Raw genomic sequence first — 48,987 nt, forward strand, 5'->3', positions numbered from 1 at the left:
GGTGAAGCAGGACGAGCGGGACATCGAACCACCGCGCGATCTCCTCGATCTGGAATTCGCGCGTCTGAATGAACTGAGCTTCTTCGGCATCCAGGCTGATCGACTCGAACTTGGCGCCTTGCTCCAGGATCGGCGTCTTCATGACGTTGTGGATGCCGCCATAACCGGCGTTCCATTGAGCCTTGAAGCGAGCGAAGGCGGGGTCACTCATCGTCTTTTCGAGCGTGACAACGCCGGATGGGCGCGCACCATTCGAAAACATCCGAGCGCCATGCTCTTCCGCGGCGAGTGCGAGGCCGATGGTCTCCCGTGCGTAGGTGACCGGGCTGATGCCAACCAGGCCGCCAGGCGCGATATGGCTGCGAAGATGAAACACCTCATCCTGCAGCAGACGACGGGTCCCAAGCACTGGATCCGCGATCGTGTAGCGGATGGTCTGGTCAGGAAGCCGATCAACAATAACGCGATCGGGGTGGATAGGCTCGAGCTTGTCGGCGAAGCCCCGCGGGCCCGACATAATCTCGGCATACGCGTTCCCGCGAAGGGCGAGATGCATCATCATCATCGCCTTGAAATCCCAGGCGGACTGCCACGAGTTCGGCTGGTGTTCCAAGAGATCATTCAGAGGATGATCGGGCGCCTCAAAGGTTTTGCCAGTTTTCGGATCCTTTCGGTACATCCGGAGAGGCAAGGTTGCGACCGTCTTAGAAAGCAGCCCGATGCAGGCATAGGCCGCGGAGACGCGCATCGCGCCGTCCGGCGTGACGCGGCGACCGGCGTTGCTCATGCTGGAGATTGCGCCGTCATACCAGCGGTCATCGTCCGGAGCCAAAGTCGAGGCTTCACCCGAAGCCCGAACGCCCCCGAGCACCGCCGAAAACAGACCCATGCTCAATTACCGCCGCGCAAGGTGCCAATCACAGCCAAGCCGACAAGGATGCTGCCGGCAACCATGAAGCCGGCCGGCGCGTAGTGCAGCCATGCCCCATACCCGGCCAGCGCCGCGCCGCAGACGCCGACGATCTCGCGCACGGTCTGCCGATCGACCTTGATGCCGGACGTAGGATCTTCGTTTTTCGGCATATCAGGCGATCCTCAATCCGCGTTCTTCGTAAATCGACCTGCCAGCCTGAGGGTTAAGACCCATCAGGACCTTTGCATGCAGGACAGCCATAAGTGGGTCGATCTTGGCCGAGCCAGAGACCTGCTTGTCGATCGAGACCGCGTTGCCGTGCTGGACCGTTTTGGCGTTGCCGACGGCGAAACTCATCAGAGCGCTGCCGTTGTGAATGATGACACCACCGGCGAGGTCTCTCTCGGTGTCCTTGATGGCGCCATTCAGCTTCCAGCCCTGCGGGATGCCGATGATGCGATCCTTTTCTATCGGACTGTCGTCTCCAGTTTCTGGATGCGGGCTGGTCAACGCTTTCGTGATCGCGGCAACACCAAAGGAATCGACGCCGATAGCGTTTTCGTCGGCCAGCTTTCCTGAGGCGTGGACCTCTAAGACGTTGTCAGCGAGCTGATAGACATCGTCGCCAGGAAGCTGAACGAAGGTGAGCTCATGCAGGCCGGCGAGCTCGTCGAGCTTCGACGCGATCTCCGTGCGGCGCTGCTTTACGATCTCATGAGCCCACGCGTGGGTCCAGAGGAGCAGTTTTCCAGTCCCGATTTCGCGGCCGAGCACGGCGAGCCCGAGCAAGTCGTCGAGGCCTCCACCGTCGATCCCAATCGTTATGACCTCGGATCGCCGGATGACCTCCTGAAGGGTGAGCGTGCGGTCGACGTTCGATGCGCCTGTCTTCACATTGCCGAGCCAGAACTCGGCGCCTGCCCAGCTTCCCGACTTCAGACCGAGGCCGGATTCAATGTTGAAGTGCTTCGCCACAAACAAGCTGAGTGTCGAGGCGCCCGCAATCTCAGCCTGCTTTAGCTTTGTCGACAGCCACAGTTCGTCGACGGATTTTCCAAGGCTCGGGTTCGGGATGTACCAGGTCTTCCGATCGCGCCAGGGCTGCGCCTTCGCCATCTCGTCCGGATATTCGTAGATCAGCGCCAGCGAGGTGGGGTCATCGATCGTGCCGTTGCGGATAGCGCGGAAATATCGAAGCTTCTCCAGGAAGACGCCCGTCGGCGGCTCATCACTCTGCGTCGTCGCGTAGATGACGAAGCCTTCGTTGCGGGATGCCTGCGAGCCTGTCGCTTCGGACAAGATGTTGGCTGCCGACGCCTTCTTGCCGAACAGCCAGAGCTCATCGATGAAGACGACGGTCGCCTTCTGACCGCCGACGACATCGGCATCTGCCGATTTCACCGCAAGCACGGACTCATCGAGCCGGTTGAAAATTTCCCGCGTCGTGGTCGAGGATTTGAAGCGTTTGTAGAGCGCGTTGTCTTCGGTCACCATCCCATGGGCGGGCTCAAAGCTGTTGTCGGCGACATCCTTGGTCGGCGCCAGGATGAGGTATTCGCCCATCGCGCGCTCGTTCAGGATCAGCGCGGTCATCATAATGCCGGCGGCGATGGTCGATTTCCCGTTCTTCTTCGAGATCAGGACGAAGATTTCGCGGATGAGCTGGCGTCTCGCCACAGGATCGAAGCAACCGAATACCGCCCAGACCAGATCGAAGATCCACTCCGGAGAGCATTCCCCCAAGGTCGGCTTGCCCGGGATGTCAACGACCTTAAGACGCTTGAAGATCCGGAGCGCCTTCTCGGCGCGCGCGCGATTGATCGGTAGGCCATCAGGCAACAGGCTCTCGCCAGCGACGATGCGCGCCTCCCAGTCGGGGCGCGCTGTTGACCACTCCATCAGTTCGGTTTCGTCCCCGGGATTGGCGCGAGATCCTCACCCCATTCCGAGTTTGCGCCAGCCGAGAACGCTTCGTCGCGCTGAACTTCCTTTTTGCCGCGCTTCACAGACCGAGCAGCGGGCGGCTGCGGTGCCGTGCCAGCGCCGGCGTCTTTCTGCCTGGCGTCGAACTCCTCGGCCGCACCGGCGAGGCGCGTCATCTCCTCGAGGCGCTTCTGCGCGGTGACATTTCCGGTGCGCGCGCTCTTATAAAGCAGCCCGATTACCTCGCGGCGACGGTGCGAGAAGCCGTTGTCGAGTTCATCGGCGCAGTGTTTGCGGAGCGTATCGGCATCGATGCCGAGCGAGCGCGCAATGGTGGCCTCGCTCTCCCCGCAGGACCGCATCTCCTCAACGGTGCGCCTGATGGTCGCCGTTGGCTTCCATGTTGGCCGTCCTCGTTTTGCCATGCTGTTTTTCGGTCACTTTCGGCAAATCAGCCGGATTTCGGTGGTGGGAGAAAAAATTTCGTGAACATGAGCCCCGAGCGGTTGGACCCCCGGAAGGCCCCAGAGATCCGACCCCCCCCCCCGCCCATTCAGTAGTGACGCGCCATCCGTTCGGCTCGAGCGGCGGCGGTCTTGAGGGTGTGGTGTCGACCACAGAGGCATTGTCCATTGGCGACATCGAGAGGTGCACCGCCATCCTTACGCTCGACGATGTGGTCAGCGAAGAGGCGCGATGGTGCGATGATGATGCAGCGTCGACCATCATCGATGGCCTCGCATCTCTGACCAGCACGTTGCAGGACCTGGTTGCGCCATGCCCTATGCTGAGGGGTGAGCAGCTCGGCATCCGCTGTCTTGGTGATAGCTCTGGCGGTGCGCATGTCGACCTGCCTGACCTGCACGCCTATCTGCTTCGCCATTACACGCTGACCTTGATGACGTCCCTGTCCCCCGACCGACGTGGAGCTCGCGACAGCGAGCGCTCTTCTCTTCTACGGTTCTTGATGTAGTGCTGACCTTGAGAACGTAGAGAGCTCTACGATGGCGTCATCGCGCCTGAGGCGCTCGCCGTATGGCAGTACTCATCAGAACTTGGCGTCTACGCGAGGAGGGGAGCCGCGAAAGGAAGCACTATTTCGCGCCGTCACCGCAAATCACGTTTTCAGAAATGTGAGCGCTGTCCCTCGGGGACATCACGGAATGGCGATGCGCTGGGCGAGGTGTCCCGCCCGGTCCCGCCATTGGTCCCGCAACTGGAATGCGAATTCGCTTGACCCGCTTTGCGAGAAGCACGTCCTGCCCTATGATTCGCCTTCCAAGGGGGATAGCGATGCCGAGTCTGAAAGACTTCATGGAAGCCCTGGCCGTTGCCTGGCCTGTGGCCCTCACTGCGCTAATCGGGTCGGCAGTCGTCCTTACCGCGAACTCACAGGGCTTGAGCTACGCCACAGGCATACCGGCGTGGACGCTCACGGCTCTCTTTGTCGTCGCAGCTTTCGCTGCGGGCAGCTGCCTCGTGTCGCTGCTACAGGCCGTAGGCGGTCTGGCTACTTGGTGCGCGAGGTGGAACCGTACCCGCATTCATCGCAAGACCCAGGTCGAGTGGCTCAACAACTTACCCGCGAATGAGCACCGGCTGATGTCCTTCCTTTTCACGTCAAACATGCAGGCATTTCCCTATCCGTTTGCGGAAGGGCGCTTTGTCAGTCTGATAACAAAAGGCTTGGTGCTGGAGCAGAGTGGTCAGCACGCTGCGATAAGCTGGCCGCACGTTATCCCCGACCACATCTGGGCCGAGATGAAAAAAGACCCGGCGAAGTTTCGCCCCGACCAGGGCGATGGCAACCCTATGCGGCGGTTTTAGACGGTCGCCTTTGCCTTCGCGCGGCGCCTCAGCTTGTTCGCCTTTTCGAGGCGCTTCACCAAGGCGGCGATCTCTTCCCGTGTCGGGTACCTAGGGCGGGCGCCTGGCTCAATAAAGCCCCGGATACCATCGGTTGGTGATGTGGCGGACCTCTCGGAGGATACCGTTTGTGATGGCGGTTCTGGCTCGATTTCGGCAACGTCGTCAACGGCTTGATCGAAGCAGGGAACTTTGGCTTGCTCCAGCTGATCCGCAATGTCTTGGCAGATACGGGTTATCGTGTAGCGCAGCGTCCGGGTTTTGACACCTTCCCGGGAGGCGAAATCGTCGAGGAAGCGACCCTTGCGGGTCTTCGTCCAGGCCCAAGCGTAAAGGAGACGCCGATCCGACTCGGATTGCAACGCGTTTATCCATGCCCAGGTCGCCAGCATTCGGGTCAGCGCGCCGGGCGAGGGGCGGATCCTGATCTTCATGGCGCGAGGGTAATGCGGGATGTATTCCGGCCATGCGGAACCGCCGGAACCACCACCGACGTTCGGCGTCAGCATAAGCGTTTCCGCTGCCTCGAGGACGCGATATTCGACAGCTTTTGCCGTCCATGCTGTCACGCCGCCGCCCTCCTGCCGTCATCGACTATACCATCGGCCAGCCTGACCGCCAGCAGCACCCGCATGACGTGCGCCAGCGGCAACCCGACGTCGAGGACCTTGGCTTGATGCCGGATCTCGGCGAGGCTGATCCGGTCGAACTGCTCGAACAGGGCACCGCCTCTGGCCTCGATCGAGGGGTTCGCCACCAGTGTGGAGACCGCTTGGATGGTCTCAGAATAGAGTTCCGCCGCGTTGCCGCAGGTTTCCACGATGAGGCGGAGTGTCAGTGCGAGGTGCGCTTCGCCATGCCGTTGGCCGATCTTCTTCAGTGTCTTTTTCGCGAAGCACTCCCTCGGCCGGCGTTGGCGCCAGGCGTGGGCGTCGGGATCGACGAGGCGAACCCCGCATTGCTCGGCGACGCGCCAGACATCGCAACGGTGCTTCATCGCCGGCGCACCTCCACCGGGACGACGCGACCGTCGACGACGACACCACCGAGCGCCTCTATCTGAAGCGCAGCTTCGGCGGCGGCGCGGATCTCATGGAACTGCCTGGCGCCGAGGATGTCCTCGTCTGCGGGTATCGCTGGCTTGAAATGCAAGGCGAGCTCGGCCGCCTTGATGGCGGCGGTTGCGGAGGTGAACCGCTCCGGTCGCCCATCGGCGCCATCCAGGAGAATGTCTGGTGCACCATCACATCGGTAGGCGGCGCAGTAATACGTGCCGAAACTGATGGCTTCGATGCGGGGTGCTGTCATTTCGGAAGCGCCCATTTGTTGCGGGACGCCTTGGAGGGACATTGCGGGACGCGGAGGGACATTTCTTTGACAAGCTTCTTGTAGTGGGCTCTGAAAGCCGAGCGATTGGTGGGTTTCTTCGTTTTTTGGGTACTTGTCCCGCTCCGTCCCTCAATTTGCACGTCAGGGGCTTTGAAGGCCGTTGGCCTGTATCGCTTGATCGCAGCACGACACGCTTGTTTCGCTTCGTCGACGGGCATGGCAAACCACTCCCCGCGCAGCCGTGCGCCCTGAAGTGCGGCATGGGTTCTCGCTTCCATGAGCCGGATCTGACCGTGCGATGCCAAGAAAGCGGCGAACACGTAGAGCTGCGACGGATTACCAGTCTGCAACCCGTCGAGCCTTACCGACAGGAAGGTCGACTTCCCGATCTTCACGGGACCTGCTGGATCGTGAGCGACGATATAGACGACACCAATGCCGTTGGCTCGGATCAGCTTGTCGATCGTGCTCACCTGCTCTGGCGTGTACGGAGTCATAACTGGATGTCTCCGTCAGCCATGTCGGCGACACCCGCACTCATGGCCTCCGGGGTCGACGGCCCATACTCGGAATCGGTGGAGCGCTTGAACCCAGGAACCGGTCTCCCGGTGAGCCAGACGTAGGGTTCGGCACGCCCAATCCACTTTGCCCCGAAGAACCGTTCGCCGGCGCGTTGGAGCGCTTTCTTGACCCTCTCCTGCTTCTTCTTTGGGTCGTCGTCCTCATCCATGACCATCGATAGCGCGGCATACTCCTGGCGCCAGTGGCCCATGCGCACGATCGTGGTGATCGACCTCGGCAGTTTCAGCATAGCCGGCGGGCTCTCACCATGCCGCTCCAGCGCGTTGACGAGCGCTTGCATCGCGATAGCCTGCTGATCGCTGAGACGCTTGTCGTCGGTGACCTCTGGACCTTGCCCACCTGGTGGTGCACAGACCACGGACGTCATCGGCTTCCCGTTTGGCCGGGTGCCAAGGACAACCTGTTTCAGGATGAAGTCCCAACCGTGACCACGTTCACCGTCCTTGTTCTTCTGGATCGTGGCGCGGTGGATCTGGCGGACCAGCTGCGTGCCGTCGCCGCGATAGGCGACATCAAGGCGTTGCGTGATCTCCAGCTCGATAGCGTTGTCGACGTTGGCGAACAGCGAGGAGTGGCCGCGCGGATTGTTGCCGTTGCGGGGCTTGTGGTGGACCATCATCACGGTGCACCGGCATTCGTCACGGATCCGCTCCAGGTTGGTGAGTACGACCGACATGTCAGTGGAGGCGTTCTCGTTGGCGCCTGGCGTCGCTGTCGCCAGCGTGTCGATGACGACCAGCTCGAGCGGAGCGGTAAAGGTCTCCGACCACGCCTTGATCTCGGCGATCAGGGCATCGGTGCCGCGTGACGTCTCCACATCCTGCTCCCCGGGTCTCGCGAAAAGATCGATACGAGCGGGCAGCAAGACGAAGTCGACGCGCTCCCCATGCTCCATGTGGGTCTGCCGGTAGGCGCGGAGGCGCTGTTTCACCCCGATACCACCTTCGCCGGCCTGGTAGATGACGCCGCCTCTACGGACATCCTTGCCGTTGAAGGGGACGCCGCGGCCGACCGCCATCGCCATGTCGATGGCCTCAAAGCTTTTCCCCGAACCGGATTCGCCGTAGATGATGGCGACCTCGTGCCGGGTCAGGATGTCCTCGATGAGGTATTCGTGCTCCATCCCGGGTTCGTCGAGGCGATCCCATGTGACCGCCCCGAACCGCGACTTCGGCGGTTCCTTCGTCCATGGTCGGGCGTGCGTATCAACGATATCGAAGAGATCGGTGGCATCGCCACCCGCCTGCACCCAATCCCAGATATCGCCCTTCTCGGGGACCTCAGCCCAGAACTTGCGGATATCGAGCATCATGACCGATGCCGCGACTCCCTTCATGCGGGATCCGACGATCTGCATGTGCATCCTGCCGGCGTCGTCGTTGTCCGGGATCTGGATGATGTGGGCGCCCGCGAGCAGCTCGGCGTGGTAGGGCGTCCATTTTTTCGCACCGCCGGCATTGCAGGTCGCCGCGATCCCGGCGGCCCAGAGGGCGTCAGCCTTCTTTTCACCTTCGACGAGGTAGATCGCCTGACCCATGGCGATGGCCTCAGAGACCTCTGGCCAGCGGTACAGCGGCAACTTTTCGATGCCGTCGAACTCGCGGCGTTCCTTCATCCCCCATTTGTCGAAGGTCTTCGAATCGTACCGGGTCCAGTTATGACCGGGGCCTTTCCGCATGTATTCCTGGTCGAGGAGCCCGTTGATCCAGACGTCCTTCTCCTCGGCGAAGCGGCGGCGCTGCGCGAAGGTCTTATCGATCTTGCCGTGCTTGTTGAGGCGCCAGGTCCCATCGGGCTGCTTGTACTGCATCCGGACGACCTGGAAGACGAGGCCGCCTTCGGCGTCGGTGTAGTCGTAAGCGGCGACGATCTCTTTCTTGCCGGGGCCCGCGTTCTGGTTGGAGCCCGCCGCGGCGCCACGGTTATCGGGGATGTCGAACCCGTTGGCCTTCAGCCAGTCGACGGCGCCGTCGTCGCCGCAGCCCGTCAGCTTGGCGACTAGCCAGAGGACGCCGCCGCCCTCGCTGTTCTCGTGGTCGAAGGCGGTGTTCTTCTCAAGGTCGACCGACAGCGACCCGTTGGTGCCGTAGCGGTGGTCGTTGCCCTTACTGTGGTGCGGGTTAGGGGCGCCCAGCAACATGCTGGCGACCTCTGGCATCAATGCTCCGAAATCGAACCCTGACATGCTAGGCTTGCGACCTCTCTCGACGAGCGCGTCGCGCCGCCTTCCAATCGCCGGCTGGAGTGGCACCTCCCATATGCCAACCGCTGGCCGCTGTCGGCTCGATGCCGTCGAGAAGCGCGATGCCTTTGAGTGTCAACGTCGGCGCAAGGTCGATCAAACCGCGTTCCTCTGCCAGGAACAGCGCACGATAGTTCGCGACACGGTTTCCTGCGCGCACGGCTTTGCAAACATCGATGTCGGTCAGGAGAGATTTCACACCCGTCATCGGCGCTCCACCGCAACGGTCTTGCCGCCGCCACGCAGGAGCTTGCCGAACTTCGCCTCGGCCTCAGTGAGCCCAGCCGCCGCCTTATCGCCACTGCCCACGATCTGGCCTTGCAGATGGCTGCGCAGCGCGCGCCACGCCGCGATCTCGGCTTCATGCTCGGTCGCGAAGGTGATCGGGATACCGTTTTCAGCGACGAGTTCGTAATCGGCGCGATGCACCTTGCGGAGTTCGCCAACCCAGCCGATCGGGGTCTGACGGGCGCGGGCGTTGACCTCGTTCATGCGGATGCCTCCGCATTCGGCGCTGCATCAAGCCAGCGGACCAGCTCTTCCTCGGCATCGCGAAGCTTCTGCGTTGCCATGGCTGCCCACTCGACGGGGTATTCGGTGCCCCAGTGCGGCGGGTCTCGCCAGTCCAGCGCAAACCTCGCGGCAAGAGCATAGTGATCGGCGTCGTCCAGATAGACATCACCGAGCAGGGGATCGGTTTCGGCGGCGCATAGAGCCACGCGGGTGCCGTCGACGGTGCGGATTCGGATTGCCATTACCGCGTCACCTTCCACGTCCCGCCGTAGTCGACGAGGAAGCCGCGCATAACGGTTTCCGAGCCTACGAAGACCGGCGGCTGCGTCTTGCCGGAAAGCACGCTGATGAAGACACGGCGGGTGCTGACGATCTCGTCGATCTCCTCATCGCTCAGCTGCCAGCAGGAAACCGAGCAATGCCCGTTGGTGAACGTCCGAAGCCCAGAGACGTTCTCGGCCCCTGGTGGAGGGCCGAGGAACTGGTTGCTTTGTGGGAAGTCGACTCCATAGGCCATGAAATCAGGCGTCCTCCATCTCGTCTTCTTCCTCGTCGACGAGGTCGGCGTCGTCAGGCTCCGTTGGTGGCGCCGCGGCCAGGAGGGGGATCGCACCTGGCCCTGAGTAAGTTGGCGCGCGCAGCTCCGGTGGCAGCCAGCCAGTCTTAGGCACATTGGCGAGCGCGAAGGCGGTGAGCTCCGCCTTCTTCATCTTGTCGGCCTTGCGAGCCTCATCCTCGTTGAGGGCCTCGCGGATCGCCTGGACGACGAATGGCTTCGACGCGCCGCCAAAGTAGTCCGGGGCGTCGAAGGCCTCCAGGAGCGCACCGGTCATCTGCACGGGATCGATTGCAGCGGCGAGGCAATGCCGTTGCCCGCCGAAGATCTGGGTGCGAGCCTCGGGCGTATGAAGATCGACGGAAAGACCGGCGATACCGGCGGCGACACGGAACAGGTCGGTATCCGACATCGCGGTGAGGTTTGCCGCAGCAGCGGAGAAATCCTCCCGCGCATTGCTTGCTCGCCAGCCCATCCCCTCGTGGTAAGCCTTGATCGGTGACGCCGACCGGCTGGCGAGATGGCCGGCCAGCAGGAAGACGAGACCGAGCCTGGGTTCCTCTCTCAGTGCCTGCCGTGTCGCCATCGTGGCCTGCACGCTGAGGCGCTGGTGCAGGGCGTCAGATATCTTAGGCGCCGACTTCTCCTTCGAGCCATCCGCTTTCGTCGCGGCTGCCTTCTTCTCAGCTTGCGGCTTCAAGACGCCGCGCACCAAGTCCACTTCGCCGTTGTGCCCGATCTTCACGACCGCGCCGGCCTTGCCGAGCTGATCCGGTGTCCACTGCCGGCCTGCGATCGTGGCTTGCAGCGCGGCGAGGGCAGCGGCCTCTTTGGCCCCCGCCTTCTCCAGCTTCTTGATCAGTTTTTTCTCGTCGGCGGTCGCCTTGCCGTCGCCGGCCTTCTCGCGTTTCCAGCCTTGCTCCCAGTAATAGCCGAGGTCCGCACCCATGCCGACCCAAGACCAGCCTTCAGCCTTCAGTCCGGCGATCGTGGCAGCGATCTTTTCGTCGGCGACACGCTTCGCCAGCGCCTTGTCGGCGATGATGTGGTTGTCGCCGAAGAGATCCTGCGTGACCTCACCGCCGGCGGCCCGATAGGCGTCGAGACCGGCGATCTTGATGTTTCTGGCGGCGTCGTGATCGTTGCCGCCGAATGCTGCCAGGACGGCGCCAGCGTGAAGATTGCGATCCTTCACCAGCTTGTTGAATACACGCTCCTGCTCCTCGATCGAGGGCGCCAGCGTGAAGGCGCGAACGATATTGGCGCCGCTTCCGCGCTCATCGAGAGAACCGGCTCGCCAGGCATCAAGCAGAACCGGCGACAGCCTGCCCAGCGCCAGCATTCGCTTCACGCGCTTCGGCTCGATCCCGAAGCGCGCCGCGATCTGGCTCTCATCAAGCCCGCGATCGGCGAGTTCCCTGAAGGTCTCATAGGTGTCGGCCTCGTGTTGGGGGAGGCGGATCAGGTTTTCGGCCTGGCTGAGTTCGCGGGCGGTCTGATCGTCGTCTTCATAACCGATGATGCAGGGGACCGGGAATTCGTCGGTGACGGTGACACCAGCAACGCTGCCACCGCTCGTCGCCAGCTCGCAGAGCACCCGATAGCGCCGGCTGCCCGCCACGATGCGGAACCGGCCATCTCTCTCAGCCGGCCTGACGCGGATGGATTGAGCGAGCCCATGGGATTGAATCGAGGCCTTCAATTCGTCGACGCCCTCGTCGGTGCGGTGACGGCGCGCGTTGATATCGTCGTCGAGTTCCAGGTCGGCGAGCGCGACCGTTCTTGTCTGCAAGGTCATGTCGGTGTCCTTTCGGTGGAGGGTTTGCGGCGAGCCGCGACAGCGTGCTCAAGCTTGGCGACGGCCATGATGGTCGGCTTCAATTCAGCCGGGGCGCGGTCATAGTTGCGGTTGGATTTCCCGTTAAGGCGCGGCAGCAGGCCGATAGGTACCAGCTCCCAATTCGACGGGTCGGTGTTCAGCTTGTCGCCGAGACACTTCAGAACCATGCCTTCGGGAACGGGGCCGTTGGCCTGCTCCCAGAGGTAGCGGTGCTTGTGAACGCTCCACGTCGAAGCACCAGTCCACGGATTGGGCTGATCGATGACGACCCAGACGTAGCCGTGGCGGTCGACCCGCTCATGCCCCGCGCCGCGATAGGTGTGCGGTATCTGCCCCTTCTTGAACTGGGTCTTGGCGGAGTTCGCGTTGAAGGGCAGCTTCTTGCCCTTGCTCCATGGTGCCGCACCTTTGTCGAACTGGCCCGTCCTGCCTGTTTTCCAACCTTCACGCTTGCGCAGGCTGTGCAGCTTGGCAGCCGTGGTGTCGTCCCGGCCGAACTGCTTGCGGAATGCTGTGCACCACGCGTTGATCTCCATCGTGGAGTTGTCGCGAAGCCATGCGATCTCAGCCTCGGTGTATTTCAGGCGGCGGCCCTTGGTACGCCCTTTTGTCGGACCGACCTTCCAGCCCAGCCGCTTGCGGAGGCCGTGGAGGTGAATTTGCAGGACGTCCAGGCGGCCGAACTCAGCCTGAAAGGCGCGATAGTAGTCGCCGATCACCAGCATGCGGTTGGCTTCAAGCCATGACATCTCGGCAGCGCTATAGCTGATCGGCCCCCGCCTCATGACGCGCGCTCCCGGGCGGCATGTTCCAGTTCGGCGATCGCCAGTATCGTCGGCTTGAGCGCAGCTGGTGCGCCATCGTAGTTGCGGCCGTACCGTCCAGCGAGGCGGGCGAGCAATGCTCGGGGTACCGGCCGCCAATTCGATGGCTCCGTGTTGCGACGATCGCCGTCCAGACATTTGAGAGCGGAGCCCGCAGCGAGTGGGCCGTTCAATTCTTCCCAGCGGATGATGTGCACAAGGCGCCAACGCGACTGCAGCGGCATGCCGTCATGGATCTTGCGCTCAAGATAGCCATCTTTGTTGAAGCGCTCGGTCCCGATCGGTTTATATTTGGCGGCGGCGGCACCGGTCATGCTGCCCTTTTTGAACTGCGTCTCAGCTGCCCTGCCGCGGGCGGGATGAGGCTTTCCTTTGTTGAACGGAACTTGGCCCTTCTCGAAGCAACCATCCCGGCCGGTCGACCAGCCTTTGCGAGAGCACAGCGCCTTGATCAGGTCGAGCGTGACGTCGGTGCGACCGAACCGCTCCACAAAAGCGGCGTGAAGCTCGCGACGGCTCATTGCCTGCCGCCATTCCAGGAAGGAAAGCTCCTCGTCGCTGTATCGGATTTGGCGACCCTTCACTTGCCGGCGGCCTCGTTTGCGGGAGGCGCGATCATCGGCAGGTGCTTCATGAAGCGATCCCCATGCTTGGCGACGAGCTCGCAGGCCTGCAGGTTGAGCTTGGCGTTTTCGACGATCCGATCGGCGACATGGACCATGGCGTCGGTCCGCTCCACCTCGCTGGCGATCTGTTCAGGTGTCAGCTCCTCATTGGCGAGGCGCTCCATCTGCATGAAGAGGTGGTCGTTGAGGTCGGTCAGTCGGTTTTTCATGATTGAAATCTCCGGTTGGAATTGAGGTCTCGCCATTCCGTGGCACCTTCGACGTCCCGCATGGAGGCGTGATCGAGCGCGCCGGCGAGGTCTTCGGCGGTGCGGCGCAGCAGCTCGACGGCCCAGTCGGACGTGCTGTCGACGAGTTCCTCGAGTTGCCGGCTGGCGGTGGAGAGCGGGCCCGTCATTTGCCGCCACCTGACCCAGCGGCGTTGAGGCGGTAAATTTCTGCCGTCGCGGCGAGCTGCTTGCCGAGATCCTTGATTGACTTCGCGGCGGGATCACCGGCGAGGACGAGGCCGGCGTTCACCATCGCGTCATTGAGCGTGAAGGTCTGCTCGACTGTGGTCTCAGCACCCTTGACGGCGACGATCGAGAAGCCACGTTCCTCAACGCGGATCTCGCGCATAGTGTCGGGCGCACCGTAGACCTGGTTGGCGACGATGGTGGGGCCTGTCGGTGTGGCGGCGGGCGCGGGTTCCCCGGTCTGCACCAGCTGCACGCCGGCGTCGGACAGGATGCGCATGAGGTGGTCGGCGCGGCGACGGACCTCCTCCCGGCCGTCTTCATCCCAGTCATGCCAAAGCGGCCGGATCAATCCGAGGCGCTCACGGCGCATGCCTTCGGCTAGGATGTCTCTGATTGTGCGTGTCATGCCGGCACCTGCCGAACCGACCGGTAATGCGCCGTGACGGCGGCTTCTCGATCCCATCGCCCTTGAGGCGTCCAGGGATGTGACGTCGACCAGCCGCACCGACATACCGCCGTTGCGCAGCCGCCATCCGTCCGCATGGAAACGGGGTGCGCTTCGAACAGCGGCTCGCACGCCTCGCACGACGGAATGTCGTGTTCGTTGAGGGTGCGGCGGCCGCCACAGACGATGCAGTCGGTGCAGGTCATATCCCACCTCCGGCTTCACGCATCGGTTCGGCGGCGGCGATCTCATCGAGCCGTGCATAAACGGCGTCACGGGCGGCGCGCAGCGCCTCCTCGGCGGTCTTCACCGCATCGGTGAGCGGCTTCAGCTCTTCATGGCAACGGCGCTGGATCTCGACGAGTTCGGGGATGGTGCCGATCGCGCGAACCCAGGAAATGTGCTGAAGGCTCTTCTCGCCCTTTCCACATTGAGATGGTGGATACGTCTCGACCAGGGTCTCGTCCCCACCGACCCAAATCACCGTGCCGAGCCACCATTCGCCGGGCATGCTGTAACCGGTCATGCCGAGCAGGATGGTCGTCCCGGGCACGAGCTTTGAGCGGGCGATGGGCTTGCTCATCGTGGCGACCTCACGCGATTGCGGTAGACCGGCGGGAAGCCCTCGGGTCGAAACTGGTACCCACGGCCCCACACGGTCTCGATCACGTCGAGGCCGTCGTTCATCTCGATCAGCTTGCGGCGCAGTTTGCAGACCAGAACATCAATTATCTTCTGTTCCGGCTCATCTATACCGCCGTACATCCGGTCCATGAGGTTTGTCTTTGAAAGCGTCTTGTCTGGTTCGAGCGCGAGCGCTGTTAGGAGCTTTGCCTCAGCCCCGGTGAGATGCCGCGACCGGGCCACATTCTCGGCGTTCCCGGTCTCCGCATCGAACACGCAACCCGGCATCTTGATGAAGAGATGATCGTTGTAGGTGCCACGCCGCACCAGCGCCTTCAGCCTGGCGATGAATTCGTCGGCATGGATCGGGGCGGGTTGGACGTCATCGGCGCCGCACCGCAGGATTGTTGAAGCGGCGAGGGAGGTGAACTCGTCGGCGTCGAGCAGCACAAACAGGACGTTCTTGACGTCTGCCCTGCGGAAATCCCGGCAGGCCACCGCGGCGAAGCCGCTGTTCACCGCCCGGATCACTCCGATGGCATCGGGATCGCGGAACAGCGCGCTGCAGAGATCCTGTGGGAGTGTTTCGCCGGCGGATTCGAAGCCGGCGTCCTCGGCGGCGGCGCGCAGGGCACGCTCGATCTCTCGGGATGGTGCGGACACGACGACGCGCATCAGGCCGCCCTCGCCAGGATGGCACGCGCCTTGGCGCGGCAGGTCTCGTTCATGGTGTAGCCGAACCCGTAGACCGTTCCGAAGTCGATGCCGTGCGGTCTCGTCTTCCTGCGGATCCTCTTCATGTGCGAGCGGATCGCCCAGTCGGGATCGAGGAGCTCGACGAGGTGGCGGTCAGTGTAGATCGAGGCCTGCAACTGGCCGTACTGGGCTTCGCCACAGGTCACCAGCATCATGAAGATGCTGGCTTCAGCCTCCGTTAGATCGAAGGCCTTCCGCGCCAGACGGGCTTCGTTCCGCCCTGTCAGCCCGGCGATCGTCGCCTTGAGCTGCCGGTTTTCCTCCTCAAGGATCTCGATGCGATCGCGGAGACCGTGGTTGCCGAAGATCTCGTGCCGGCTCATGCGAATTCCTCCGGCCGGCGGAGGACGATGAGAAGACGGGTGGAGATGCGGCGAACGTATTTCCCGCCGACGAGGTGATTGAGGCATTGGCTATAGGTGTTGTGATCGAGCTGGAGGTCCGCCATGGTTTCGACGCGGCGCACCACGACCGGCTCGCCGACGGGGGCGAGACCGGTGAAGTAGGAGAGCAGCTCCTCGGCGCGAGCAGCGGCGGCCATTACGACCCCCGTCCTGGCGCGAACAGGCAGATCGTCTTGCCGGCATCCAGCCCAGCCTGATGCGCGCACCAATGGAATTCGCCGTCTGGGCTGTCCTTGATGCGCTTGTCGCCGTAGGGGACGACCTCACCGGTCGGGGTGTGGTAGCCGTCTGGGCCTTCCTTGACTTCGCCGGTCTTGGTGACGCGGCAATCGTAGTTGGCGCAGCATGCGAAGGGATACGACCATCCCTGCGGTTTCGACTGCGTTGGCAGCGCGTCATGCGCGGAAGCGGCGCCGCACATCACGAAGATGATGAACGCGACCGACGCCACCAGCATGCCGATCGCCAGCGCCCAGCTGAGGGAGTGCCGTGGCGCAAACCTGCTGTTATGTGGGCGGGCGCTCATGCCGGCACCGGGGCGAGGTGTTGGCGGAAGACGTCGAGCCGTTTCGGATCAACCGGTCTGAACCGATCAGCCGAAAACCCGGTGTGGCCGCGATCCCAACTCTGCCGTTCACAGGGGTTTTTGATCTCGACGAGATCAACCATGTCGCCGGCCGCGATCCGCATTTCGGGGGTGACACCGATCCCGAAGCCGACCGTCTCGACCGTGTAGACCTTGTTCAGGGCTAGCGGTGACGGCTCCGGCGGGAACCATGTCGCATCGACGCAGACGACGAGCTGGCCTGGACGTAACATCAGGAACGCTCCGCGAACTGCCGCATGTGGCGCGGGTGGACATGATCGATGGGGTTGTATGGCCTAGTCTTCGGCGCCTTCTTCGGGGTGCGCGGCCTACCCTTGCGCGCCGCCCTGTGGCGATGCTTTGCACCAGCGGCGCTCTCGTGATCGAAGGCTATGCTCCGCTCTTTCCGATCGAACCGCCGAGCCTCGCCGCGCGCAAGCACCGCGCCGGGGTGATTCGTCGGCACGATGGTGCGAAAGGCCGAAAGCGGCAGCTTGGCGAAGCGGCGGACGCGCTTCGCGGCTGCAGCGAGCTTCGTCGAAGCGATTTGATCGAGTGACCGACTGCGCATGCTGACTCCTCTAAAATCGATCGGGGACGGTGGAAGGGGCGTATCGGCGGCTGAGTTCTTCGGCTTCACGCTTGCGGCGCTCCGAGGCGATGAAGAGGTCGTCGACGGGTTGCGTGTAGCCAGGCGCGACATCGCACTCGACGTAGGACCACACCGCCAGCGCATCACTGCGATCGAAGGACTGATCGGCGTCATCCTTGCCTATCCAGCCCAGCGCCCGGCATTTCGCCATGATGGCGGGCTTCTGCTCGCCTTGGCCGCCGACGAAATGCTTCTTCACGGAGGCCTGGTTGATCCGGACATGCCGGTAAACCTTGAGCTGGTAGGCCATAAACTCAAGAACGGCTGGCATTCCGAGAAGGATGGTGGCTGTGCTGATGTTGGTGTGACCCTGGACGAATGAGCCAGGCAGCGGCGCCTCGATGGCGAGGACGTCGACCGGGTTCGCGGAGATGAATCCGGTGATCCAGCGACCGGCGCCGGAGAAGATGGCGCCGCGTGAGGCGCCTTCGGTGGCACACTCGATCGAGCCGGAGATCGGCCGCGAACCGGCGGCGCCGTAGGCCCAGCCCATCCGACGAGCGGCATCGATCGCGAGAATGCGTGGAGCAGTCATCCCAAACCCTCGGCCCGTTCGGGCGAATTGGTGAGCGCTGCTTTCCCGCCCTGGTCAGAAGGTTGCCTGTCGTTGTTTGGTCGGCAGCTACCTACAAGCCGTCACTCCATTTGGTCGGGGCGACCAGGCCGAAGCCCGGTCAGGCGCTGCACGTTGACGTTTCTCGGCTTTGCCAGCAGCATCCATGGCGTCGTTCAAACCGCCGCCCCTATCCCGCTTGCGCGGGAATTATTCAGTGAGACGCGCCGGCACCGCCGGCCTTGTCCCATTCCTCTTGCGAGGTTGAGCCCTTGACGGCGGCGACCACGGCCGCAGTCGCCTCGTCCTGATCGTCGTCGCCTTCCTCGCGCTCCACCGCAGCGGCGCCGAGGCCGAAGCTGGCGAAGTTGTTGCCGAGGGCGGTCCGGATATCGGTGGCGAAGTCGCGGTCATCGTCTTCCAAGCCGTCGACCTTGCCGTCGGCGCGCTCGATCATGGCTTCCGCCTTGCGCTTCAGCTTTTGCGCATCGACGATCGCCCGAATGACACCCTTGTTGACGCCATGCTTTTTCGCGTCGGACAGGATTTCCTTCTGATCGGCGTCGGTCGATTTCTGGATCGCACGCTTCTTCACCTTGAACTCGGCGTCGAGAACGCGGAGCTTCTCCTCGCGCTCTTGCTCGAGGCGGTCGAACTCCTCGACGAAGGAACCCGCCTCGGACGGCGACGCGCGATTCGGCCTTTCGTGGACTTTGGTCATCAAGAAATCCTTTCCGCAGACCGAAGGCCGGCGCGCTGACGGGTGGTGGGTGGCTGGTAGGAGATGCGGGCGTGGTACCGGCAGTAGGGTCCGGTTCCTGCGGCGTCGGTCCCGCAGAAGCCAAAGTCTTCGGCCTGGGGGTCGCCGATTGGCCACTTGCAAGTGCGCTCGGTAAGCTCGACGAGCTTCAGGTTCCGGGAGACCGGGACGAGATCACAGATCGGCCGGCGAGCCTCGCCGGTGACAAGATGGGCTGGCAGTCCCGGGGAGGCGGCGCGCTGTTCGGCACGGCCTTTGAAATCGGCCCATAGTGGGTTGTTGGCGCCACGCCATGAGCTGGTCTCCTGGACGAGCTTGGAGGCGCGTTTGGTCGCTGGTGGCTTTTTCGGGGCCTTCGATGCGGCTTCGACGCCGGCCTTCCTGGCGATTCCCTTGCGTGGTTGGCCGCCACCGAGCTGCAGCTTCAGGCGATGGACCAGGCCGATGACGGCGGACCGGCTGCAGTTCTGGAATTGGTCTGATATCTTCTGGGCCGTCAGGCCCGCATCGCACTGTGCGGTGAGGATCCTGCGGCGTTCATCCCGAGGGATCTTGGTCCAGTCTGGGAGATCGCTCATCTGGCGTCTCCGCTTCCGGATAGATCCATCGCGCCAGCGAGTCTCCCCAGAGCACGCATCTGGTGGCTATCAAGCGGCGCACCCTCCGCGGCAAGATGAGCTGCCAGAATGTTCGCCGTGGCGGCGAGTTTGAGCCTTGCACGTCTAGCCTCCTCGATGGCCTTCAGCTCGCTGAGAGCCACCACCTCTTCGTAGTTTACACGCCTGGCCTCGCCGTAGAACCACGTCTTGACCCGGCTCCATGTGAGCCCGGTGAGAGCGTGTTCAAACTTATCCGAGGTCAGCCCCCTATGCACGGCGCTGATCTGTCGCTTCCATTTCTCACCCGGAGCGAGGATATCGCCCAGATCCCGGGTGAGTGATTGGGCGATGGCCACGCTAGACATGAGGCCACCACCGAGCCGACCGGTCTCTGATAATTCTGAGACCTTGGAAGGCTGTTCCGAGCTTCCAGAACCGATCATTGCTATCTCCATTCCCAGCAACGGAACACGGAGATGCCAGCAATGCCCGGACGGAACCAAAAAAGCGGTGGCCCATGCCAAACGGGACAGACAGGGCCACCAAGCCGGCGGGGTGCCGGCGATCGCGCGCCAGGGTTAGGGACACGCGCGAAATGAATTCGAAGGCGGCTCCGGCGAAAGCACGGAGCCGCAAGCTTATCGGAGCAGGAAAATGGACCTGGAGATCGCCATCAAACAGCTGACGCAGCGGATCGCCCATCTCGAGGCGGCAATCGAGACCGAGCATCTGCTCAAAGCTCTGCGGCCCAGCGTTCTGGCGCGACTGGCGGCGATCTTTGGGCTGGGCTGACATCTCAGGCGGTCTCTCCAGCGGTTTGCTCGACCGCATCGGCGGCGTGATCGCCGGTTTCGCGAACAGCTTTCGCAAAGATGTCGGGTCGAAGATCTTCGACAGGAATACCGGTAAAATGGGAGATATCGCCCATCCGCTCGGCGGGAACCTTCTCCCACTGCGAGATCGCACCCGGGCCGATACCAAGGGCGGCAGCCAACTTGTTGCGGCGGCCGCGCTCTTCATCCAGGTAGGCAATAAGCTTTTCCATGGATGGCAACTTAAGTCCCACTGAAATTAAGTCAAGCTGATTTTTTCAGTGGGACCGAATGGAGCATAAATTGTCGATGCGCGATAATTTCAGCATGGCAATAAAAGCGTCTGACGAAATCCAGCCCACCTACTTCTTCCGCGAGTGGCGGAAGCGGCGCGGGTTGAGCCAGGAGGCGCTCGCCGAGATGATCGGTCTCACCGCCTCATCGATTTCACAGCTGGAGAACGGCAAGCAGGGCTTCACCGATTCGACGTTGGTTGCCATCGCGAAGGCGCTGGATTGCCGGCCTGGTGATCTGCTGTTGTGGGGGCCCGACGACCAGGCGGCTTCAGCTCCGATCCGCGGCATGGATAAGATCGGCGAATTGCTGAGCCGCATCGAAGGATTGCAGCCCGACCATGTGACGGTGCTGTTGTCCGCAATCCAGGGGTTTTTGCAGGCTAATGCCGGACGATCAGAACAAGGCCGGCAAGATGATCGACCTGAACACGCCACTTCCCGCCGTGAATCCTGGCCATCTCGGTAGCGATCGAGGCGGCGTCTCGCTCGATTCGGGTTGTGGGATCTAGTGACCATGCGTTGGCGGCCATGGCGCGCAGCTTCTCTAGCGAGGTCTCCCCTCGCGTTTTTTCAAGCGACATGTAGTGGATCATTTCTGACGTCCCGAGCCCATGCCACGAATAGGAACAATTTCCTTACCCCTTTGTCAACGGCGCTTTTACTAGTTTCTCTGTGCCATTTTGATACTAATGTACGAATATAACCATTTGCTTGCTGTTAACAGGATGTCTCCAAGTGTAATATTACCGCTGTGAATAGCGGGGAAAACTAGCCCCACATTTTGCATTTTTGGGGCGATTTCGAGGGCTTAACGTTTCGGCCATAAGTCGAGGCATGCCAAAGCCGAAGCTCTCCGAGTTTAAGATACGAATTTCGCCCGAACTCATGGCCATCATCGATTCGGCCAGGGGCGACCGAAGCAAGAACAACCAGATCAACGACTGGCTTTGGAGCAAGGCCAGGGGAGATCACGCGGACCAGCTCGCCGATGCGCTGCGCCCTATGCTCGCAGCGCTGAACGAGGCTGATCGAGCCTTGGTTGTCGAGCACATCGTGTCGGCAGTTGAGATCCTCGGCCGGGGCAAGCGCAGATAATTCTCTCTTCGGCATGTATTAGCACGCGTGAGCGCGTCAGCGCGAACACGCGGAGGACAGATATAAACCTTCATCGATATAGCTCTACGTTTAAAGGTTGCACTCTTCGTTAGAACGTAGATCCCAAGCATCTTCACCGCTTATGCTGTCGTCGACGGGGGTGCTCCGGCACCCCCTCGATTCGCGCCCTACGTTCATAGGTTAGCGCTCCGCGCGCGAGGCCCGGCTTGGCGCCAAAGCGTGATTTTCAGTGGGACTTACTTTTCAGCTTGACTTAAGGTTCAGTGGTACTTAACTTCCTCAACACGCTAAGTGAGAGGAAACCCGATGCCACGACCAGCCGTTGTACGCGTCATCGCCGAAAACGCTTCCGAGTTCGCGAAGTGCCTCATCGTGTTTTTCGTGCTGCCGCCAACGCTGACCGTCGCGGCGTACGTGTTGCATCTGCTGGTGCGCTGAGATGGGCGCGCCATCCCTCGTCCCCACGCTCGACGACCTCCGCAGCGAGCTCTCCCTCGCCGAACGCGACCTCATCTGCGCCGACATGATCGACAACTTCCAGCGCCGCGACATCGAGATGGGCAGCGCCCGTCGGCGCCGTGACGACCTGAAAGCGCAGATCGCTCGGATCGAGGAGAGCTTCTGATGGCCGACATCAAGGACGTCACCGACGGCATGCTTCGCGCTTGGGCGGATTGCGGTGTCATCTCATCGGCGACCTACGTCGAGGAAGTCGAACGGCGCCGTTCTCCTCACCCGCGCCTGCTGGTCAACGACGCGCCACCACTCGACTACGCCGTCGATGACGAGCTCGCGATTCCTTACCTTCATCACGATTTCCCGGACATGGATCCCGGTCCAGCCGGCCCGATGCCACCACCACCAGCGGTGAAGTGGGTCGCGCTGATCGCGGCAACGCTGATCATCATTGCGCTCTGGATGGTGCTGTGATGCCGCGCCTGACCGACGCCCAACTGCTCGACCTCGCCGCCGATTCCTTCGAGGTCATGAACTGGGCGCGACGTAACGGCCTGAAGCGCGGCGAGCAGATCAATGAGCTCGTCCGGACCTTCGAGGTCCGGCTTGGGTACCGTGAGGCGGTCAAGCCTGCGGAGGCCGCAGAATGAACCTCGTCTGCGCATTTATCATCTTCGTCGGCATGGCCTTGATCTCAACCGACCTCTGCCGCTCGCTCGACTGCATCGGCGGCAACAAGGCTGCATGCGAACTCGCGGCCAAACGCTACGAGGCGAAACCATGACGGTGATCGCCATCCTCAGCCTCGGCGCCGCCACCGCCGCGATCCTCGCTTTGGCGGTCACGCTCGGCCACTGGCGGCGGGTTCCGGTGCGCTCCGGCTTTGAGGTTCGGTACGAGCATCAGCCAAAGAGGACGAGGATATGATCGGTGACCTTATCGAAGCGCCGGCATGCCGCGAGTGCGGCTGCACCCAGAACAACGCCTGCGTTACGAATGGCGTCCCATGCCACTGGGTCGAGCCCGATCTGTGTTCAGTATGCGCCGGGAAGCCTGATGTTCGTGGGCTTGCGATCATCTCGGCATCCCAGGCCGCTGATGCGCTGGCCGAACTCCTGCGCTTCGCCCGTGAAGGTGATGGCCTGACTGGGCCTTTCCAGACCGATGTCGTCGAACAGCTGCTCGACGCCGCCAAGATGGCGATGGAGGTCGAAGGCTACGACACCGAGCGGCCCGAACGAGCCGAGGTCTACGCGGCTATCGTGAACTTCCTTGATGGGTGGGCGTGATGGGCGTCCGGATAGAAACCCTCGGCTACCCAAGCCGGACTGATGCCGTCTTGGCGCTTCGCCGGCAGGGTGTCTCGACGTCGGAGATCGCGGCGCGCATCGGCATAAAGACAACCACCGTCTCGGCGCTTGAGCATTCCGCCGGCCGTGCCAAGCGCGCGCCGCGGCCACATGAAGAGCTCTGCCGGACGGTGCTGTTCCCGACCGAAATCCTCGATCGGCTCGGCCCGCACGCCGCGAAACGGAACATGCACCCGAACCGCTTGGCTCGCCTGATCGTCGAGACTGTCGTCGATGAGAAGATGATCGACGCCGTTCTGGATGACGCGGACGATTTGCAAGGGTGGGCGTGATGACTAGCCCGTTCAGCCGCTTCACCGACCACGAAGTCCGCGACATGTTGCACGGCGCGGGACTGCCGGCGGTGCTCGACGCCACGAACGTCGCCAAGATCGGCCTCACTCGCATCATGACGCAGCGCCAACTGGTGCTCGCCGCATATCGCGACAATCCTGACGTCGACGCGATTTTCGCCGCGCTCGGCCGGCGGGTCCCGAAGTCCAGCATCCGGTCATACCTCTGCCGTGCCGTGCCAGACGGCGAATGGCGCCAGCGCAACAAGCGCGGATCGGGCAGGGCGGCATGACGATCCAAATCATCAGACCCGCCGATCGCCAAGCCTGGCTCGCCGCCCGATCGAAGGACGTCACCGCATCGGTGGCGGCCGCCGTCCTCGGCGCTCATCCCTACACGACGCCCTATCAGCTTTGGGCGGAGAAGACCGGCCGTCTCTCGCCTGACGACGAAGAGACCGAAGCGATGGAGCGCGGCAACCTGATGGAGCCCGTCGTCGTCGCCATGATCCGGAAGCGATTCCCGGAGTGGACCGTCACCTACGAGAATGATCGGGCCTATTATCGCAACCCGGAGACACGCATCGGTGCGACGCCGGACGCCTTCCTGCATCGTCCGGACCGCGCCGGTACCGGCAACTGCCAGATCAAGACGGCCTCGGAAGACGCCTTCAAGGAATTCTGGCTCGACCCCGACACCGACGATGTGGTGCCACCAACCTGGATCGCCATCCAGGCGATCACCGAAGCCCAGCTGACCGGCTGCGCATGGGCCTGCGTTGCCCTCGTCGTCATCACCTGGCGCGGCACCTTCCAGCTGCACATCATCGATATCCCGATCCATCTCCGCTTGTGGAACCGGCTGCTCGGCAAGGTCGACGAGTTCTGGACGATGGTGGCGAGCGGGGAGGAGCCTTCCCCGGATTGGCGGCGTGACGGCGACGTCGTCATGGACGTCTACCGCGACTCGATGCCGGAGCGGCGCGATCTCAGCGGTGACCTCGAACTCGACTTGCTCGTCCACCAATACGACCGCGCCCGGGTTGAAGCCGCCGGAGCGAAGGCCGTCGTCGACCAGCTGCGCCCGCACATCCTCCACGCCCTAGGCAACGCCGAGATCGGCCTGACCGCCAATTGGGAGGTTTCCGCTCGGACCTCCCACCGCAACACCGGATCGCAGAGCCGCACGCTGCGCATCAAACCACGGAGAGATCTCAATGGAAGTTTCTGAAGCACCATCGATCGTCGGGCCAGGGCACAATCTGGCGACGACCGCCGACATCCTGCGGGACAGGTTCAAGCCGCTGCTCGACGAGGTGGAAAGCCTCGCGAAGCGCGCCACCGATGCGAAAAACGCGCTCACCGATGGTGTGGTCTCCAACGACAACGAGCGCGACGGTCTTGTCGCCCTCGGGATCGAGGCGCGCAAAATGGCGAAGCGACTTGGCGAAACCAAGCTGGCGACGACGAAGCCGCTGCGCGATGAAACCACGGAAACAAACCGGTTCTTCGACACCGTCACCGTTCGACCGGAAACAATCCAGTCCGCCTTCGAGACCATCGTCGGCAAGTACAACGACAAGAAGCGCGAGGAAGCCAGGGTAGCCGCGGCCGAGGTCGCTCGTGTCGCCCAGGAAGAGGCGAAGCGCAAGCTCGAGGAGGCCGCTGCATCCAGCCACAGCGTCCTCGGCGACGTCCTCATGCAGGAGGCAGCTGACGCCGAGAACCGTGCCGCCGTTCTCGTCAACGAGGCGATCACGGCCGGCAGCGGCCCGACGCGCACCTCTGCCGGAACGGTATCCGCAACTGCCAGATGGAAGCACCGCATCACGGATGCCTCGAAAATCCCGCTCGAAAAGCTCCGTCCGTACATGTCGCTCGACGATCTCGACAAGTTCCTGAGAGCTTTCGTTGCCAAGAACAAGAACACCGTGGCGGTGCCCGGCGTCGAAATCTTCGAAGACACGAAAACCTCATTCCGCGGCTGATCGCCGGCGGCAACCTGGAGACCGAAACGATGAACACCCAAGCAGGCAAGGCTGTGGAAACCGTCGACCGCAGCACCGGCGAACTCACCACACTGCCACTAGGCATGTCCGGAAACGGCCAGAGCCTAGCCGTCCAACTGGCGATGGCGGAGCTCAACCAAGACGTCATCACGGCGCGGGCGTTCCCGCGTTCCGTCGCCACGGTGATGCGCAACATCACCGAGCTCGTCATGCTCGACGAGCAGACCGCCAAGGAGTGCGTCTACGCGGTGCCGCGCGATGGAAAAACGATCCGTGGGCCCAGCATCCGGCTGGCGGAGATCATCGCTTCGCAATGGGGAAACTGCCACTGCGCCTCCCGCGTCGTGCACGTCGACAAGATTGAGAAGTACGTCGAATCCGAAGGCATCTTCCACGACCTCGAAACCGGGCTGAAGCGCACCGCGCGCACCCGCAAAAACATTTCGAAGCGGGATGGCGGGCTCTACTCTCAGGACATGATCATGACCGCCGGCAACGCCGCGGCCTCGATCGGCATGCGTGAAGCCATCTTGAAGGGCGTCCCCAAGGCGGTATGGCGGCAGGCGTTCGAGCATGCGGAAAACGTCATCAGAGGCGACGTCACCACGCTGCTGGAACGCCGTGAGGACGCCATGAAGGCGCTCGCCGGTATCGGAGTCACTCCGGAGCGGGTGTTCGCCGCGGTCGGCGTCGCTGGTCTGGAGGAGATCGGTCTCGATGAGCTCACCGATCTCTACGCGATGTACCAGGGCGTCAAAAGCAAGGAGGCCGACGTCGACGAGGTCTTCCCGGCCGTCAAGAAAACCGGCGACCAGCCCGCCGGTCTGAAAGGCAAGCTCGACCAGCTCGCCGGTGATGATGCCTCCAAGAAACCCGCCGCCGACAAAGCAGCCCCCAAATCGGATGCCAGCACTTCCCCGGCGGCCGCCGAGCAATCCGGCAAGCGAGCCGCCCCCGAGGCCGCTACCGGAAACCAGCCGTCGTCCGGCGCCTCCCAAGCGCAATCCCAGCCGGACGACGGCGACCCCATCGCGAAGGCAACCCGCATGGGTCGTGCCGCCTACCGCCGCAACATGAGCAAGAAGGCGATCCCGGTCGACTTCAAGGCGGAGGGCAGGGAGGCCGAACGGCAGGCATGGCTCGACGGCTTCGTCGCCGAGGAGGACGCCGAGGCGCCGGAGCAGGGTTCGGTGGAGGAGGATTGAGCGATGTTCAAGCTCCGCAAAGCTATGCGCCAGGTCGAGTTGGTTGAAGCCGAGCTCCAGCCGGAGACGCTGGCCGGCGATCTCCTCGATCGGAGCGCCAACTCAGTCACCAATATGCTGGATCGGTTCCGGGCCGACGAGATCGCGTTTGAACGCAACATCGCGGATCTGACCGAACGGCTGCGGCAGACCCGTGTCGCCATCACCGCGTTCGAATCTGCTGGAGCCATCATCGATGGCGGCAAGCAGCCCGTCGAAGCGACCCCCAAGAAGATCGGCCGGCTGGTCCCGCGGGCGGTGCCGGCGGCCGGTGACGCCATCGTGATGGTCCACAAGGAAATCCGGGCATGACGCGGTTTCTTGTCACCGGTTTCTTCTTCGCTGGCTTCCTCTTCGTTTTGGCATGGCTCACCATCCTGCCCATGCTTGGCCTGTTCTACATCTGCGGGTGGCTGGCATGACGGTCGAGATCCACGCCGCCGACGTCGCCAAGTTCGCGAACGGCCGCAAGGTCGTCTCGGTGACCAAGCCCGGCACCATGAAGGTGCCGAGCAAGGCGGGTGACCCGGTCGACCAGCCGTTCAACACCGGCGACGTCATGCTGGTCGATGCCGGTGGCCGCGCCATCGTGGCGCCGCTCAACTTCGCCGGCGCCACCGATATCGCCCGCCTCGTCATCGAAGGCGATCCCCATGCGGTGACCGACAGCCATTCGCTGCGGGCGCTGGCGACCGCCGTGATCGGGTTTGCCGCGCAGGTTGTAGCGCCGGAGCCGACACGCGAACTGACCACAGAGGAGAGAGTTTGATGGGACTTTTTAGGAAGGGCGATCTCGTGTCGATCACCGCCAAGGTCAAGTACGACCATCAGGAAGGCGGCACGGTCTGGCTAGACATCGGTTCCGGGGCGATGATCGGCGCCTCAGAAGTGACGATGGTGGCACCCCATTTCGACATCGGCGACCCGGTCATTCATCAAAGCGGCGCAACGGGCTACATCCGGGCCACCCGAGCGCTCCTTGCATGGGTCGAACTCGACGACATGACCGGTTTCGCGACTTGGCCGGCCTCTGATCTCTCGTTGATCACGCCCGAACCGGTCACCGAACAGGCCTTCAAGCCGGAGCCGCCCGCCTCTCCCGACGAAGTCGAAGTCCGGCCGGCGACCGTTGCGGCCGCGCCGGACGAAACCCCCATTCCATATTGAGCCAGGAGCCACCAATGACCATCGCAGAACGCGTGAAGAAGATCATCGTCGAGAGCCTGGGCGTCGGTGCCGACCGGGTGACGAAGGAAGCCGGCTTCATCGACGACCTCAACGCTGACAGCTTGGATCTCGTTCAACTCGTGATGGATTGCGAGGAGGAGTTCGGGATCGAGATCTTGGATAGCGAGGCGGAGACCTGGCTGACCGTCGGCGATGCCGTCACCTACGTCGAGAAGGCGATAGGCTGATGGCCCGCGATCGACATCACCGCTATCGAGTGGAGGCCGCCCATGGCTGACCCGCTCACCCTTATTCGCGTGGCGGATAGCGAGACAACGGCGCTCGGCGACCCAAAAGAGCTTGTGGAAATTGGCTGGACAGATGTCCGCCTCTTTCCGACGGGATGGGCTATTGAGAGCGGGCCACATGCTCGCATCGTCAACCCCGGGATGCCTATATCGCCAGGCGCGATGTCGGCGCATCACCTGCAGGACCACGACGTCGCCGACGGCATGTCGCCGGATGACGCCCGCAGTCTGATCAACACGGGCGCGGACTTCATCTGCTGTCACAACCTCGCGTTCGACCAAGTGGTGCTGAAGCCTACGAAGCCCGGCATCTGCACGTTTAAATGTGCCAAGGACACTTACCCGAACCTCGAAAGCCACAAGAACGGAGCGATCTGGTACGCGCTCGGGCTCGGTGGTGGCGCCAAGCAGATGGAGCCGGTGCACCGCGCCGGACCCGATAGCTGGACCACTGCGCACATTCTCCTCGACCTCCTCCGGGTGCTGCCCGTTGAGACGATGGTCCACATCTCGGCGAACCCGCTTCGCCTACTGAAGATCAACTTCGGCAAGCATGCCGGTCTTTTGTTCTCTGAGCTGCCGACCGACTACCTCAACTTCATCCTGCACAAGTCGGACATGCGGAATGAACCCGACAAGGCCGATGTCGTCCACACCGCGCGCCTGGAATGGGTGAAGCGGACCTCCGATCCGCAACCGCAACAAGCCGCCCGATCGGCGACGGAAGTCGTCGATCCCGACGCCTGGCGCAAAACCATCGGCGGGAGCTTCTGATGGCCGGCGAAGCAATACCTCATCGACATCCTGGCGGAGGATGCAGGCTGCGGGCGGCCGAGAAGCAGGCAATTCATGATCATCCTGATCGCTGGGAACAGAGGATCGCCGAAGACATCTGCTCGCGCGGGTCCGTCTGCCTCGATGGCCAGCGGCGGCGCATCACCGATCTGCTTGAGGCGAACAGCCGTTTCGAACAGGACGGCAGGAACTGGCGGATCGTCGAGCAGCTGCGCGCCGGCGACGGCCACAGCGTGACACTGGTCAATGACAATCCGGATTTCGACGGCCCTGGCGCGTTCGTCGAGTGCTCGGGCGATTGGACCGAATGGGAAGTCCTGAAATTCACTGGCGACAATGTCGATGCCGCGCTCGGGGCCGCATTTGTTGCTTTCAGAAAATGGAGCAGAGACGATGCCGGAAACTGAGGAAGTCGCCGCGGTCGACCAGCCCTTCGAATGGATGCTGGTTGAGATCTTCGGCCATCGCACCCACTGGGGTCGCGGCATCGAGGTCGAACGCTTCGGCGCCAAGATGCTGCGCATCGATGTCCCGCAAGTCGAATGGTCGACGCCGACCGAGGAGAAGCCTGCGCCGGAGCCCATCGCCAAGGCCTGGGTGACGCATTTTTACGGCGGTGCCTCGATCTTTTCGAACACGCTGACCGACGAGTTCACTGTACTGCGCAAGAACGCGCCGTACAGCAAACCGGCGCTCTATATCGCACCGCCGGACAGTGAGGAGCCGCCGCCGGCCACTGACGGTTTCGATGATGACGCGCCCGCCGATGACGACGGCGAGCCGAGGTGGTGACGATGGCCTACCACCGCGCAACCAAGGCAGGCGAAGTTCTCGCTATGCTCGGCGACCACGAGGTCACCACGGCGCCCAAGCTGGCCGCTCATCTGCAGGTCAGCGAACGGACCATCCATCGCTACATCAAGGATCTACGCGCCGCCGGCGCACCGATCCGTGGTGAAGCCGGTATGGGCTTCCAGCTGCGAAAGCGGAGCGTCACCAATGGCTGACGCCCCGATCTGGTCGCCGCAACAGGACGGCGCACTGAAGGCTGTTGCGGCCTGGTACAGCAGCGGTCTCGCACGGCGCCAGGTCTTCCGCGTCTTCGGCTACGCCGGCACCGGCAAGACAACGTTGGCTCGGCACTTCGCCGACGCCCTGAAGGGCGGTGTCATGTACATGGCCTACACCGGCAAGGCCGCGATGGTGATGCGCAAGAACGGTTGCCGCAACGCGATGACGATCCACGCCTCGATCTATGACGTCGATTTCAACCACGAAACAGGCGTCAAGAAGTTCGTGGCCAAGGATGTCGACGAGCTCGCCGACGTCGCGCTGTTCGTGGTCGATGAGTGCTCCATGGTCGACGAGGAGATCGGCAAGGATCTCTTGTCGTTCGGTGTTCCGGTCCTCGTCCTTGGCGATCCCGCGCAGCTGCCGCCGGTCAAGGGCGGCGGCTTCTTCACCAACGCGGACCCCGACATCATGCTGACTGACATCCACCGGCAGGCCGCCGAGAATCCGATCATCAGGATGGCGACCACGATCCGCGAGGGTGGCCGCCTCGAATACGGGGTCTACGGCGTTAGTGAGGTGATCCGGCGTTCCGCGCTGACGCAGGATCACGTCATGAAGGCGGGGCAAGTCCTCGTCGGCTTGAACAAGACGAGGTCCAGCTACAATACCCGGATGCGCGCTCTGCACGGCCGCGCCAGCACTATGCCGGAGGTCGACGACCAACTGGTCTGCCTGAAGAATGACCGCAACAAGGGCATCTTCAACGGCGGCCTCTGGCGTGTCGTCGAGCTGCTGAAGCGCCGCAAGGGCCATCTCAACGATCACTGCATCCGGATGCATGTCTCCTCGCTCGATTTCGATTCGACGGAGCCTGTCGAGATCAAGGTGCGGAAGGAATTCTTCGAGGGCGCCGGCAACGAGATCCCTTGGAAGGAACTGAACGGCACCCAGCAGTTCGACTATGGCTACGCGCTGACCGTCCATAAGGCGCAGGGCTCGCAGTGGGAAACCGTCTGCCTGTTCGATGAGAGCTCGGCGTTCCCCGACAATCGCGCTCGCCACCTCTACACCGCCATCACCCGCGCCGCCGAGCGCATCACGATCGTCATGTGAGGCCCGACCATGAGCAAACTCCTCCATGGTCATACGCGGCGCCTGCAGGGCGGCGGGCGCGTCGATTCGCCAGAATATCGCGCCTATGCCGCGATGAAGACGAGGTGCCTCAACCGGCGCCAGGACCGCTTCGCTGACTACGGCGGCCGTGGGATCAAGGTCTGTGATCGCTGGCTGACTGGTGACGGCGCGCGCACCGGTTTCGAGTGCTTCTTCTCTGATCTGGGGCCGAAACCGACACCGGCGCATTCACTCGAACGCCGCGAGAACGAAGGCGGCTATGAGCCAAGCAATTGCCGCTGGGCAACAGCGGCCGAGCAGAACCGGAATACCAGGCAGAACCGACACCTCTATATCTGCGGTGTCGTGATCTGCCTGGCTGATGCCGCCAGCTTCACGGCCGATTCTCCGAGCGCCGCCACTATCAACAGACGGATCGGACTTGGCTGGACCGCCGAGGACGCCGTCCTCACGCCGGTCGGTCACCGGCCGATCGCCGGCATGGAGGTTTGTTTCTGATGGACGCTCAAGCCTTCCCGCTGACCTGGCCTGATACGATGCCGCGCACCGAGCGCAAGGCGGACTCGCGGTTCAAGACACCGCTTTCGGCCGCGCTGAAGAACGTGCGAGGCTCTCTCGGTCTTTTTGCGACCGACACGAACAAGCGCGTCGAGAGCCTGGTGATCTCTTCGAACGTCACGCTTGGTGTCGAGCGGCCAACCGATCCCGGCGTCGCCGTCTGGTTCGTCTGGGACGGCATGCAGGTCTGCATCGCGGTCGACCGCTACGCCAAGGTCGAGGATAACCTTCAGGCGATTCACCACATCGTTGAGGCTAGGCGCACCGAGATGCGCCACGGCGGGCTGCACATCGTGCGGGCGACCTTCCGAGGCTTCACCGCGCTGCCGGCGCCGAAGCGCGCGTCGTGGCGCGAGGTCCTCGGCTGCCCGCCCGGGGCGGCGCCCAGCGCCGAGAGCATCGAAAGCGCATACCGCCTCCTCGCGAAGAAGGCCCACCCCGACACGCCGGGCGGCTCGCACGACGCGATGACCGAACTCAACACAGCAAAATCAGAAGCCCTCAAAGAGATAGGTGCGTAATGGCCGGCAGCGTGAACAAAGTGATTCTTGTGGGCAACCTTGGCGCCGATCCCGAGATCCGCCGGCTGAACTCCGGCGATCCGGTCGTCAACATCCGCATCGCCACCTCGGAGTCCTGGCGCGACAAGAATTCCGGCGAGCGCAAGGAGAAGACGGAGTGGCACAACGTCGTCATCTTCAACGAAAATATCGCCAAGGTCGCGGAACAATATCTCAAGAAGGGGATGAAGGTCTACGTCGAGGGCCAGCTGCAGACCCGCAAGTGGGAGAAGGATGGCGTGGAGCGTTACACCACGGAAATCATCCTGCAGAAGTTCCGTGGCGAGCTTCAGATGCTCGATACGAAGAGCGAGGGTGGCGGCGATCGGCGTGAGGACAGCGGCGGCTACAGTCGATCGAGCGGGGGCAACAACCGGGGTGGTGGCGACTTCGGCGGTGGAGGGTTCGGCGGCGGAGGAGGCGGGCAGGGTGGTGGCAACCGTCAAAGCAACCGCGAACTTGACGACGAGATACCGTTCTGATGTCCGGCTACTCAGGAAGTTCTTTCCGGGTCTCCCCCATCATCGAGCTCTACTGGATGAGGAGGAAGGTGTGGCAGATCCGCGATTTCATTCAGCTCCATCGCTATCCGCCGCGCCGAGACCTGGGCAGCCGCCACCAATCCATCAAGTGCCTCATCCCAACCTCGCCATGCCCCCTCAGTTCGGACGATCTCCTCAAGAACCCGGTTGTATCTCCTAACTGCGACGCGGACGTCCCGCAGGTCCGCAATTATCTTTCGAGGGACTTTGTCGAGGTCTTGCCAAGCCTCAACGATCGCTGCCGGCTCCTCGATTCTCACGGCATATTCGAGAAGGTTGTGTCGAGTGGAACCACCAATACTCTCCCGGAGTTCGAGCATATCTGCAATGAACTCCGACGTGTCGAGCTCGAGTCGGATCAGCAGAGCAGTTCGATGTGCTTCTGCGGCCAGCAGACCCTCCTGGCGGTCATAGCGCACCTTCGAGATGGCGCCATCGTAGGAAACCAAGGCCGCTCCCACCACGGCAAAAGCAGCAGCTGCGGCTCCCATCGACGAGACGATTTCTCGCCAGTGATGAAAAAAGAAGGCCGGAACGATCACGCCTATCGCCACGGCGATGAACGACGCCCCGAGCCAAAATTCCCAACCTCGCCTCATGGTCTCGCCCCCAATGTCTGACCGCCCCGATCTGATACTCGATCGCCTCCGACTTGGCGACATGCTCCATCAGCAGATCGTCGACGGCCGTCGGCAATGGTGGTTCGACGAACCGTTTCAGGATGTTCCTGATGCTGTGGTGGCGAAGATCCGCGCGGGCGGCGAGTTCGCGCTTGTCGAGGTCGGCGACAGCCTTTTCGGCTTGCCTGATAATTCGCAGACCTGGGAGATGGTCTTGTCGGTCTATCGTAAGCCTCTGGCGCGCCTTGCTGCCACAACGAATTCAGTCACGACGCGCTTACCCTCCTGGCTGATCCCGGTCCCGCCAAGTTTTTGCTCCGCGAGTCCAAGCTCTTTAAGTCTGTCAGCCATAGCCACTGTCAGCATCGCCGTCGCGGCGCCGCCCTGGTTCAGGTTCTTTAGCCAAGTCCACTCGCTGTCGGTCAAATCCTTTTTGGTGATCTTTGGCACAATAGGCTCCTGGAGTGAGTCGCGGCCCCGCATGATCCGCTCGCTTAGACCCGGGGGCAATCCCAATGTCTGACCGAGTTCCTTGCATCAATCCGCGCTGCCGCCGCACCTTCAAGCGCGAGCATGAAAGCCAGGAGATCATCTGCGGGAAATGCTTCCGGATGCTGCCGGATGCCACCCGGAGAGAACATCGGGGCTTCTGGCGCGAGCTCAGGAAATGGGATCGGCGCATCGCTCGCACCTCCGACGAGCTCAAGGCCGTCCGGATGCGGGCAATCCGTGAGCGCATTTCATTCAATCTCGGTCTCCACTGGGATGCCCACATCAAGGCACCCTTGCTGGCGCCGGACAAGCCGGCCGGGCTGGATACGTTCCTCGAGGAGGTAGGTCTATGAAGGAAAATCAGCAGTCGATCGTGACGTGGACCGAGGCTACTTTCGGCACCGCATCGACAAATGCGCGCGTGGCCGCGCGAGCCAACGAAGAGATGGCCGAACTTCTGCGCGCACTGACGATGGACGACAATCATCCGAAGGCGGCCGAGGAAGCGGCGGACATCGTCATCATCTTGTACCGGCTCGCGCATCGGATGGGCTGCGATCTTCACAACGAGATCGATCGAAAGATGGCCATAAATCGACAGCGGCAATGGACCGTTGGCGCGAATGGTCATGGCTATCATGTGCGCGCTGGCAGCGAGGCCGCCGAACGGGCGGAGCAGGCGCAACCGTGACACCAACGCTCGTCCACCGCTACTCCTGGCCGGTCCGCGAAGCGATCGAGCACCTCCTCGATGATGTCGTCGGCGACTGCGAGGCCTGGCAGGTCCGCATCGAAGGTGAGCAGCTCGTCATCGATGTCGTCGGACCATCGGAAGTCACCTTCCGCGTTGGCGACTATGAATATACCGTCGACGGGCGCGAGCAGGAGCCCTCCAACGGGGCTGCAAAAATTAGCACGGCCGCTCCGGAGGCCGACGCCGCCCCGGCCGAACCACCGCGCAAGGGTGGTGCCCTGGCCCGCCAAGCCGGCATCATCTGCGGCGAAAAGGGGTTCTGGACCTTCGTCCTGAAGAAGTTCGGCGCCACGGTGAGCTCGGCGGATGAAGCTGCGACATGGCTGAAGGCACAATGCGGCGTCACCAGCCGCATCGACTTCGATCATGACGCCGGAAAGGCCGCGAACTTCCGTGAGATCGACGGCGCGTACCGGCTCTGGCTTGATGGATTCGATTGATGGCGGGCCGGATGCACATCCTGCCGCCCACCCTGATCCCGTTTGGTGTGAACCGGGAGCAGGCCGCCGCTTTGGTCGGGATCAGCGCGACCCTGTTCGATCGTCTCGTCGTCGATGGCAGGATGCCCGACGCCCGTGTCATCGAGGGTCGCCTTGTCTGGGATGTCTCAGAGGTCGAGCAAGCCTTCCGGGCGCTGCCCCACCGGTCGGAGCCCTCTCAACCTCTTGACGGGGCCGAGAAAGGCGTCAACCCTTGGGATTGATGCCGAAGGAATTGCCAAAGGGAGTCTCGGTCGACAGGGACAGGCACGGGAACGTGCGTCTCTATTTCCGCGCGTCCGGCCGCTCGAAGGTGCGCTTGACGGAAGCGCCAGGCACGGATCAGTTCGATGAAGAGGTCGCCTGCGCGCGCCTCAACCTCCCATACAAGCCCGAAACCGCGAAGCCGGAAACCCCGGCCAGCCGCAAGGATGCCGCCGAGGGGACGCTCCGATGGCTGCTCGGCCAGTATCGCTCTCGAATCGGCAAGCGGGTCAATCCGACGCTGTTGAGCCGCCGGTTGCGGCTCCTCGAGGAGATCTGCGACAGCGAGCACAAGGGGAAGCGCCGCGGCGATCTCCCCTACGCGATGATGGAGCGGAAGCACGTCCTAGAAATGCGCGACAGCCTGAAGACGACGCCGGGGGCGCAAAACGAGGTCGCGAAGACGCTGTCCGCGCTATTCGGCTGGGCGGTTGAGAACGAGCTGCTGAAGGTCAATCCCGCCGCGGGCATCAAGCGCCTCAACGCCGGCGACGGCTTCCACGCCTGGACGATGGAGGAGGTCGAGCAGTTCGAAGCCAAGCACCCTCTCGGCTCCAAGGCTCGTCTCGCGCTGCATCTCGGGATGTACACGGGCCTACGTCTGGCCGATATCGCCGTCGTCGGCCGCCAGCATGTGAAGGACGGATGGCTCTCCATCCGCCCCGGCAAGACGAAGCGATCGTCTGGTGTGGTTGTGGAGATCCCCATCCTGCAGGCTCTTCAGCAGACAATTGATGCCAGCCCTTGCGGGGAGATGACGTTCCTCGTCTCGGAGTGGAAGGCGCCATTCACCGTCAACAGCCTCGGCAACAAGATGCGGGACTGGTGTGATCAAGCCGGATTGCCCCAATGCTCCATGCACGGCCTGCGGAAAGCCGGCGCCACCCTGGCAGCTGAGAACGGCGCCACCGACGAGGATCTGATGGCGATCTTCGGGTGGACGTCGAAGCAGCAGACCACGCTCTACACGCGAAGTGCGAGCCGAAAACGGATCGCGGGAAGAGCAATTCACAAGCTGCTACGGAAACAAAAGAAGGACAAACTTGTCCCACCGACAGCAGGGGTTGAAAAAAGTGGGGCAAAAACAGGTAAAAAAACCAGCAATATCAAAGGCTGAAAAAGGCCTTGGTGCCCCCGGACGGAATCGAACCGCCGACCTTCGGTTTACAAAACCGCTGCTCTACCAGCTGAGCTACAAGGGCACGGCGCTCCGGTTAGCATATTTGTTGCGCCAGTAAAGACAAAACTCCGTTTTACCCGGCATGCCGCATGGGCCGTCGGCGAGGGGCATCCTGAAAAGCGCCTGATTGCTTCCTACATATGGAAACGGTGCAATCGCTTCGAGCAGGGGTGCCGCATGATCAGATTTGTCATCATTCTCCCGATCATCTTCGTGGCCTGGATGCTGTTGGTGAAGATCATCAACGATGTGAAGAAGGCCAATGTCGACTGGACCGGCGTCACCACCATCATCGGCTTCATCGCGCTCGCCTTCTGGCTGCGCCATGTCACGGGGATGTGAAAAGAGCGAATAGCGAATAGCGAATAGCGAGTGGTACGTGGCGTTCCTGGCTTTCCCTTCTCGCCACTCGCCACTCGCTACTCACTATTCGCTCCTTCTGATTTCCCCTTTCGAACTCGCCGCCAGCACGAATTCGCCGGGCGAACCAAGCCGTTCCAGAAAAATCGAAAAAGGATTCGAACCTTTTTCCTTGCCGCGACGACAGATGATCAAGAGGCGGATGGATCGCCTCGGTCAACGAAGCAAGGAGATCGTCATGTTCACACGCACACTCGTTTCCGGCGTCATCGCCACCGCCGTCGCCGCCAGCACGCTGCTCGGCACCGTCCAGCCTTCGGCTGCTCACAGCCATCACCACAATCGCGAAATCGGTATCGGCATTGCCGCCGGCGTTGGCGGTTTCGTGCTGGGCAGCCTGCTCTCCCAGCAGCCCCGTACCGTCTATGTCGACGAGGACGGCGGCTCATGGCACGTCCGTCGCTGCTACGATCGCTACGCGAGCTACGACGTCGACTCCGACACCTATATCGGCCACGACGGCTATCGCCACTACTGTCGTCTCTGAGAGGAGGAGGCGTTTCAATCCCTTAAAAGAGGGGGCGCCCCCGCCGCAGCCCCCGCCGCCCCTCTTTTCGCTGTTGGGGGCAAGGCCCTTGTCGAATTGATCGACAGGCAATGTTGGCGCCGCCCCTCATCTGCCTGCCGGCATCTTCTCCCCGTAAAACAGGGAGAAGGACGCTAGCCGCGGCACTCCGCACTTTTTCGCAGCGTTGGAGATTGGCGAAATCGTTTAGACATCGTCCTTCTCCCCGTCACTATACGGGGAGAAGATGCCGGCAGGCAGATGAGGGGCAGCGCGAACCTCAAGCTACTGCCTCCGACAGCCGGCCTCGCAAAGCGGCCCGCGGCGTCCGGCGTGGTGATCTTGGCGCGTGACTACGTGAAGTTGCCCTTCGTGGTTGTAGAGGCCTCGCTATCATCAGGTCGCCTTCACCCCGCCGATCATCCTTGTCACCTCGGCCGCGGCGTCGCGCACCAGCGGCCCGATCTCGGCCAGCCGCTCCGGCGTCACCCGCACCGTTGGCCCGGAGACCGACACGCCACCGATCGGCTCGCCGAATTCGTTGAAGATAGCCGCCGCCACGCAGCGCATGCCGGGGTGCCGCTCTTCGTCATCGACCGACCAGCCCCGCAGCTTGATTCGTGCCAAATCGTGGGCCAGCGCCGAAATGTCGGACAGCGTCCTATCGGTGAAGCGCTGCAGGCCGGCCTTGCGCAGGATGGTTCCGACGCGCTCCGGCTCGAGATGGGCCAGCACCGCCTTGCCGATGCCGGACGCATGGAACGGGCTGCGCGTGCCCGGCCGGAAGAAGGCGCGGATCGCCTGATGCGTCTCGACCTGGCTGACGAAGACGACGCAATCATCCTCGGCGACGCCGAGATTGGCGGTCTCGCCGGTTCTCTCCATCAACTCCTGCATGACGACGCGGGCGCGGTCGACCAGTTTGCGGCGGCGCAGGAACGCCGCGCCCATGCGGTAGGTCTCGACGCCGATCGACCACAGCTGGTCGCTGGTGTCGAATTCGACCATGCCGTGGTTTTGCAGCGTCGTCAGCATGCGGTAGGCGGTCGAGGCGGCCAAGCCGCTCTGCGCCGATATCTCGCTCAGCGAGAGGCCGCTGCCCTCCGCGACGATGGCCAGGATGCGCAGCGCCCGATCGAGCGACTGCACCGAGTTGGCCTCCGATGGCCCGTTGAAAGCGCGCGGCCGGCCGCGCTGGCGTTTTTCGGTCGTTTCCATGGCGCCATTCTCAGCCGATTTCGCCAAACGGGCAATGAAAAAGTTTTTCATCCGATCGAAGGGGTGAATTCCTGGAAAACAAAAGATCCAATAAAATCAAGGGATAGGAGCCGTTTTCTAGAAATGAAAAAATATTCTGAAAAAATTGAAAAATAGCCTGCTTGCTGACATCCTTGGCCAATCCAACAACGACAAACCCTATGGAGGGCTGGAAATGGCCAGGATGCGCGCTGTCGATGCCGCGGTTCTCGTTCTCGAAAAGGAAGGCATCTCCTGCGCTTTCGGCGTGCCGGGCGCGGCGATCAACCCGTTCTATTCGGCGATGAAGGCGAGGGGCACCATCCGCCACGTTCTTGCCCGTCACGTCGAGGGCGCCTCGCACATGGCGGAAGGCTATACCCGCGCCAAGGCTGGCAATATCGGCCTGTGCATCGGCACCTCCGGTCCGGCCGGCACCGACATGATCACCGGGCTCTATTCGGCGGCCGCGGATTCCATTCCGATCCTGTGCATAACCGGCCAGGCGCCACGTGCGCGGCTGAACAAGGAGGATTTCCAGGCCGTCGACATATCAGCCATTGCCGCGCCGGTCGCCAAATGGGCAGTCACCGTCATGGAGCCCTATCTGGTGCCGATGGCGCTGCAGAAGGCATTTCATCTGATGCGCTCGTCGCGGCCCGGCCCGGTGCTGATCGACCTGCCGGTCGACGTTCAGCTGGCCGAGATTGAATTCGACATCGATGCCTATGAGCCGCTGATGCCGTTCAAGCCGGCCATGACGCGCGTGCAGGCCGAAAAGGCGCTGACTATGCTCAACGCCGCGGAAAAGCCGCTTATCGTCGCCGGCGGCGGCATCATCAACGCCGATGCGTCGGATCTGCTCATCGAATTCGCCGAGATTTCAGGCGTGCCGGTCATCCCGACCTTGATGGGCTGGGGCGCGATACCCGACGACCACCGGCTGATGGCCGGCATGTGCGGGCTGCAGACCTCGCACCGCTATGGCAATGCGACGATGCTGGAGGCCGACTTCGTCTTCGGCATTGGCAACCGCTGGGCCAACCGTCACACCGGCTCGGTCGACGTCTACACCAAGGGCAAAAAATTCGTCCATGTCGACATCGAGCCCACCCAGATCGGCCGCGTCTTCGCGCCGGACCTCGGCGTCGTGTCGGATGCGGGTGCGGCACTGAAGATGCTGCTCGACGTCGCCACCGAATGGAAGACGGCCGGAAAGCTTCGCGATTGGTCCGGCTGGGCGAAGGAGTGCCAGGCTCGCAAGAAGACGATGAAGCGCAAGACACATTTCGACCAGGTGCCGCTGAAGCCGCAGCGCGTCTACGAGGAGATGAACAAGGCGTTCGGCCGCGACGTCACCTATGTCACAACGATCGGCCTGTCGCAGATCGCCGGCGCGCAGTTCCTGCATGTCTACAAGCCGCGCAACTGGATCAATTGCGGCCAGGCCGGCCCGCTCGGCTGGACCTTGCCGGCGGCGCTTGGCGTTCGCGCCGCCGATCCCGACCGCACCATCGTGGCGCTGTCTGGCGACTATGATTTCCAGTTCATGATCGAGGAACTGGCGGTTGGCGCGCAGCACAAGCTGCCTTATCTCCATGTTGTCGTGAACAACGCCTATCTCGGGCTGATCCGCCAGGCGCAGCGCGGGTTTTCGATGGATTTCGAGGTCGATCTCGCCTTCGAGAACATCAACCGATCAGGCGATCCGGAGGCCGGCTATGGCGTCGACCACGTTGCGGTCGCCGAAGCGATGGGCTGCAAGGCGGTCAGAGTGCGCAAGCCCGAGGAATTCGCCGCCGCCTTCAAGGAGGCCCAGCGGCTGATGAAAGAACACCGGGTGCCGGTCGTGCTCGAATTCATCCTCGAACGCGTCACCAACATCTCCATGGGCACCGAGATCGACAAGATCACCGAATTCGAGGACCTTGCCGAGCATCAGGAAGACGCGCCGACCGCGATCGTCATGCTCGACTAAGAGGAGAGAAAGAATGCCGCGTTTTTCAGCCAACCTTTCGATGCTCTTTGGCGAGCATGATTTCCTCGACCGTTTCGATGCCGCCGCCCGCGCCGGTTTCAAGGGCATCGAATATATCGGCCCCTATGACCATGCGCCCGATGTCGTCGCCGCCCGGCTGAAGAAGAACGGCCTGACCCAGGTGCTTTTCAACCTGCCGGCGGGCGACTGGGGCAAGGGCGAGCGCGGCATTGCCGCATTGCCGGACCGCGTGCCGGAATTCCGCCAAGGCATCGCCAAGGCGATCGCCTATGCGCAGGCTCTCGGCTGTCAGCAGGTCAATTGCCTGGCCGGCATCGCGCCCGCGGGCGCCGACCGCAAGGTGCTGGAGGATGTTTTCGCCGAAAACCTCGCCTTCGCGGCGGAGAAGCTGGAGCAGGCCGGCATCAGGCTGTTGATCGAGCCGATCAACACGCGCGACATTCCGGGATTCTTCCTCACACACTCCGACCAGGCGCTTGATCTCATCGACCGTATCGGCTCGAAGAACCTGTTCCTGCAATACGACATTTATCACATGCAGATCATGGAGGGGGATCTCGCCCGTACAATCGAGGCTAACCTCAGCCGCATCGCGCATATCCAGCTTGCGGACAATCCCGGCCGTCACGAGCCGGGGACGGGCGAGATCAACTACCCCTTCCTCTACGAGCATATCGACCGCATCGGCTATTCCGGCTGGATCGGGGCGGAATACAAACCGAGGGCAGGGACCGAGGCCGGGCTGGGGTGGTTCAGGGAACTGAGCGGGAAGGGCAGCGCGGCGGCGTAGCGGCTATCGCAGTAGAAGTCGCGTTCCTTCGCGCCCCCCCTCTGGCCTGCCGGCCATCTCCCCCACGGGTGGGGAGATCGGCAGCTTCGGCGCCGCCCTTTGATTTTCTGACGCTCGAAAATTGGCGAAGGCAGCGGTGACATCCAATCTCCCCCCTCGTGGGGGAGATGTCCGGCAGGACAGAGGGGGGCGTGACAGAGCGCGGCCTAACAAGAGACGGAGAACCACAATGGAAACCATCGGCTTCATCGGCCTCGGCATCATGGGCGCACCGATGGCGGGGCATCTGCTGGAAGCGGGCTATAAGGTCATCGCCAGCGACCATCGCTCCAAGCCGCCTGCCGATCTCGTCGCCAAGGGCCTAAAAACCACCAACGGCCATGCCGCCGTGGCCAAGGCCGCCGACATCGTCATCCTGATGGTGCCGGACACCCCGCAGGTGGCCGACGTGCTGTTCGGCGAGAACGGCGTCGCGGCCGGTCTGTCGAAGGGCAAGCTGGTCATCGACATGAGCTCGATCTCGCCGATCGAGACCAAGGTATTCGCCAGGAAGATCAACGAACTGGGCTGCGACTATCTCGACGCACCGGTCTCGGGCGGTGAAGTCGGCGCCAAGGCGGCGTCGCTGACCATCATGGTCGGTGGCGAGGAAAAGCCATTCGAGCGTGCAAAACCTGTCTTCGAGAAGATGGGCAAGAACATCACGCTGGTCGGCCCGAACGGCGTCGGCCAGACCACCAAGGTGGCCAACCAGATAGTCGTCGCGCTGACCATTGAAGCTGTCGCCGAAGCACTTGTTTTTGCATCGAAAGCCGGCGCCGACCCGGGCAAGGTCAGGCAGGCGCTGATGGGCGGGCTGGCGGCTTCGCGCATTCTGGAAGTGCATGGCGAGCGCATGGTCAAGCGCACCTTCGCGCCGGGCTTCCGCATCGAACTGCACCAGAAGGATTTGAACCTGGCGCTGGAGGGCGCGAAAGCGCTCGGCGTGTCGCTGCCCAACACCTCGACCACGCAGCAACTGTTCAACTCCTGCGCGGCCAATGGCGGCGCAAAGGAAGATCATTCGGCTCTGGTCAGGGCGCTGGAGCGGATGGCCGCGCATGAGGTAGGTTAGAAGCGAATAGCGAGTAGGGAATAGCGAATAGGGATTGCAGCCACGGATAGCCGGGATTCGACTTTCGCTACTCGCTACTCGCTACTCGCTACTCGCTACTCGCTAAGAACTTCCGCGCCACGTAGAGGCTGATCGCCGCGGCGTTCGATACGTTGAGCGAATGGATCGCGCCGGGCATGTCGAGCCGCGCCAGCGTCGTCACCGTCTCGCGCGTCTTCTGGCGCAGGCCCTTGCCTTCGGCGCCCAGCACCAGGGCGATCTTTTCTCCGGCAAAGCTCTTTTCGAGTTCCGCCGGTCCGTCCGAATCAAGCCCGATGGTGCGGAAGCCGGCTTCGTGCAACTGGCCGAGCGCGTCGGCCAGGTTCTTCACCTCGATCTGGTCGATGTGCTCCAGCGCGCCGGAGGCGGATTTCGCCAGCACGCCCGATTCCTGCGGGCTGTGGCGGGCCGTGGTGATGAGCGCGCCGGCGCCGAAGGCGACCGCCGAGCGCAGGATGGCGCCGACATTGTGCGGGTCGGTGACCTGGTCGAGCACTAGCACCAGCTTGGCATCACCAAGTGCGTCAAGCCGCTTCGGTCTCAGCGGCTCGGCCTCGATCAGCACACCCTGATGCACGGCGTCCGAGCCGGTGATCTTGTCGATGTCCCTGGGCTCGACCAGCTCCGCCTTGAAGGGCAGGGCGGCGAGATCGGCGATTTCCAGGCGCTCGGCCGCATTGCGCGTCACCAGCATCTTCCGGATCTTGCGGCGCGGATTGTCGAGTGCCGCCCGCACCGTGTGCAAGCCATAGAGCCGCACCAGGCCGTCCGCGGCATTTTCGCCCGGCGGAACCGGCTGTCGGGGCCTGAACGCCGGCGCGCCGCCGCTTTTCTCGTCGCGATAGGCGCGGCGCAGCTTGGCGTAATGGGTGTCTTTGGGCGTCTTGGAATTGCTGTCGTTGCTCATAACCGGCTTCTATAACCGTGTCGCGCGGCAATGGATACTGCCGCATCGAACGGCTTGCCGGATGGCAGATGAAATTCAGCGCGTTTTGACGGGATCTTGCGGTTGACAGTTTTGGGCGGTGCCGCCATAAGGCGCTTCGCGGAAGGCTGCTGAGGCGGTCACGACGCGTTGATGCCTCGTTGCATGGCTCCGGCGGCAGACTGGAGAGGTGCCCGAGTGGTTAAAGGGGACGGACTGTAAATCCGTTGGCTATGCCTACGTTGGTTCAAATCCAACCCTCTCCACCACTGCCGGCCCGGAAGCCCTGAAACGCGAAGCATCGAACCGAAAAGTGCGTGGCGCTTTTGGCCCGCACTTCCTGAAACCCGATACTTCACTGAAAGCCGCGGATCGCCAGCTTCAATCCGACTGGGCTCAGTTCGCTGCGTTGATCGACTTCGCCAGCTCTTCGAGCTTCCTGGGATCGTTGCCGTGACGGCGCACCAGTTCGCGGGCCTGGTTTGACGGCAAATCGGCCGTGACGGCCAGCTGTCGCACCTGGTCGTCGATGGCAACCTGCGGCAAGGTGTTGTCGGAATCTGCTGCCTTGTCCTTCATGGCGGTTCTCCTCGATCGCTGTCCAAGACAACGGCTTGAAAATCGGACCGGTTCCGAAAGATCTGCAAAACACGAGCGCCGATGCCTCGTCGCGACCACCAGCCATGCGATCCCGACTGAGTAATGAATCAGAGCAGTGAGGGTTTTGCCAGGAACCATGGCCAGGCGGACGGGTTGTCCCGGCTGAACGGAGATAATCTCGATGCCTCAGCCAAAGGAACCCGACCCAAATCGCGATGTGCCCATGCCGGCTCCTACGTGGAAGCCTGAACCGATTGACGAGCCCGAACCGGAAGGCCCGCCGGACGAAACTCCGCTGCCCGATCCCGACGAGAATGAAGAGCCTCCGGTCCACGTCACAGGATCGACATGAAGGCCTTATGTGCAGGAGGAATCCAATGCCTGAGATCCGTTCTCCTCGTCTCGCTGTTCTCATTGACGCCGACAACGCGTCGTCCAAGATCGCGGATGGCCTGTTCGAAGAGATCGCCAAGCTCGGCGAGGCAAGCGTCCGCCGCATATACGGCGACTTCTCCGGCGTCCGTTCCAAAGGCTGGGCCGACATCCTCTCGAAGCACGCCATCATCCCACAACAGCAGTTTGCCTACACAACGGGAAAGAATGCGTCGGACATTACCCTGGTGATCGATGCAATGGACCTGCTTCACAGCGGCCGCTTCGACGGTTTCTGCCTTGTTTCCTCCGATAGCGATTTCACTCGTCTCGCGGCACGTATCCGCGAGCAGGGGATCGATGTGTTTGGCTTTGGCGAGCAGAAGACCCCGGAGAGTTTTCGCCAGGCCTGCCGCAAATTCGTCTACACGGAGAACCTGCTTGCAACGACGCATGCCAATAGCGGGGACACAAGCCGGGCCACGAACCCGCTTCAGTCTCCCAGCGCCGCCACGCCTGTCATTTCGAAAGTCATCGCGCAGATGGAGAGCGAGGACGGTTGGGTCCCACTCGGTGCTGTCGGCACGCAACTCGCTAACCTGGCCTCGGACTTTGATCCGCGGACCTTCGGGTTTCGGAAACTAAGTGATCTCGTGCGGAAAACGAATTCTTTCGAGATTGACCATCCCGAGGGTGGATCGTTGCGAATTCGTATTAAGCCGGCGGCAGCCAGGCAGGCGAGGTCGAAAGCTCGCCGATAAGCGGGTGTTGTGGTCGATCGTTCGTTCGCAACGAAGCGCCGCCGCCCGTGCCAACGGCGCTTTCGCCTTCAATCCCTGTCGGACAGCACCGCGACGCCGAAGAGCGCCGCCTTCTTGGTGATCAGTCCTTCCAGATCCGCGTCCGAGCGCTCCGTCCCCGTACGTTCCCGCAGCGCGGCGATTGCTGCCTTCATCGACAGCAACGCGTTGCATCGCTCGTTCAGGAGTTGGTCGACAGCCGCGGCCACGTCGCACGTCTCAACATGCGGCAACATTGAACTGGCTCCTTTCCTATCGGGCGGTACGCCTGCTGTCTCGAGGAACGGCGGGCTTGCCGTCAGTCAATAACCTTCACAATCTTGCGTGTGCCCGGGTCGACCAGCACTGTGTGATCGCCGACGACGACATATTTGTATTTGACATCGGGAACATCGATCGACCGAAGTTCGACCGTGTCGGGCAAAGCGGAACCGACACTGAGTTCCAACCCGAGAAGATTGATCGATGCCAGCGGATGCTTGTGCACATATTCGCGGATGACCGTCTGCTGTTCGGGCGTGATAATCACCTCGTCCGCGATGGCCACGCCGATGCCGGCGAGCAGAATAAGCCCGGCGGCGGCAGGAATCAGATGACTTCTCATCGTCTTCTCCTATTCCTGGAAGGGAAGATCCGCCGTTCACTGCTTGGCAAACGGCGAACCCGTCTTTTCAACGTTCACCCGAGCCCTCTTGTTCCATGAGCGACGACTAATTGACCGGGCTGTTGAGGCACCGTAGCGGCCGCGCGAAGCAGCCGACATGAATCGGGTTGTGACGCGTGAAGTCGCGTGACCAAGCCGGCGCGGCGGCGTCGGATTCGTATGATGGGATTTCTGGGGCAGTATTCAGCCTAGCCCTCGGCAAGCCAATCATGGAGGCTGCGGGCGAAGCTTCGCGGCGCGACGAGATCGCACGAAGTCTCGCCGGTGCGAAGCAAGAGTACCGGCACATGGTGGAAGGATGTCTGCACGGCCCGGCCCGGAGCGCTGGTCGGCGCATGCCAGTCGACGGCGATGCAGGTGGAGAGAACGCTTGCGATGTCGGCCCCGGCCAGGCTGAACCGTACGCTACCTTCGCCAAGGCAAACCGAACAGCCGAGATCCGGATCGATGGCAAGGGACGGAGCTTGCGTCCCGTCGTCGAGCGCCAGCCAGAGACGGCGCGGTGCAACGCGGATGATGAGAAGGTTCTTGTGACGAACCGTCTCTCCGACCGAGGCGGGAAGTCCGGTGCCGAGCGCCGCCGAGAGGCTCGATTCGAATTGGCCCAGCGTTCCGTCCCATGCCTCGACCTGGATGAGCGGGCAATCGGCCACGGACAGGCTGAAATCCGGGCTAACCATGCAGCCGTTCTCCTTGCGGATCGAGGAATACCGGCGAGACGATGCGGGCACGCACCGTTTCGGCCTTCATGGGATAGACGGCCACGACCTCGCTTCCCTCTGTCGCGACATCGCCGGCAACCAGCGCCAGCCCAACATAGCGGCCGCGTTCGGGGCTGAAGGTGACGGAGGTGATGCGCCCGCTTCCGTGGCCGTGAGCTTTCTCGCCTGGCAGGAACAGTATGGCGCCACCGCGCAGGCGCTTTCCGTCCTCGATGCATTCCAGCCCGACCAGGCGTTGCCGGTCAGGCGCCAGCAGAGCAGGGCGCCGCCGCAGCACATCGCCAACGAAGCCGCTGCGCTTGCCGACCATGCGGCCAAGGCCGAGATCGTCGAGCGTCGTGCGCCCATCGATTTCGGGCCCCGCGACGTGGCCCTTCTCGACACGCAGCGCACCAAGTGCCTCGACGCCGTAGGGCTTCAGGTCGAACGGCCTGCCGGCTTCGAGCAAGTGGCTCCAGAGCCGTTCACCGGCAGTTGCGCCGACATAGATTTCATAAGCCCGCTCGCCTGAATAGCTGAGGCGCAGGATGCGCAGCGCTCGACCTTTCCATTCCCTCTCTTGCGCGCCCATATGCGGCAGCGCTTCGTTGGAAACGTCGAGCGACGGAAACGCCGCCGCCAGGATCGCGCGGCTCTTCGGTCCGGCGACGGACATCGCCGCCCATTCATCGCTCACCGAGGTGACGGCGACGCGCAGTTCCGGCCATGCGGCGTCGAGCAGGAACTCCAGCCGCGACAGCACGTCGGCGGCCTTGGCGGTCGACGTGGTCATGAAGAACCGGTTTTCCGCCAGCCGCGTCGTGGTGCCGTCGTCGAAGACAATGCCGTCGTCGCGCAGCATGACGCCGTAGCGGGCACGGCCGACTTGCAGCTTGGCGAAGCCATTGGCGTAGACACGGTCGAGGAACGTGGCGGCGTCCGGACCCTGGACGTCGATCTTGCCGAGGGTGGAGATGTCCATCAGGCCAGCGGCCTGGCGCACATTGCGCATGTCGGCGACGTAGGCCTCGTTCACATCGGCTCCGGACTGCTTGTAAAACCATGGCCGCATCCACAGGCCGACTTCCAGCATGTCGGCGCCGTTCGCCAGATGCCAGTCGTGCATCGGCGTGCGGCGGAATGGCTTGAAATGATGGCCGGTGGCGCGGCCGGCAAGCGCGCCGATGGCGACCGGCGTGAAGGGCGGGCGGAAGGTCGTGGTGCCGGTCTCGGGAACCGTTGAGCCACGCAGGGCGGCCATCGCCGAAAGCGCTGGGAAATTGCTGGTCTTGCCCTGGTCGGTACCCATGCCGAGCGTTGTGTAGCGTTTCAGGTGCTCAACCGATTCATAGCCTTCGCGATGGGCGAGTTCGATGTCCTTTGTCGTCACGTCCATCTGGAAATCGACAAAGGCTTTTCCGCGTTGGGCGGACGGGACGTCGCGAAGCATGGTCCTGACGGTTTCGCCCAGATCGAGCTTTGAAGGCGCTGGTGCCGGCGCCGATTTGCCACAGAAGGATGCCGCTTCGATGCCGGCGCGATGACCATCCTGGATGGCGTCGACGGTCGAATAGTTTCCCATCACTGCGCCGGCTCCGAACCGGTTGGCTGGAAAGGCGCCTGGCACGAAGCCGTCGATGTCTTCGCGATATCGAGGCTTCATGCCCAGATGCGAAGTCAGGTGCACGGTCGGCGACCATCCGCCGGACATGCAGACCAGATCGCAGGCGGCCTCGGATTGGCCGTCCGGTCCGGCGAGTGTCGCGCCCCTGACGGCACGGCCGCCATGCAGGTCGACAATGCGTGTCGCGACCCGCACCGTGACGCCGAGCCGTGCGGCTTCCACGACAAGTGCTGTGGGCGGTGCGGCGCGCGGATCGGCTACTGTCACCTCAGCGCCGGCTGCGGCGTAGTCGAAGGCGGTGCGCCAGGCGCTGTCATTGGCAGCAGTGACGATGACTTTCCTGCCCGGCAGAACGGCGAAGCGGTTGAGGTAGGTCCGGGCGGCCGAGGCGAGCATGACGCCGGGCCGGTCGTTATTCGAGAACACCATCGGACGCTCGATGGCGCCGGTGGCGAAAACGATCGAGCGCGCGCGAAGCATGGTGACTGTTTGCCGAGCTTCGCCGGTTCGCGGCGGGCCGACCTGGTCGCGTTGTTCGACCAGGCCTATGACATTGCCGTCATAGACGCCGAAAGCGCTGGTCCGCTTCATCAACGTGACGGTCTCGAAGCTTTTCAGTTCGGCTTCGACCTGGCTCAACCATGAGGCCGCCGTGCCGTCGGACCGTTCAGCCAGAAGCTGACCACCGAGAAGGAAATCCTGCTC

Annotated in this window: 80 protein-coding genes and 2 tRNA genes (2 of these 82 running past the window's edge); 41 read left to right on the plus strand and 41 right to left on the minus strand. The window is 62.7% G+C overall.

Annotated elements, in window-relative coordinates; genetic code table 11:
- From NKG99_RS03880 to NKG99_RS03900, 5 genes are all read right to left on the minus strand, one after another.
- Positions 1-889, minus strand: partial view of a phage portal protein gene (locus tag NKG99_RS03880; protein WP_352864355.1) — the 5' portion only. The gene continues 422 nt to the left of window position 1, outside the view; only the first 889 of its 1,311 coding nucleotides appear in the window; the start codon lies at positions 887-889; its stop codon lies off the left edge, out of view.
- Positions 890-891: 2 nt separating this feature from the next.
- Positions 892-1,083 (minus strand): hypothetical protein, encoded by a 192-nt coding sequence (locus NKG99_RS03885; protein WP_352864358.1) that lies wholly within the window; start codon positions 1,081-1,083, stop codon positions 892-894.
- Position 1,084: 1 nt separating this feature from the next.
- On the minus strand, positions 1,085-2,812 hold the full coding sequence (locus tag NKG99_RS03890; RefSeq protein WP_352864361.1) for a terminase large subunit domain-containing protein: 1,728 nt from the start codon (positions 2,810-2,812) through the stop codon (positions 1,085-1,087).
- Complete coding sequence (locus tag NKG99_RS03895) at positions 2,812-3,261, minus strand: hypothetical protein (protein WP_352864363.1); 450 nt, start codon at positions 3,259-3,261, stop codon at positions 2,812-2,814. The genes NKG99_RS03890 and NKG99_RS03895 overlap by 1 nt, the downstream gene beginning before the upstream one ends.
- A gap of 128 nt (positions 3,262-3,389) precedes the next feature.
- Positions 3,390-3,719 carry an HNH endonuclease signature motif containing protein gene (locus NKG99_RS03900; protein ID WP_352864365.1) on the minus strand — a complete coding sequence of 110 codons (330 nt, stop codon included), beginning with the start codon at positions 3,717-3,719 and terminating at the stop codon, positions 3,390-3,392.
- A 410-nt stretch (positions 3,720-4,129) separates the two neighbouring features.
- On the opposite strand from NKG99_RS03900, the gene NKG99_RS03905 reads away from it, so the two are divergent.
- Positions 4,130-4,663 carry a hypothetical protein gene (locus NKG99_RS03905; protein WP_352864367.1) on the plus strand — a complete coding sequence of 178 codons (534 nt, stop codon included), beginning with the start codon at positions 4,130-4,132 and terminating at the stop codon, positions 4,661-4,663.
- On the opposite strand, the gene NKG99_RS03910 is transcribed toward NKG99_RS03905, so the two are convergent.
- The 26 genes from NKG99_RS03910 to NKG99_RS04035 form a co-directional block, all read right to left on the minus strand.
- Entirely contained in the window at positions 4,660-5,271 is a 612-nt protein-coding gene (locus tag NKG99_RS03910; protein WP_352864369.1) for a hypothetical protein, read from the minus strand. The two genes, NKG99_RS03905 and NKG99_RS03910, sit on opposite strands and share 4 nt — an antisense overlap.
- Positions 5,268-5,699, minus strand: a complete 432-nt coding sequence (locus NKG99_RS03915; protein WP_352864372.1) for a hypothetical protein — start codon at positions 5,697-5,699, stop codon at positions 5,268-5,270. Before NKG99_RS03915 ends, NKG99_RS03910 begins: the two co-directional genes overlap by 4 nt.
- Complete coding sequence (locus NKG99_RS03920) at positions 5,696-6,010, minus strand: hypothetical protein (RefSeq protein ID WP_352864374.1); 315 nt, start codon at positions 6,008-6,010, stop codon at positions 5,696-5,698. The genes NKG99_RS03915 and NKG99_RS03920 overlap by 4 nt, the downstream gene beginning before the upstream one ends.
- On the minus strand, positions 6,007-6,528 hold the full coding sequence (locus tag NKG99_RS03925) for a GIY-YIG nuclease family protein (protein WP_352864376.1): 522 nt from the start codon (positions 6,526-6,528) through the stop codon (positions 6,007-6,009). The genes NKG99_RS03920 and NKG99_RS03925 overlap by 4 nt, the downstream gene beginning before the upstream one ends.
- Entirely contained in the window at positions 6,525-8,771 is a 2,247-nt protein-coding gene (locus NKG99_RS03930) for an AAA family ATPase (protein ID WP_352864379.1), read from the minus strand. The genes NKG99_RS03925 and NKG99_RS03930 overlap by 4 nt, the downstream gene beginning before the upstream one ends.
- 28 nt (positions 8,772-8,799) lie before the next feature.
- Positions 8,800-9,063 carry a hypothetical protein gene (locus NKG99_RS03935; RefSeq protein ID WP_352864382.1) on the minus strand — a complete coding sequence of 88 codons (264 nt, stop codon included), beginning with the start codon at positions 9,061-9,063 and terminating at the stop codon, positions 8,800-8,802.
- Positions 9,060-9,347 carry a hypothetical protein gene (locus tag NKG99_RS03940; protein ID WP_352864385.1) on the minus strand — a complete coding sequence of 96 codons (288 nt, stop codon included), beginning with the start codon at positions 9,345-9,347 and terminating at the stop codon, positions 9,060-9,062. Before NKG99_RS03940 ends, NKG99_RS03935 begins: the two co-directional genes overlap by 4 nt.
- Complete coding sequence (locus NKG99_RS03945; RefSeq protein WP_352864387.1) at positions 9,344-9,610, minus strand: hypothetical protein; 267 nt, start codon at positions 9,608-9,610, stop codon at positions 9,344-9,346. Before NKG99_RS03945 ends, NKG99_RS03940 begins: the two co-directional genes overlap by 4 nt.
- Positions 9,610-9,885 carry a hypothetical protein gene (locus NKG99_RS03950; RefSeq protein WP_352864390.1) on the minus strand — a complete coding sequence of 92 codons (276 nt, stop codon included), beginning with the start codon at positions 9,883-9,885 and terminating at the stop codon, positions 9,610-9,612. The genes NKG99_RS03945 and NKG99_RS03950 overlap by 1 nt, the downstream gene beginning before the upstream one ends.
- Positions 9,886-9,889: 4 nt before the next feature.
- Positions 9,890-11,722 (minus strand): ParB/RepB/Spo0J family partition protein, encoded by a 1,833-nt coding sequence (locus NKG99_RS03955; RefSeq protein WP_352864392.1) that lies wholly within the window; start codon positions 11,720-11,722, stop codon positions 9,890-9,892.
- Positions 11,719-12,489: an HNH endonuclease signature motif containing protein gene (locus NKG99_RS03960; RefSeq protein ID WP_352864395.1), complete on the minus strand. Its 771-nt coding sequence runs from the start codon at positions 12,487-12,489 to the stop codon at positions 11,719-11,721. Before NKG99_RS03960 ends, NKG99_RS03955 begins: the two co-directional genes overlap by 4 nt.
- A gap of 56 nt (positions 12,490-12,545) precedes the next feature.
- Complete coding sequence (locus NKG99_RS03965) at positions 12,546-13,172, minus strand: HNH endonuclease family protein (RefSeq protein WP_352864398.1); 627 nt, start codon at positions 13,170-13,172, stop codon at positions 12,546-12,548.
- The gene (locus NKG99_RS03970) at positions 13,169-13,423 is read right to left on the minus strand and encodes a hypothetical protein (protein ID WP_352864400.1); all 255 of its coding nucleotides are present in this window, start codon (positions 13,421-13,423) and stop codon (positions 13,169-13,171) included. Before NKG99_RS03970 ends, NKG99_RS03965 begins: the two co-directional genes overlap by 4 nt.
- Entirely contained in the window at positions 13,420-13,611 is a 192-nt protein-coding gene (locus tag NKG99_RS03975; RefSeq protein WP_352864402.1) for a hypothetical protein, read from the minus strand. Before NKG99_RS03975 ends, NKG99_RS03970 begins: the two co-directional genes overlap by 4 nt.
- Positions 13,608-14,183: a hypothetical protein gene (locus tag NKG99_RS03980; protein WP_352864405.1), complete on the minus strand. Its 576-nt coding sequence runs from the start codon at positions 14,181-14,183 to the stop codon at positions 13,608-13,610. Before NKG99_RS03980 ends, NKG99_RS03975 begins: the two co-directional genes overlap by 4 nt.
- Positions 14,184-14,319: 136 nt before the next feature.
- A complete protein-coding gene (locus NKG99_RS03985) occupies positions 14,320-14,700 on the minus strand; it encodes a hypothetical protein (RefSeq protein WP_352864407.1) in 381 nt (126 codons plus the stop codon).
- Complete coding sequence (locus NKG99_RS03990; RefSeq protein WP_352864410.1) at positions 14,697-15,416, minus strand: winged helix-turn-helix domain-containing protein; 720 nt, start codon at positions 15,414-15,416, stop codon at positions 14,697-14,699. The genes NKG99_RS03985 and NKG99_RS03990 overlap by 4 nt, the downstream gene beginning before the upstream one ends.
- A complete protein-coding gene (locus NKG99_RS03995; protein ID WP_352864413.1) occupies positions 15,416-15,820 on the minus strand; it encodes a helix-turn-helix domain-containing protein in 405 nt (134 codons plus the stop codon). Before NKG99_RS03995 ends, NKG99_RS03990 begins: the two co-directional genes overlap by 1 nt.
- A complete protein-coding gene (locus tag NKG99_RS04000; RefSeq protein WP_352864416.1) occupies positions 15,817-16,038 on the minus strand; it encodes a hypothetical protein in 222 nt (73 codons plus the stop codon). The genes NKG99_RS03995 and NKG99_RS04000 overlap by 4 nt, the downstream gene beginning before the upstream one ends.
- Entirely contained in the window at positions 16,038-16,358 is a 321-nt protein-coding gene (locus NKG99_RS04005; protein ID WP_352864648.1) for a hypothetical protein, read from the minus strand. The genes NKG99_RS04000 and NKG99_RS04005 overlap by 1 nt, the downstream gene beginning before the upstream one ends.
- Positions 16,359-16,423: 65 nt before the next feature.
- On the minus strand, positions 16,424-16,720 hold the full coding sequence (locus NKG99_RS04010) for a hypothetical protein (protein ID WP_352864418.1): 297 nt from the start codon (positions 16,718-16,720) through the stop codon (positions 16,424-16,426).
- Positions 16,720-17,058 (minus strand): hypothetical protein, encoded by a 339-nt coding sequence (locus tag NKG99_RS04015; RefSeq protein WP_352864421.1) that lies wholly within the window; start codon positions 17,056-17,058, stop codon positions 16,720-16,722. Before NKG99_RS04015 ends, NKG99_RS04010 begins: the two co-directional genes overlap by 1 nt.
- 10 nt (positions 17,059-17,068) lie before the next feature.
- Entirely contained in the window at positions 17,069-17,674 is a 606-nt protein-coding gene (locus NKG99_RS04020) for a hypothetical protein (RefSeq protein ID WP_352864424.1), read from the minus strand.
- Positions 17,675-17,906: 232 nt separating this feature from the next.
- Complete coding sequence (locus NKG99_RS04025) at positions 17,907-18,413, minus strand: hypothetical protein (protein WP_352864427.1); 507 nt, start codon at positions 18,411-18,413, stop codon at positions 17,907-17,909.
- Complete coding sequence (locus NKG99_RS04030) at positions 18,413-19,030, minus strand: GcrA family cell cycle regulator (protein ID WP_352864429.1); 618 nt, start codon at positions 19,028-19,030, stop codon at positions 18,413-18,415. The genes NKG99_RS04025 and NKG99_RS04030 overlap by 1 nt, the downstream gene beginning before the upstream one ends.
- Complete coding sequence (locus tag NKG99_RS04035) at positions 19,027-19,494, minus strand: hypothetical protein (RefSeq protein ID WP_352864432.1); 468 nt, start codon at positions 19,492-19,494, stop codon at positions 19,027-19,029. Before NKG99_RS04035 ends, NKG99_RS04030 begins: the two co-directional genes overlap by 4 nt.
- 211 nt (positions 19,495-19,705) lie before the next feature.
- Here NKG99_RS04035 and NKG99_RS04040 point away from each other — a divergent pair, with 211 nt between their 5' ends.
- Positions 19,706-19,843, plus strand: a complete 138-nt coding sequence (locus NKG99_RS04040) for a hypothetical protein (protein ID WP_352864435.1) — start codon at positions 19,706-19,708, stop codon at positions 19,841-19,843.
- A gap of 4 nt (positions 19,844-19,847) precedes the next feature.
- Here the strand turns inward: NKG99_RS04040 and NKG99_RS04045 are convergent, their stop codons facing one another.
- Complete coding sequence (locus NKG99_RS04045) at positions 19,848-20,096, minus strand: Cro/CI family transcriptional regulator (protein WP_352864438.1); 249 nt, start codon at positions 20,094-20,096, stop codon at positions 19,848-19,850.
- Between the two features lie 76 nt (positions 20,097-20,172).
- Between NKG99_RS04045 and NKG99_RS04050 the strand changes: the two genes are divergently transcribed.
- The 26 genes from NKG99_RS04050 (at position 20,173) to ssb (ending at position 32,644) form a co-directional block, all read left to right on the plus strand.
- Positions 20,173-20,625 carry a helix-turn-helix domain-containing protein gene (locus tag NKG99_RS04050; RefSeq protein WP_352864650.1) on the plus strand — a complete coding sequence of 151 codons (453 nt, stop codon included), beginning with the start codon at positions 20,173-20,175 and terminating at the stop codon, positions 20,623-20,625.
- A gap of 368 nt (positions 20,626-20,993) precedes the next feature.
- Complete coding sequence (locus NKG99_RS04055; RefSeq protein WP_352864441.1) at positions 20,994-21,254, plus strand: hypothetical protein; 261 nt, start codon at positions 20,994-20,996, stop codon at positions 21,252-21,254.
- Between the two features lie 327 nt (positions 21,255-21,581).
- The gene (locus NKG99_RS04060; protein ID WP_352864444.1) at positions 21,582-21,713 is read left to right on the plus strand and encodes a hypothetical protein; all 132 of its coding nucleotides are present in this window, start codon (positions 21,582-21,584) and stop codon (positions 21,711-21,713) included.
- Position 21,714: 1 nt separating this feature from the next.
- Positions 21,715-21,900 (plus strand): hypothetical protein, encoded by a 186-nt coding sequence (locus NKG99_RS04065; protein ID WP_352864447.1) that lies wholly within the window; start codon positions 21,715-21,717, stop codon positions 21,898-21,900.
- Positions 21,900-22,205 (plus strand): hypothetical protein, encoded by a 306-nt coding sequence (locus NKG99_RS04070; RefSeq protein ID WP_352864450.1) that lies wholly within the window; start codon positions 21,900-21,902, stop codon positions 22,203-22,205. Before NKG99_RS04065 ends, NKG99_RS04070 begins: the two co-directional genes overlap by 1 nt.
- Positions 22,205-22,381 carry a hypothetical protein gene (locus NKG99_RS04075; protein WP_352864452.1) on the plus strand — a complete coding sequence of 59 codons (177 nt, stop codon included), beginning with the start codon at positions 22,205-22,207 and terminating at the stop codon, positions 22,379-22,381. Before NKG99_RS04070 ends, NKG99_RS04075 begins: the two co-directional genes overlap by 1 nt.
- Positions 22,378-22,515, plus strand: a complete 138-nt coding sequence (locus NKG99_RS04080) for a hypothetical protein (protein ID WP_352864454.1) — start codon at positions 22,378-22,380, stop codon at positions 22,513-22,515. Before NKG99_RS04075 ends, NKG99_RS04080 begins: the two co-directional genes overlap by 4 nt.
- Complete coding sequence (locus tag NKG99_RS04085) at positions 22,512-22,658, plus strand: hypothetical protein (protein WP_352864457.1); 147 nt, start codon at positions 22,512-22,514, stop codon at positions 22,656-22,658. The genes NKG99_RS04080 and NKG99_RS04085 overlap by 4 nt, the downstream gene beginning before the upstream one ends.
- Positions 22,655-23,020, plus strand: coding sequence for a hypothetical protein (locus NKG99_RS04090; protein ID WP_352864460.1), 366 nt, complete (start codon positions 22,655-22,657; stop codon positions 23,018-23,020). Before NKG99_RS04085 ends, NKG99_RS04090 begins: the two co-directional genes overlap by 4 nt.
- Positions 23,011-23,373, plus strand: a complete 363-nt coding sequence (locus NKG99_RS04095; RefSeq protein ID WP_352864462.1) for a hypothetical protein — start codon at positions 23,011-23,013, stop codon at positions 23,371-23,373. Before NKG99_RS04090 ends, NKG99_RS04095 begins: the two co-directional genes overlap by 10 nt.
- Positions 23,373-23,666, plus strand: coding sequence for a hypothetical protein (locus NKG99_RS04100; RefSeq protein WP_352864465.1), 294 nt, complete (start codon positions 23,373-23,375; stop codon positions 23,664-23,666). The genes NKG99_RS04095 and NKG99_RS04100 overlap by 1 nt, the downstream gene beginning before the upstream one ends.
- On the plus strand, positions 23,663-24,604 hold the full coding sequence (locus tag NKG99_RS04105; protein WP_352864466.1) for a YqaJ viral recombinase family nuclease: 942 nt from the start codon (positions 23,663-23,665) through the stop codon (positions 24,602-24,604). The genes NKG99_RS04100 and NKG99_RS04105 overlap by 4 nt, the downstream gene beginning before the upstream one ends.
- Positions 24,591-25,361, plus strand: coding sequence for a hypothetical protein (locus NKG99_RS04110; RefSeq protein ID WP_352864468.1), 771 nt, complete (start codon positions 24,591-24,593; stop codon positions 25,359-25,361). The genes NKG99_RS04105 and NKG99_RS04110 overlap by 14 nt, the downstream gene beginning before the upstream one ends.
- 53 nt (positions 25,362-25,414) lie before the next feature.
- Positions 25,415-26,587: a hypothetical protein gene (locus NKG99_RS04115; RefSeq protein ID WP_352864470.1), complete on the plus strand. Its 1,173-nt coding sequence runs from the start codon at positions 25,415-25,417 to the stop codon at positions 26,585-26,587.
- 3 nt (positions 26,588-26,590) lie between these two features.
- Positions 26,591-26,938 (plus strand): hypothetical protein, encoded by a 348-nt coding sequence (locus NKG99_RS04120; protein WP_352864471.1) that lies wholly within the window; start codon positions 26,591-26,593, stop codon positions 26,936-26,938.
- A 106-nt stretch (positions 26,939-27,044) separates the two neighbouring features.
- Complete coding sequence (locus NKG99_RS04125) at positions 27,045-27,395, plus strand: hypothetical protein (protein ID WP_352864473.1); 351 nt, start codon at positions 27,045-27,047, stop codon at positions 27,393-27,395.
- Between the two features lie 26 nt (positions 27,396-27,421).
- The gene (locus NKG99_RS04130; protein WP_352864475.1) at positions 27,422-27,793 is read left to right on the plus strand and encodes a hypothetical protein; all 372 of its coding nucleotides are present in this window, start codon (positions 27,422-27,424) and stop codon (positions 27,791-27,793) included.
- 14 nt (positions 27,794-27,807) lie between these two features.
- A complete protein-coding gene (locus tag NKG99_RS04135) occupies positions 27,808-28,041 on the plus strand; it encodes an acyl carrier protein (RefSeq protein ID WP_352864477.1) in 234 nt (77 codons plus the stop codon).
- A gap of 42 nt (positions 28,042-28,083) precedes the next feature.
- Positions 28,084-28,875, plus strand: coding sequence for a hypothetical protein (locus NKG99_RS04140; protein WP_352864479.1), 792 nt, complete (start codon positions 28,084-28,086; stop codon positions 28,873-28,875).
- Positions 28,875-29,303, plus strand: coding sequence for a hypothetical protein (locus NKG99_RS04145; RefSeq protein WP_352864481.1), 429 nt, complete (start codon positions 28,875-28,877; stop codon positions 29,301-29,303). The genes NKG99_RS04140 and NKG99_RS04145 overlap by 1 nt, the downstream gene beginning before the upstream one ends.
- Positions 29,290-29,688, plus strand: coding sequence for a hypothetical protein (locus tag NKG99_RS04150; protein WP_352864482.1), 399 nt, complete (start codon positions 29,290-29,292; stop codon positions 29,686-29,688). Before NKG99_RS04145 ends, NKG99_RS04150 begins: the two co-directional genes overlap by 14 nt.
- Positions 29,689-29,690: 2 nt before the next feature.
- Positions 29,691-29,903: an HTH domain-containing protein gene (locus tag NKG99_RS04155; protein ID WP_352864484.1), complete on the plus strand. Its 213-nt coding sequence runs from the start codon at positions 29,691-29,693 to the stop codon at positions 29,901-29,903.
- Entirely contained in the window at positions 29,896-31,023 is a 1,128-nt protein-coding gene (locus NKG99_RS04160; RefSeq protein WP_352864487.1) for an ATP-dependent DNA helicase, read from the plus strand. The genes NKG99_RS04155 and NKG99_RS04160 overlap by 8 nt, the downstream gene beginning before the upstream one ends.
- A gap of 9 nt (positions 31,024-31,032) precedes the next feature.
- Positions 31,033-31,542: a hypothetical protein gene (locus NKG99_RS04165; protein WP_352864489.1), complete on the plus strand. Its 510-nt coding sequence runs from the start codon at positions 31,033-31,035 to the stop codon at positions 31,540-31,542.
- Positions 31,542-32,123, plus strand: coding sequence for a J domain-containing protein (locus NKG99_RS04170; RefSeq protein ID WP_352864491.1), 582 nt, complete (start codon positions 31,542-31,544; stop codon positions 32,121-32,123). The genes NKG99_RS04165 and NKG99_RS04170 overlap by 1 nt, the downstream gene beginning before the upstream one ends.
- Positions 32,123-32,644 carry a single-stranded DNA-binding protein gene (gene ssb, locus NKG99_RS04175; protein WP_352864492.1) on the plus strand — a complete coding sequence of 174 codons (522 nt, stop codon included), beginning with the start codon at positions 32,123-32,125 and terminating at the stop codon, positions 32,642-32,644. Before NKG99_RS04170 ends, ssb begins: the two co-directional genes overlap by 1 nt.
- Before the next feature lie 11 nt (positions 32,645-32,655).
- Here ssb and NKG99_RS04180 read toward each other — a convergent pair whose 3' ends face one another.
- Positions 32,656-33,303 (minus strand): hypothetical protein, encoded by a 648-nt coding sequence (locus NKG99_RS04180; RefSeq protein WP_352864493.1) that lies wholly within the window; start codon positions 33,301-33,303, stop codon positions 32,656-32,658.
- A gap of 13 nt (positions 33,304-33,316) precedes the next feature.
- Between NKG99_RS04180 and NKG99_RS04185 the strand changes: the two genes are divergently transcribed.
- The 6 genes from NKG99_RS04185 to NKG99_RS04210 are packed head-to-tail and all read left to right on the plus strand — an operon-like array spanning position 33,317 to position 36,430.
- Positions 33,317-33,847 (plus strand): hypothetical protein, encoded by a 531-nt coding sequence (locus tag NKG99_RS04185; RefSeq protein ID WP_352864495.1) that lies wholly within the window; start codon positions 33,317-33,319, stop codon positions 33,845-33,847.
- A complete protein-coding gene (locus tag NKG99_RS04190; protein ID WP_352864497.1) occupies positions 33,840-34,169 on the plus strand; it encodes a hypothetical protein in 330 nt (109 codons plus the stop codon). The genes NKG99_RS04185 and NKG99_RS04190 overlap by 8 nt, the downstream gene beginning before the upstream one ends.
- Positions 34,166-34,507 (plus strand): MazG-like family protein, encoded by a 342-nt coding sequence (locus NKG99_RS04195; RefSeq protein WP_352864500.1) that lies wholly within the window; start codon positions 34,166-34,168, stop codon positions 34,505-34,507. Before NKG99_RS04190 ends, NKG99_RS04195 begins: the two co-directional genes overlap by 4 nt.
- On the plus strand, positions 34,504-35,010 hold the full coding sequence (locus NKG99_RS04200; RefSeq protein ID WP_352864502.1) for a hypothetical protein: 507 nt from the start codon (positions 34,504-34,506) through the stop codon (positions 35,008-35,010). Before NKG99_RS04195 ends, NKG99_RS04200 begins: the two co-directional genes overlap by 4 nt.
- On the plus strand, positions 35,010-35,273 hold the full coding sequence (locus tag NKG99_RS04205) for a helix-turn-helix transcriptional regulator (RefSeq protein WP_352864504.1): 264 nt from the start codon (positions 35,010-35,012) through the stop codon (positions 35,271-35,273). The genes NKG99_RS04200 and NKG99_RS04205 overlap by 1 nt, the downstream gene beginning before the upstream one ends.
- Positions 35,274-35,326: 53 nt before the next feature.
- On the plus strand, positions 35,327-36,430 hold the full coding sequence (locus NKG99_RS04210) for a tyrosine-type recombinase/integrase (protein WP_352864506.1): 1,104 nt from the start codon (positions 35,327-35,329) through the stop codon (positions 36,428-36,430).
- Positions 36,431-36,439: 9 nt separating this feature from the next.
- On the opposite strand, the gene NKG99_RS04215 is transcribed toward NKG99_RS04210, so the two are convergent.
- Positions 36,440-36,515 (minus strand) — tRNA-Thr (locus NKG99_RS04215).
- A gap of 155 nt (positions 36,516-36,670) precedes the next feature.
- Here NKG99_RS04215 and NKG99_RS04220 point away from each other — a divergent pair.
- Positions 36,671-36,835, plus strand: coding sequence for a hypothetical protein (locus tag NKG99_RS04220; RefSeq protein WP_352864508.1), 165 nt, complete (start codon positions 36,671-36,673; stop codon positions 36,833-36,835).
- Positions 36,836-37,091: 256 nt separating this feature from the next.
- The gene (locus NKG99_RS04225) at positions 37,092-37,400 is read left to right on the plus strand and encodes a BA14K family protein (RefSeq protein WP_352864510.1); all 309 of its coding nucleotides are present in this window, start codon (positions 37,092-37,094) and stop codon (positions 37,398-37,400) included.
- 414 nt (positions 37,401-37,814) lie between these two features.
- Here NKG99_RS04225 and bhcR read toward each other — a convergent pair whose 3' ends face one another.
- Positions 37,815-38,636, minus strand: a complete 822-nt coding sequence (bhcR, locus tag NKG99_RS04230; protein WP_352864513.1) for an HTH-type transcriptional regulator BhcR — start codon at positions 38,634-38,636, stop codon at positions 37,815-37,817.
- A 214-nt stretch (positions 38,637-38,850) separates the two neighbouring features.
- Between bhcR and gcl the strand changes: the two genes are divergently transcribed.
- The 3 genes from gcl (at position 38,851) to NKG99_RS04245 (ending at position 42,557) form a co-directional block, all read left to right on the plus strand.
- Positions 38,851-40,632 (plus strand): glyoxylate carboligase, encoded by a 1,782-nt coding sequence (gene gcl, locus NKG99_RS04235; protein ID WP_352864515.1) that lies wholly within the window; start codon positions 38,851-38,853, stop codon positions 40,630-40,632.
- A 13-nt stretch (positions 40,633-40,645) separates the two neighbouring features.
- Positions 40,646-41,443, plus strand: a complete 798-nt coding sequence (gene otnI / locus NKG99_RS04240; RefSeq protein ID WP_352864517.1) for a 2-oxo-tetronate isomerase — start codon at positions 40,646-40,648, stop codon at positions 41,441-41,443.
- A gap of 229 nt (positions 41,444-41,672) precedes the next feature.
- Positions 41,673-42,557, plus strand: a complete 885-nt coding sequence (locus NKG99_RS04245; protein WP_352864519.1) for a 2-hydroxy-3-oxopropionate reductase — start codon at positions 41,673-41,675, stop codon at positions 42,555-42,557.
- An 88-nt stretch (positions 42,558-42,645) separates the two neighbouring features.
- On the opposite strand, the gene NKG99_RS04250 is transcribed toward NKG99_RS04245, so the two are convergent.
- On the minus strand, positions 42,646-43,503 hold the full coding sequence (locus NKG99_RS04250) for a TrmH family RNA methyltransferase (RefSeq protein ID WP_352864520.1): 858 nt from the start codon (positions 43,501-43,503) through the stop codon (positions 42,646-42,648).
- 202 nt (positions 43,504-43,705) lie between these two features.
- Here NKG99_RS04250 and NKG99_RS04255 point away from each other — a divergent pair.
- Positions 43,706-43,790: transfer RNA gene (locus tag NKG99_RS04255), tRNA-Tyr, on the plus strand.
- A gap of 127 nt (positions 43,791-43,917) precedes the next feature.
- Here the strand turns inward: NKG99_RS04255 and NKG99_RS04260 are convergent.
- On the minus strand, positions 43,918-44,100 hold the full coding sequence (locus NKG99_RS04260) for a hypothetical protein (protein ID WP_352864522.1): 183 nt from the start codon (positions 44,098-44,100) through the stop codon (positions 43,918-43,920).
- A gap of 398 nt (positions 44,101-44,498) precedes the next feature.
- Between NKG99_RS04260 and NKG99_RS04265 the strand changes: the two genes are divergently transcribed.
- On the plus strand, positions 44,499-45,254 hold the full coding sequence (locus NKG99_RS04265; RefSeq protein WP_352864524.1) for an NYN domain-containing protein: 756 nt from the start codon (positions 44,499-44,501) through the stop codon (positions 45,252-45,254).
- A gap of 68 nt (positions 45,255-45,322) precedes the next feature.
- On the opposite strand, the gene NKG99_RS04270 is transcribed toward NKG99_RS04265, so the two are convergent.
- The 4 genes from NKG99_RS04270 to NKG99_RS04285 form a co-directional block, all read right to left on the minus strand.
- Positions 45,323-45,529 carry a hypothetical protein gene (locus NKG99_RS04270; protein ID WP_352627145.1) on the minus strand — a complete coding sequence of 69 codons (207 nt, stop codon included), beginning with the start codon at positions 45,527-45,529 and terminating at the stop codon, positions 45,323-45,325.
- 62 nt (positions 45,530-45,591) lie between these two features.
- Positions 45,592-45,897 (minus strand): DUF1236 domain-containing protein, encoded by a 306-nt coding sequence (locus NKG99_RS04275; protein WP_352864527.1) that lies wholly within the window; start codon positions 45,895-45,897, stop codon positions 45,592-45,594.
- A gap of 248 nt (positions 45,898-46,145) precedes the next feature.
- Positions 46,146-46,637 (minus strand): sarcosine oxidase subunit gamma family protein, encoded by a 492-nt coding sequence (locus NKG99_RS04280; RefSeq protein ID WP_352864529.1) that lies wholly within the window; start codon positions 46,635-46,637, stop codon positions 46,146-46,148.
- On the minus strand, positions 46,630-48,987 hold the 3' portion of the coding sequence (locus tag NKG99_RS04285; RefSeq protein ID WP_352864532.1) for a sarcosine oxidase subunit alpha family protein. The gene runs 597 nt beyond the window's last position; only the last 2,358 of its 2,955 coding nucleotides appear in the window; the start codon falls outside the window, past its right edge; its stop codon occupies positions 46,630-46,632. Before NKG99_RS04285 ends, NKG99_RS04280 begins: the two co-directional genes overlap by 8 nt.

The sequence above is a fragment of the Mesorhizobium sp. M1409 genome (assembly GCF_040317535.1).
Classification (GTDB): domain Bacteria; phylum Pseudomonadota; class Alphaproteobacteria; order Rhizobiales; family Rhizobiaceae; genus Mesorhizobium.

Excerpts from the sequence above, each read along its gene's own strand:
- NKG99_RS03905 (WP_352864367.1), top strand. The coding sequence starts at position 4,130 with ATGCCGAGTCTGAAAGACTTCATGGAAGCCCTGGCCGTTGCCTGGCCT.
- NKG99_RS03950 (WP_352864390.1), bottom strand. The coding sequence starts at position 9,885 with ATGGCCTATGGAGTCGACTTCCCACAAAGCAACCAGTTCCTCGGCCCT.
- NKG99_RS03915 (WP_352864372.1), bottom strand. The coding sequence starts at position 5,699 with ATGAAGCACCGTTGCGATGTCTGGCGCGTCGCCGAGCAATGCGGGGTT.
- NKG99_RS03935 (WP_352864382.1), bottom strand. The coding sequence starts at position 9,063 with ATGACGGGTGTGAAATCTCTCCTGACCGACATCGATGTTTGCAAAGCC.
- NKG99_RS03955 (WP_352864392.1), bottom strand. The coding sequence starts at position 11,722 with ATGACCTTGCAGACAAGAACGGTCGCGCTCGCCGACCTGGAACTCGAC.
- NKG99_RS04120 (WP_352864471.1), top strand. The coding sequence starts at position 26,591 with ATGTTCAAGCTCCGCAAAGCTATGCGCCAGGTCGAGTTGGTTGAAGCC.
- NKG99_RS04155 (WP_352864484.1), top strand. The coding sequence starts at position 29,691 with ATGGCCTACCACCGCGCAACCAAGGCAGGCGAAGTTCTCGCTATGCTC.
- NKG99_RS04000 (WP_352864416.1), bottom strand. The coding sequence starts at position 16,038 with ATGGCCGCCGCTGCTCGCGCCGAGGAGCTGCTCTCCTACTTCACCGGT.
- NKG99_RS03995 (WP_352864413.1), bottom strand. The coding sequence starts at position 15,820 with ATGAGCCGGCACGAGATCTTCGGCAACCACGGTCTCCGCGATCGCATC.
- NKG99_RS04270 (WP_352627145.1), bottom strand. The coding sequence starts at position 45,529 with ATGTTGCCGCATGTTGAGACGTGCGACGTGGCCGCGGCTGTCGACCAA.
- NKG99_RS03990 (WP_352864410.1), bottom strand. The coding sequence starts at position 15,416 with ATGCGCGTCGTCGTGTCCGCACCATCCCGAGAGATCGAGCGTGCCCTG.
- NKG99_RS04030 (WP_352864429.1), bottom strand. The coding sequence starts at position 19,030 with ATGAGCGATCTCCCAGACTGGACCAAGATCCCTCGGGATGAACGCCGC.
- NKG99_RS04025 (WP_352864427.1), bottom strand. The coding sequence starts at position 18,413 with ATGACCAAAGTCCACGAAAGGCCGAATCGCGCGTCGCCGTCCGAGGCG.
- NKG99_RS04225 (WP_352864510.1), top strand. The coding sequence starts at position 37,092 with ATGTTCACACGCACACTCGTTTCCGGCGTCATCGCCACCGCCGTCGCC.
- NKG99_RS04260 (WP_352864522.1), bottom strand. The coding sequence starts at position 44,100 with ATGAAGGACAAGGCAGCAGATTCCGACAACACCTTGCCGCAGGTTGCC.
- NKG99_RS04110 (WP_352864468.1), top strand. The coding sequence starts at position 24,591 with ATGGAAGTTTCTGAAGCACCATCGATCGTCGGGCCAGGGCACAATCTG.
- NKG99_RS03980 (WP_352864405.1), bottom strand. The coding sequence starts at position 14,183 with ATGTCGGTGCGGCTGGTCGACGTCACATCCCTGGACGCCTCAAGGGCG.
- bhcR (WP_352864513.1), bottom strand. The coding sequence starts at position 38,636 with ATGGAAACGACCGAAAAACGCCAGCGCGGCCGGCCGCGCGCTTTCAAC.
- NKG99_RS04275 (WP_352864527.1), bottom strand. The coding sequence starts at position 45,897 with ATGAGAAGTCATCTGATTCCTGCCGCCGCCGGGCTTATTCTGCTCGCC.
- NKG99_RS04090 (WP_352864460.1), top strand. The coding sequence starts at position 22,655 with ATGATCGGTGACCTTATCGAAGCGCCGGCATGCCGCGAGTGCGGCTGC.
- NKG99_RS04180 (WP_352864493.1), bottom strand. The coding sequence starts at position 33,303 with ATGAGGCGAGGTTGGGAATTTTGGCTCGGGGCGTCGTTCATCGCCGTG.
- NKG99_RS04280 (WP_352864529.1), bottom strand. The coding sequence starts at position 46,637 with ATGGTTAGCCCGGATTTCAGCCTGTCCGTGGCCGATTGCCCGCTCATC.
- NKG99_RS03940 (WP_352864385.1), bottom strand. The coding sequence starts at position 9,347 with ATGAACGAGGTCAACGCCCGCGCCCGTCAGACCCCGATCGGCTGGGTT.
- NKG99_RS04085 (WP_352864457.1), top strand. The coding sequence starts at position 22,512 with ATGACGGTGATCGCCATCCTCAGCCTCGGCGCCGCCACCGCCGCGATC.
- NKG99_RS04005 (WP_352864648.1), bottom strand. The coding sequence starts at position 16,358 with ATGCTGGTGGCGTCGGTCGCGTTCATCATCTTCGTGATGTGCGGCGCC.
- NKG99_RS03970 (WP_352864400.1), bottom strand. The coding sequence starts at position 13,423 with ATGAAAAACCGACTGACCGACCTCAACGACCACCTCTTCATGCAGATG.
- NKG99_RS04070 (WP_352864450.1), top strand. The coding sequence starts at position 21,900 with ATGGCCGACATCAAGGACGTCACCGACGGCATGCTTCGCGCTTGGGCG.
- NKG99_RS04045 (WP_352864438.1), bottom strand. The coding sequence starts at position 20,096 with ATGGAAAAGCTTATTGCCTACCTGGATGAAGAGCGCGGCCGCCGCAAC.
- NKG99_RS04100 (WP_352864465.1), top strand. The coding sequence starts at position 23,373 with ATGACTAGCCCGTTCAGCCGCTTCACCGACCACGAAGTCCGCGACATG.
- NKG99_RS04190 (WP_352864497.1), top strand. The coding sequence starts at position 33,840 with ATGTCTGACCGAGTTCCTTGCATCAATCCGCGCTGCCGCCGCACCTTC.
- NKG99_RS03900 (WP_352864365.1), bottom strand. The coding sequence starts at position 3,719 with ATGGCGAAGCAGATAGGCGTGCAGGTCAGGCAGGTCGACATGCGCACC.
- NKG99_RS03925 (WP_352864376.1), bottom strand. The coding sequence starts at position 6,528 with ATGACTCCGTACACGCCAGAGCAGGTGAGCACGATCGACAAGCTGATC.
- NKG99_RS03920 (WP_352864374.1), bottom strand. The coding sequence starts at position 6,010 with ATGACAGCACCCCGCATCGAAGCCATCAGTTTCGGCACGTATTACTGC.
- NKG99_RS03885 (WP_352864358.1), bottom strand. The coding sequence starts at position 1,083 with ATGCCGAAAAACGAAGATCCTACGTCCGGCATCAAGGTCGATCGGCAG.
- NKG99_RS04105 (WP_352864466.1), top strand. The coding sequence starts at position 23,663 with ATGACGATCCAAATCATCAGACCCGCCGATCGCCAAGCCTGGCTCGCC.
- NKG99_RS04035 (WP_352864432.1), bottom strand. The coding sequence starts at position 19,494 with ATGATCGGTTCTGGAAGCTCGGAACAGCCTTCCAAGGTCTCAGAATTA.
- NKG99_RS03985 (WP_352864407.1), bottom strand. The coding sequence starts at position 14,700 with ATGAGCAAGCCCATCGCCCGCTCAAAGCTCGTGCCCGGGACGACCATC.
- NKG99_RS03975 (WP_352864402.1), bottom strand. The coding sequence starts at position 13,611 with ATGACGGGCCCGCTCTCCACCGCCAGCCGGCAACTCGAGGAACTCGTC.
- NKG99_RS04015 (WP_352864421.1), bottom strand. The coding sequence starts at position 17,058 with ATGCGCAGTCGGTCACTCGATCAAATCGCTTCGACGAAGCTCGCTGCA.
- NKG99_RS04125 (WP_352864473.1), top strand. The coding sequence starts at position 27,045 with ATGACGGTCGAGATCCACGCCGCCGACGTCGCCAAGTTCGCGAACGGC.
- NKG99_RS04265 (WP_352864524.1), top strand. The coding sequence starts at position 44,499 with ATGCCTGAGATCCGTTCTCCTCGTCTCGCTGTTCTCATTGACGCCGAC.
- NKG99_RS04065 (WP_352864447.1), top strand. The coding sequence starts at position 21,715 with ATGGGCGCGCCATCCCTCGTCCCCACGCTCGACGACCTCCGCAGCGAG.
- NKG99_RS04145 (WP_352864481.1), top strand. The coding sequence starts at position 28,875 with ATGGCCGGCGAAGCAATACCTCATCGACATCCTGGCGGAGGATGCAGG.
- NKG99_RS04195 (WP_352864500.1), top strand. The coding sequence starts at position 34,166 with ATGAAGGAAAATCAGCAGTCGATCGTGACGTGGACCGAGGCTACTTTC.
- NKG99_RS04165 (WP_352864489.1), top strand. The coding sequence starts at position 31,033 with ATGAGCAAACTCCTCCATGGTCATACGCGGCGCCTGCAGGGCGGCGGG.
- NKG99_RS03960 (WP_352864395.1), bottom strand. The coding sequence starts at position 12,489 with ATGCTGGTGATCGGCGACTACTATCGCGCCTTTCAGGCTGAGTTCGGC.
- NKG99_RS03890 (WP_352864361.1), bottom strand. The coding sequence starts at position 2,812 with ATGGAGTGGTCAACAGCGCGCCCCGACTGGGAGGCGCGCATCGTCGCT.
- NKG99_RS04080 (WP_352864454.1), top strand. The coding sequence starts at position 22,378 with ATGAACCTCGTCTGCGCATTTATCATCTTCGTCGGCATGGCCTTGATC.
- ssb (WP_352864492.1), top strand. The coding sequence starts at position 32,123 with ATGGCCGGCAGCGTGAACAAAGTGATTCTTGTGGGCAACCTTGGCGCC.
- NKG99_RS04150 (WP_352864482.1), top strand. The coding sequence starts at position 29,290 with ATGCCGGAAACTGAGGAAGTCGCCGCGGTCGACCAGCCCTTCGAATGG.
- otnI (WP_352864517.1), top strand. The coding sequence starts at position 40,646 with ATGCCGCGTTTTTCAGCCAACCTTTCGATGCTCTTTGGCGAGCATGAT.
- NKG99_RS04020 (WP_352864424.1), bottom strand. The coding sequence starts at position 17,674 with ATGACTGCTCCACGCATTCTCGCGATCGATGCCGCTCGTCGGATGGGC.
- gcl (WP_352864515.1), top strand. The coding sequence starts at position 38,851 with ATGGCCAGGATGCGCGCTGTCGATGCCGCGGTTCTCGTTCTCGAAAAG.
- NKG99_RS04140 (WP_352864479.1), top strand. The coding sequence starts at position 28,084 with ATGGCTGACCCGCTCACCCTTATTCGCGTGGCGGATAGCGAGACAACG.
- NKG99_RS04220 (WP_352864508.1), top strand. The coding sequence starts at position 36,671 with ATGATCAGATTTGTCATCATTCTCCCGATCATCTTCGTGGCCTGGATG.
- NKG99_RS04250 (WP_352864520.1), bottom strand. The coding sequence starts at position 43,503 with ATGAGCAACGACAGCAATTCCAAGACGCCCAAAGACACCCATTACGCC.
- NKG99_RS03930 (WP_352864379.1), bottom strand. The coding sequence starts at position 8,771 with ATGCCAGAGGTCGCCAGCATGTTGCTGGGCGCCCCTAACCCGCACCAC.
- NKG99_RS04245 (WP_352864519.1), top strand. The coding sequence starts at position 41,673 with ATGGAAACCATCGGCTTCATCGGCCTCGGCATCATGGGCGCACCGATG.
- NKG99_RS04160 (WP_352864487.1), top strand. The coding sequence starts at position 29,896 with ATGGCTGACGCCCCGATCTGGTCGCCGCAACAGGACGGCGCACTGAAG.
- NKG99_RS04205 (WP_352864504.1), top strand. The coding sequence starts at position 35,010 with ATGGCGGGCCGGATGCACATCCTGCCGCCCACCCTGATCCCGTTTGGT.
- NKG99_RS04050 (WP_352864650.1), top strand. The coding sequence starts at position 20,173 with ATGCGCGATAATTTCAGCATGGCAATAAAAGCGTCTGACGAAATCCAG.
- NKG99_RS04185 (WP_352864495.1), top strand. The coding sequence starts at position 33,317 with ATGTCTGACCGCCCCGATCTGATACTCGATCGCCTCCGACTTGGCGAC.
- NKG99_RS04055 (WP_352864441.1), top strand. The coding sequence starts at position 20,994 with ATGCCAAAGCCGAAGCTCTCCGAGTTTAAGATACGAATTTCGCCCGAA.
- NKG99_RS04075 (WP_352864452.1), top strand. The coding sequence starts at position 22,205 with ATGCCGCGCCTGACCGACGCCCAACTGCTCGACCTCGCCGCCGATTCC.
- NKG99_RS03895 (WP_352864363.1), bottom strand. The coding sequence starts at position 3,261 with ATGGCAAAACGAGGACGGCCAACATGGAAGCCAACGGCGACCATCAGG.
- NKG99_RS04040 (WP_352864435.1), top strand. The coding sequence starts at position 19,706 with ATGGACCTGGAGATCGCCATCAAACAGCTGACGCAGCGGATCGCCCAT.
- NKG99_RS04010 (WP_352864418.1), bottom strand. The coding sequence starts at position 16,720 with ATGTTACGTCCAGGCCAGCTCGTCGTCTGCGTCGATGCGACATGGTTC.
- NKG99_RS04135 (WP_352864477.1), top strand. The coding sequence starts at position 27,808 with ATGACCATCGCAGAACGCGTGAAGAAGATCATCGTCGAGAGCCTGGGC.
- NKG99_RS03945 (WP_352864387.1), bottom strand. The coding sequence starts at position 9,610 with ATGGCAATCCGAATCCGCACCGTCGACGGCACCCGCGTGGCTCTATGC.
- NKG99_RS04170 (WP_352864491.1), top strand. The coding sequence starts at position 31,542 with ATGGACGCTCAAGCCTTCCCGCTGACCTGGCCTGATACGATGCCGCGC.
- NKG99_RS04060 (WP_352864444.1), top strand. The coding sequence starts at position 21,582 with ATGCCACGACCAGCCGTTGTACGCGTCATCGCCGAAAACGCTTCCGAG.